This window comes from Candidatus Zixiibacteriota bacterium (assembly GCA_034003725.1).
GTDB lineage: Bacteria > Zixibacteria > MSB-5A5 > GN15 > FEB-12 > WJMS01.
This window is the reverse complement of sequence record JAVEYB010000005.1, coordinates 57,672-115,342: the sequence shown is the minus strand read 5'-3', so window position 1 is coordinate 115,342 and position 57,671 is coordinate 57,672. Positions and strand designations below refer to the sequence as shown.

Below are 57,671 nucleotides of genomic sequence, written 5' to 3'. Positions count from 1 at the left end.
TTGTCAGCTACCGGGCACATGCCATAACCGACATCGTTGAGCAGACCGCCGTACCCCGTCTCCCACATCAACTCCTGGCAATACACTGCCATTGGCGATGCCTGCGTCAGGGCAACAAAGCCCGAAATCGCGAGTATCCTGTTCAATTGTTGCACACTTACTGAATCGGCCGGCACGGGTCGGTTCTTAACCGTTGAAACCTGTTTCATTTCGGGCGGTAGGGGTCCATTCCTGCAGGCCACTCGCCGCTATCCTCCTTTTCACTTCACTCCGCCTCTTCATGACTTACCGTAACTCGTTCTTATGCAATGAATTGGTATCCGGGGAGGGGGCGGCATCCCGCTTGCGCGCCACGTGTTTCAAAACGGACATGAAACACTGTAGATAGAGGGTCATCTCGATGAACTCACCAGTGAGTAAAATTGTCGTAGCCCTGCTGCTGCTGGCCTGTGTATCGGGCGCTGAGGCGCAGGAGGTAGGGATAATTCAGGCCGTGGCGACAGTCGTGTCGTCGATGTCTGTTCAAGGCAGTCACGACCTTGACTTTGGAGCGGTTACCCCCGGAGTGCCGAAGTCAATCGACAAAGCAACGGTTGGCTCCGCCGGGGAATGGCAAGTTACGGGAGCGTCGCTGGCCGAAGTATCGGTGACCTTTGATTTGCCGCCGGCTCTGAGCCATGTGTCGAGCGGTTCTACCATGCCGGTGAGCTTCAACTCCACGGCCGCGTCGTTTGATGATGGCTCCGGGAGTCAGATCGCGCCAACTGGTGTGATTAACCCAAACGGTCCGAATGTGCTGAACCTCGGTGGCTCGGGTGAATTGTGGATTTGGATCGGCGGCACCGTAACGCCAGCCGTGTCACAGACCGGCGGCGACTATAGTGCGGACATAACGATGACCGTAACGTATACGGGGAATTGATCTTCGCACCCAGTCCACCGTCCTCTGGCGGGCAGCTTGACATGATTCGGATGAACGGTATCTTGGAATCGTGCACACATCACGATTTCCGGGTACCGAATGTTGACAAAAACTCAGTGGGTTGCGCTATACGTGTTGGTTATCGGTACGGCTATTGGTGCTTCCTTCGCCCAATCCGCGGACCGATGTCCACCCCTATCGGTCTCGTCGACCATTCGGGTCCGGGCCACCGTGATCTCGCCGCACGGCATCACGACTGATTCCGCGAGAGAAGTCCTCGATGTCTGGGCCACGCCTTCGAACGTTCCTGCTGTGCAATATCACACCTCCTTCGATCCGACAAGGACAAACCTTACGGTTTCCGAGGACACTTCGCCGCCTCACCGATTGCCGTTCGTTTACGGACAGTGCAGGATCCCGAAGGCGGATACCCTTTGGAACGGCGCTGATACCGTATTTGTCTCCGTTATCTACGCTGACCAGTAACCCAACTCTGCATCCTCTTGTCGTTTTGATGTTGCGTCGTGGGCATGGTACTGCGATGTTTCGGCGATGTATGCACGCCGAGTACTGACAAAGATTGTTCGAACGGCACCCGTTCTGGCGGCGGCAACAATGCTGCTGCCGGGGGTAGCTGTGGCGCAAAGCGTGGTGGTCAACCAGGACCTCACTTTCGGCTACGTGTATCCGGGAGTTCCGAAAGAGGTCGACCAGGCGACGGCTGGTTCGGCAGCAGAGTTTCTGATCACCGGGACAGCGGGCGATGAAGTCAGCATCAGCTTTGCGCTCCCCACTTATATGAGTCAGAACGGTTACACCATGCAGATATTGTTTCCGCAGACCGGTTGCGCTCTCGATTCCAGCTCCACCCCGGACCAATCTTCACCGCCTGTCGATGACCTTGATCCATATGATGTTATCACATATCGCCTGGGGTCTGCGGGCCTGACCGTCTGGCTGGGAGGAAAGGTAGTGCCGAAGCTTGCTCAGCCGCCGGGCGACTACTCCGCAGATATCGTTGTAACTGTCGCTTATACCGGGCTTTAGGACCGAATCTCCATCCTGTTCAAGAATCGATCAGAGTTTGGATCGTTCCCATAATTAATGGGCTTTCCCCCTGAACTTCCGCTGAGCGGCGTTCGATCAATGGATAAAGCGAACGCTGCGAGGCTCGCTGAATACAGGGATACGTACTTAACAAGGCTCAGATAAACATGGAGAGCAACATGGACAGGAAGAGAAATCATCGCGCAGTGTCGACCGTGACCGCGATCGCGGTTGGTCTGGTAATGGTCGTTACGGGTGCGGCGTTCGCGAACGATGTCGGCATCGGCAACGCGACAGCGACGGTTGCCACCGCATTGGCGATCACGACGCCGGCCGATCTCGATTTCGGAACAGTCTACGCGGGCGTCGCTAAGACGCAGGCCAAGGATGCTGCCGGTGCAGGCGTCTTTACGGTGACGGGTCAGCCGGCCCAGCCGTTCCAGGCGTTTCTGAACCTGCCGGAGTACCTGTGGGACAACACGTCGAAGCAGCGTCTCGACCTCACCTTCACGGACACGGATGCCGGTCTTGATCTTACCGGTAACGCCACGCCGGCATCGTACGTGGGCGCCGACTTTGATCCGCGTAACCTCGGCTCGATCACCATCGCTGCCGGCCAGACCACGGCAAACATCTTCCTCGGCGGTAAGGTGACCCCAAAAGCCTACCAGGCTTCAGGAACCTACACGGCCGACATCGTTCTGACTGTCTGGTACGAAGGTGACTGATTAGCAATCAGTTAGACAACAAGCTATAGTTTCGGGAAACCGGCCCCAGGGCCGGTTTCTTTTTGCCCGAGCCGGCTGCACCCCATTAGGGAAAAAACGCCAGCCTGTTAAGATTTTGCACAGTTGGTCGATCACATAAGTGACCAACGGTTCACCGCCATGACGGCCGGTGTACGAATTTTGAACAGGAGGCCAGTCGCGAAATGCATAGGCAGCACTTCGCAGGTATCCCGAATCGGCGGACTCTCATCGGCCTTGGTGCTACCCTGCTGATAGCTGCGGCGTCGACCACAGCAGACGACGTTGCTATAGGCTCGGCGACAGCAACCGTGGTGCAGGCGATAACCGTCAGCGCCACGGCTTCGCTCGCATTCGGGACTGTTTATCAGGGAGTCCCCGTGGCGATTGCCAACGACGATGCGGACGCCGGTATCTTCACGATCACGGGATCCGGCGGCGCGCGCGTGTTGATCTATTTCCAGTTGCCGGAGTATCTCTCGCTGTCCGACAACAGCGATCGCATGAATATCGTCTTCGGCCCCACCGGGTGCTCGATCGACTCGACCGGCTCCGGCAATCCCGGGGGCGCATGGGGCGGCGGATGGCCGGACATAAGCCCCTACGGCATTCCCTCGGGAACGGCGATCGGCGGCGGTGGTACTACCAGCGTCTATCTCGGAGGAACGGTCTATCCGCGAATCGGTCAGCGCGCCGGCTCATATGAGGCGGACATCGTAATCACAGTGGCCTACGAGGGCACGTGATTATGGTTGAGAAACCTCGCACCGTGGACATAGCTTGTAGCAAAGGGAAGACCACAGTACCGACAGGAAGTCCTGAGATGACAGTTACAAATACGTTCGTATCACGGAAGTTATTCACGCCGATCGTGACGATCGTCGTGCTGCTCGCCGGTATCGCCGTGGGCACCGCCACCGCAGGCGTGCTGGTGGCGCCGACAGTCGTATTTATCTCCGACAACAACCGGACCGGACGGCTGGAGGTCCAGAACACCTCAAACGAACCGAGGGAGATCAGCGTACGGCTGGCGTTTGGGCTGCCCGAATCGGACAGTCTCGGCAACGTGTATGTCCAGCTACAGGACAGCAACATAACCCATCCTCGTTCGGCGGTGGACTGGGTGAAAGCGTTTCCCCGAAGGATTGTCGTTCCGCCCAACGGTACCCAGGTCATCCGGCTGGTCGCGCGCCCGCCACAGGACCTTCGGGATGGGGAATACTGGGCGCGGATAGTCGTCACGTCGCGTGAGGGCGCCGGCAGCCTGCCGTCCCCCGGGGATGACGACCAGATTGCCACCCGGCTCAACATGGTGATGCAAACCGCCATCATGCTCAAGTATCGGAACGGCGATTGCGTCACTCATATGGAGCTGACCGACCGCTCGGCACGACTCACGGAGAAGGGCGCCGAGGTGATGCTGGGTATGCGAAACACCGGCAACGCCTCTTACATGGGCGTCCTGCGATGTGTGCTGGCCGACGGCGACGGCCGAACCGCGGCGGAGAAGGAGTTCAACATCGCGGTCTATGACGACCTCCTGAGGCGCGTCGACATGGAATTTGACCGCACGCAGTTCAGGGGACCGTTCACGCTCGATGTGAAGGTAACGAGCGAGGGGCGCTCCGACGTTGCGCGCGAAGATATGCTGGCGGGAAACGACGTCACCTACACCATGACGGTAGAGTAACGGAAAGCGACGGCATCCGCACGGAATGAGTATTGTCTATGCGCACACGATCCTGCATACGCACTGTACGTGTGATGTCCGCTGTGGTCTTCTGGACGATTGGACTCATTCTCACTGTTTCGGCTCGCGCACAACAGCCACAGCACGAGGAAATTGTTGTGACGTTCGAGGTTCAGCGCCTACTCAAGTCGGATCTGTTCGTGCTGTATGACGGCCAGTCGATTTTTCTGCCGCTGATCGAAACCTTCCGCATGCTCGATCTCAACGCACAGGTCGATTTGAACAACCAAATTGCATACGGCTTTTTCATCAATCAAAACCAGCGCTATGAACTGGATCTCAAAGCGCATGTCGCCCGCAGTCACCTGGGGGAGTTCGCGCTGACGCCGTCCGACTACATCACCACGCCGTACGAATTGTACCTGAAGATCGATTTGTTCGAGGCGTTTTTCGGGTTGGACCTGGCGTTCGATTTTTCAATGTTGCGCGTCTACATGAAGCTCGATCAGGATCTTCCCGCATGGCAGAAGCTCCAGCGCAAAATGGCCCAGGACAAACTTCGCCGGGAATCAATCGCGTTGCGAGATGTCCGGGACCTGCCGCTCAGCCGGCGATACCTTGCCGGTGGTTCGCTGGACTGGACGGTTTCTTCGAATCCGCTGGACGACGATCATTACTATGACGTGACGGCGGGGGGAGTCGTATTGGGCGGCGATCTGACCGTCGCCGCCTCCGGCAATACGGCGCAGGGATTGTCGGCCGACCGCATCAACCCGCGCTGGCATTACTATGTTGAGAATAACGACTGGATTACCCAGGCTGAACTCGGCAAGGTATCTACGCCCGGTCCGCTGGCCCGAAGTCTCGATGGCGGCTTGATAACCAACCGGCCGCAGGTGCAGCGTCAGTACTTCCAGACAGTCCGCCTCAACGGTTTTCTCGGAGACGGTTGGGAGGTCGAGCTCTATGTCGACAACAAACTCACCGACTTCATGTACACCAATCAGAACGGGGAGTACGACTTCAACCTCGACATCGTTTACGGTTCCTCGCTGGTCACACTCAAGATGTACGGGCCGAACGGCGAACTGCGAACCGAAGAGCATTTCATCGCGATTCCGTACAACCTGATACCCAAAAATGCCGTCGAATACACCGTTGCCGGAGGAGAAATCGACCGCGGGTTCGAGACCGGTACATTCGCCCAGGGGACCGCGTACTACGGTGTTTTGGATAACGTGACGGCGGGCGTTTCAGCGGACATCCCGGTGACCACGCCCGATAGTTCGAGGTTGACGATGGCGGCCGATGTCACATATCAACCGCTGACCAATCTCACCATTAACTCCCGATTCTCCCCGAATAATGAGGCCGGGCTCGCGGTCAATTTCAGCCAGTTATCGGTCATCAGCCTGAGCGCCGAGGCGACACGCTATTTCGAAAACCCGGTTCGTAATTACACGGAGCGGGACTACAGCCTCTCGTTTGCGGCGTCGGCGCCGCTCCGGATCAAGGGACGCTATTTTGGGTTGCGGTACAATGTACTGCATGAGGCCCGGCAGTCGGTCAGGACGACGAGCATGTCTTACGGGTTCAGCGCCGCCCTGCCGCTGGTGTCGCTGAACTACCTCGGACGGACGAAGCTGACCGCCAACGAGACGCGCACGTCGGCGATCACCAGCAGCCAGCTGATCGTCTCGCCGACTTTCATCCGATGGATTCGTCCACAAGTGAGGCTCGATTACGAACACGACACCAACCGGTTCAGCCGCTACGCCATATTCCTGTCGAAGCGCCTGTTTCGGCCGGTCCAGGCGACGCTGTCGTTCGAACGGAATGAACTTACCCGGTCGAATCAGTTTTCTGTCACGCTCGACGTCCTCACGGATTTTGTCGGCCTCACCAGCCGTGTGAGCCGCAGCAGTACGGACACGCGATGGAACCAGATGCAGCGTGGATCGGTGCAGTATGATGATGCGGCCAAAAGCGTTCGATTCGAACGGCGAAACCAGGTGGGATACGGCGCGGCAGTCGTCCGACCGTATCTCGATCGCAACCACAACGGCGAGTACGACGGCTCCGATGAATACCTGCCGGGCATGCGTGCGAAGATCCAGGGCGCCGGCGGACGACCCATGGGAAGAGACCGCGTCTACTACTACGATCGCCTTCGCGCGTACGACAACTACCTCGTTCAAATCGATCAGTACAGCCTGGATAACCCGCTGCTGAAACCCACGCACGAGAATTTCCGCGTTACGGTGAGTCCGAACATGGTGACGGAGATTAAAGTACCGGTCGTTATGGCAGGCGAGATCAACGGGTCGGTTGCACGCCGAACTGAGCAGGGCGACAACGGTATAGGCGGTGTTCGGGTATTGTTATACAATGTCTCAAAGGAAACGGTCACCGAAGTGACCAGTTTCAACGACGGGGAATTCTACTATCTCGGGCTGCTGCCGGGTCAGTACCGGGCCTATGTCGATCCGGCCCAACTGGAGCGGTATGGGTACGTGAGCATTCCTGCACAGATCGAATTCGATGTGGCGCCGGTCGATGGCGGCGCCGTTGTGGATGGCATAGACTTCGTGCTCGTGCCCACTGACGGACGATGATCAGACCCGGGCCGACAAGGTCGCGATCTTTTTTGGTGCGTTCCCTTATAAAAATCCCGTTTACTAACGGTACCAAACCATAACTCCGATCCGATCGGGCGCATAAGGGACGACATGTACCAGTTTGTTACTTCAGTGCGGCTCCACGATACCGACGCCGCCGGATTGCTGTTTTTCGCCAACCAGTTCAAGATGGCGCACGACTGCTATGAAAGCTTCTTGTACGACAACGGACTCAGCTTCCTTACTATTCTCGCGGAGCGCGATTACCTGCTGGCGATCGTTCACGCCGAAGCCGACTTCACGAAAACTCTGGCGGTCGGCCAGGAGCTGACCATTGAAATGAAGACCAGCCGGATCGGCAATACGTCATTCACGCTCGGCTACCGCATACTCAGCGACGAGGGCGAGGTGGGCACCGTCTCAACGGTACATGTTTGTGTCGACGTCGACACGGGGCGAAAGCGGGCGTTGCCGGAGGAACTCGTAGAAGTTCTCGAAGAACTGTGATCAGGACTTCGGAGAGTCGCCCGTTGACAGCAGTCGCGCGAATTCGGAACGGAGCGGCTTAAGGCCCGTTCCGGCAATCGATTCAGGCCAGGGGAGGTAGCGGACCGGCATGGCATATCGAGGGATCAAGGGTGTCAGCGACCTGCGCATGTCCTCGGCCTGCAACAGAGTTCCGGCCGGCGTTTTCACGAATGCCACGGGACGGTGACCGTATTCGGCATCTTCTATCGGCACGACCAGCGCATCTTCGACACCATCGAGTGAGCACAAAGCCCGCTCAATCATCTCCGGCATCACATTCTCACCACCCGAGACGAACATATTATCACGGCGACCAAAAACGGTAAGATACCCCTCCCGGTCGAATCTTCCCAGATCGCCGGTAGCAAACCAGCCGTCATCATCCACCGGTCGCGTGATCTCGTCCTTTTTGACATAACCCGCGAACAACGTCTGGCCTCGAACCAGAATCTCCCGCTGTTCGTTGATTTGAATCTCGCGATACTCAAGCGGGCATCCCGATGTTGCAAGTCGCGCGGGAAGATCCTGGGGACTCGTTGTGGTCACTTGCGATGCCATCTCTGTCAGCCCGTAGCTCTTGTAAACGGGCAGGCCGTAATCGCAAGCGCGGTGAATCAGGACATCCGGTACCGTGCTGCCGCCGACCAGAAGGGCCTTAATCTGCCGGGATAACGTCTTCAGATCCTCACCGGCGCTCAGAAGTCGGCGCAACTGAGTCGTGACCAGCGACAGGTGCGTGACGCGATAGCGCCGTATTGCTTCCAGCGTGTGTTCGTCACGCGCAGCGACAACCACCGCTCCGCCCCCCGCAAGGGCGCGGAAGAGGATCCCCAGCCCGCCCACGTGATAGAGCGGCAGAGAAAGCAGCCATCGATCACCGGGACCAAAGCGAATATTGCGATTCGATCCCAGCGCATTGAAGTGGTAGTTGCCCAACGTATGCAGTACAGCCTTCGGCTCAGCCGCGCTTCCCGATGTAAACACAATCCCGGCGGGCGCGTCCGGCGAGCGAAGCGGCGGATCGACAACAGGCTCATCATGCGAATCACGCGCCGCGGTCTGCACGTCTTCGATTCTAATAATGAGTCCGTGTTTCAAGTCGCGTTCAGAGATGACTGCTTTTGCGCCGATACTTTCGATGGCATCGACATGCATCGCCATGGGCCAGCGCGTATTCAGTGGACAAAACACCACCCCCAGCCTCACGCACGCTGCGATAGCGAGGACCATTGCTGCGCTGTTCTCCATTACCAACGCCAGGCGATCGCCTTCGCGGAGCCCGTGGTCGGTCAGCAGATGCGCCACGGCTGACGTCTGCCGGTCGAAGCTATCGAATGACTGCGCTCGCGCCGGATCGACCAGCGCGGTATGACCGCAAAAAAGCCGGGCCGCCTCGACCACCGGGCAGGGGATTCTATTCGTCATAGACCTCCTGCAGTCGGGCGGCATCGACCGACCGAAGCACAGCCATTGCCGTGTCAACGGAGATTCGGCCGTTGATCATACGGAGCGGCGTCTGTGAAGGTTGGTGGTCAAACCAACTGATCGTATCCAGCCCCGCAGCGACATCATCTTTTGTCATTGCGGCTGCCAGGTTCACCAGACCGGCAACACCAACGGCAGATTCAACGGCAGAACTCACCACCGGGGTCACGCCGGCATTGAGGGCGCGGCGGGCAAAACGCATTGCCTTCTCTAGTCCACCCAAAACGGTCGGGCGAAGAATTACAGCCGAAAGCCCTGCAAACACCGGCAGCTGTTCGGGCGCAAGTCCCACAACAGACTCATCGAGCGCTACCGGCACTCCGGTGATCCGGGCGAAGTCGGAGAGACGAGTGGGGTCGGCCAGTGGCTCTTCGAGGTATTCGAGTGGGATGCCGTTGATGTCGTTGGCGAACCGGACTGCGTCGACGAATTCCCACGCGCGGTTGGCGTCGAGTCGAATTGTAACGCTTCCACCCAGTCGGGAAAAGGCATGATGCACCGTAGCGACATCCTCCGAGATCGATTGACGCCCAACCTTCACTTTCACCGCCGGATATCGTCCTTCACGAACGCGCACGATCTCATTGTCGATATTCTCGAAACCGCCGGCAATAAGCCCGTTGACGGCCACACTCGGCCGTGGCGCGGAAGTCAGCAGATTTGCCACCGCTTCTCCGCGCTGTGCCGCCAGCAGACACAGAACGGCATTCTCCACGCCGGTTCTGACTGATGGAGGAAGGTCAAACGCACCCAGCCATCGATCAAAGCCACCCGACAGTTCCTCGACGCAATCCGGGACCGTGTACCCTCGCAGAGTACGCCGCAGACTTCTGGTTGCCGCAACGGCGGCCTCGCGATTTTCCACGCTGAATCCCGGCAGCGGAGCAATCTCACCCCATCCGCTGTCACCGCCACACCCGAGGCGAATAAGAATCCCTTCACGCTCATGGTAGCTCTGCCCGCGAAAAACCAAGGGGCGGTTGAGAGAGAGTCGATACGTGTAAATGTCGAAAGATTCTATATCCATCGCATCCACCCCAAACAGAAAAGGGCGCTGTAAAGCAACAGCAGGCGCCCGGTGGCAGCGAGAGTGTTATTCAGTGCCGAGCCCTTTTGATGGCGCATGTCCGATACACTTGGCAACGCTACCGGAAGTACTGCAACGGCAGCCAGCACGGTCACGGGGCCATCTCCGAAAGCGAACAGATATACAGGCACCAGGCAGGCTGCGCTGACAGCGAGAACGTACTCTCCAAAGGCGAACGACCTGCCGAAACGTACGGCGAGCGTGCGTTTTCCGGCCACCCGGTCGTTGTCAATATCACGGAGGTTGTTGACCGTCAGGATTGCCACCGAGAACAATCCGGGCGCCAGCCCGGCAACCAGGACCGATTCCGTTATTGCCAGCGTCTGCACGTAATACGTACCTCCAACCGCAACGGGGCCGAAGAAAATGAGGACGAACAAGTCGGCCGAACCATTATAGGCAAGTGGGGACGGACCGGACGTGTACAATGCGCCGAACAGGATAGACGATAACCCGATCACGACGACCGGCCATCCGCCGCGGTAGACCAGGTAGACGCCGATCAAAAAAGCGAGCCCGAATATAAGAATTGCCGCATTGCGAACGGCGGTGGGGGACACGAGCCCGGCTTGTGTGATACGGACAGGACCGACCCGCTCAGCGGTGTCGGTCCCCTTGACAAAATCCGCGTAGTCGTTGGCGTAGTTGGTGCCGATCTGAATCAGCAGCGCCCCGCACAATGCTGCCACAGCCGCCCAGAGATGAAAGCCCCCGTCGACATACGCCATCACGGTCCCGATGAAAACCGGGGCAACCGCGGCCGGCAACGTCTTTGGACGTGCTGCTAATAGCCAGACGCTCAACGATACGGAGCTCATGGGAGCCACTTTCGTTCACGGCCTGCGGGGAAATTTCGAAAAGTCGGGCGAACGTTTCTCGACGAACGCATTGCGCCCTTCCTGACCTTCTTCGCTCATGTAAAACAGCATGGTTGCGTTTCCGGCCAGCTCCTGCAGTCCCGCCTGGCCGTCACAGTCGGCGTTGAGGGCTGCCTTGAGGCAGCGGATCGCTATCGGTGAATTGGCGAGTATTTCGCGACACCACTGAACCGTTTCCTCCTCGAGTCGTGCCAGCGGCACGACCGCGTTCACCAGTCCCATATCGAGAGCCTGTCGAGCGTCGTATTGCCGGCAGAGGAACCAGATTTCGCGGGCCTTTTTCTGGCCGACAATCCGTGCCATGTATGAGGCGCCATACCCGCCATCAAATGACCCAACCCTGGGTCCTGTCTGTCCGAAAATCGCGTTGTCGGCGGCGATCGTCAGATCCGCCATCAAGTGCAGTACGTGTCCTCCACCGATCGCGAAGCCGGCGACCATGGCGATGATCGGCTTGGGGCAGGTCCGCATTTGTCGCTGGAATTCAAGGACATTCAGGCGATGCACGCCCGACTCATCCTTGTAGCCCGAATCGCCGCGAATCTTCTGGTCGCCCCCCGAACAAAACGCCTTCTCGCCCTGGCCCGTGAGGATGACAACGCCGATCGATTGGTCCTCGCGTGCATCGGCAAGCGCCTGCGACATTTCCGTCACGGTCAATGGCCGGAAAGCGTTGCGCACTTCCGGGCGGTTGATGGTGATTTTGGCGATCCCGTCGGTCTTGTGATACTGGATATCCGAAAACGTACCGGCTGTGACCCAGGCAATTGCGCTCATGACGTCCTCGACAACAAAAACGATTCAACTTCCGTGCAGAAACGGTCGGGCTGTTCGAAGTGAACGGTGTGACCGCTCCCCGGTATGATACGAACTTCAGCGTGCGGGCACAAGCGGCTCATTCGATCTGCCAGCACTCGGAACTTGCCGTCAAACTGCCCTACGACAAGCCTGATCTCCTGATTGATCTCCGGCAACAGATCCCAGTACGACTCCTGTGAACCCGTACCCATGAGACGCAGTGATCGGGACAACCCGGTCGGATCGCCCCGAAGCCGTCGCTGCAGCAGGCGCTCAAAACGGCCTCCGTGCGTCCGCATGCCCGCAAACATCGGCTGATCGTACCATCGCATCAGAAATGCCGACAGGCTGGTGGTCTCGATCTCCCTCGCCCGCTTGTCGTCGAGCTCTCTCCGCGCTTCGCGTTCCACGCCATCTTCAATTCCGGGTGTAGTCGATTCCAGTACAGTTCTCCCGAACCGGTCGGGGAAGTGAATCAGCAGATGGATCGCCAGCCGCCCTCCCATGGAATAGGCAATCAGGTCGCACGTGGAAATCTTGAGATGATCGAGGACATCGATAACGGCCCCGGCACACGTCGCCATCGCGAACCACTTAACTCCGACCGAAGCCGACTCGCCGTGCCCGGGCAGGTCAATCGCGACCGTTCGGTACTGCCCGGACAGCCGCCGCTCTACGTCGTGCCAATCCTCCTTCGACCCGGTAAATCCATGCAGAAGCAAAACCGCGGGACCGTCTGGCCGCCCCCCTTCGTGAAACGCAAGCACGGGAGTGGTGCTGGTCATGACGGCATCACTCCGGTACGAGTTCGCCCACCGAGCGTTCGACTCGCCTTATCAAATCTGCAGTGGTTCGGCGGTCCACAGGTATTTCAATTATTATCGATGTTCGCGAGCTGCGTTGCTCGACATAGGCAATTTGGAAGTCGTCAAGTGTCTGGACACAACGGTAGGCAAGGTCAAATTGCGCTGCTGCGTTCTCGAACTTCATGCCGTGCGGGGTCGTGAAGTAGCGCTCGAATACATCACCGTGCTCGGCGATCGGCAGAAGCGAGAAGATGCCCCCACCGTCGTTATTAAGGACGACAATTGTCACCGGGTGCGGCGATGTCCTGACGAGGGCCAGCGAATTGAGATCATGAAGCAGCGCCAGATCTCCCGTCAACAGAGTTACTGGCCTGGCCTGACCCTGCGCGAAGCCCACCGCCGATGCGACCGTTCCATCTATGCCGCTCGCCCCCCGGTTTGCACCAATCGGGACCAAGGCGCTCGATGACGCGCCGTACATGTCCATCAGTCTGATCGGAAGGGAACTTGCCAGCCACAACGCGTGATGTCGATCCATAAGCTGTGACAAGAGATGAGTGATGGCAGGCTCAGTGAGCGCGCCGTTGGCAATCAGCGGATCAACGGTCTCTGCGACCAGTTCAGAACGTGATTGCCAGGCCGCCAGTTTCGACGTGGGGGACGCGGACGGTACCTGCTTCACCAATTCGTGGCAGACCCGGGAGATTGCAGCGTGAATGCGGTCTGTAACCTGATGGTTCGGATCGAAGTCCCGCAGGTCGCCATCGATGCACACGTACCTCGTGGGACGGATCCGTTCCAGCCACTGCAACAGGCGCTTTGAAATCACTCTCCCACCCGCGTGGATCACCACCGACGGCGTCAGGTCCGTTTGCATGGCTTTTGAGTGGAGAATCAGGTCGTAGTTTGGAATGACATTCGGGTGCTGCAGTCCAAGTCGGAGGCCGGACTGAATGTCGGGGAGTGCCGGCCAGCCGGTTGCTTCGCTCAATGCGAGAACGGCGTCGCGGTCGGCCTCCGACGTCAGCATTCCGGCGACAATGATTCCGTCGGCCGTGCCGGCGATGATGCCGGACACCGTGTGCACTGCTGTTTGATCGACGCCGCCGTCTGGATCGGTCGAGCGTGACCATGGGGACGATCCCGACCCCCACGCTTCAATACTCTTGAGATATGTAGTGTAATCACGGCCATCGTCGGTTGGCGCCAACGGCTCCCGGAACGGGCAATTGATGTGTACCGGTCCGCGTGGAACAGTCATGGCCGCGCGGGCTACCCGGTCTATCCGTGACAACAGAGTCGTGGCTGATATCTCAGGATCGGGACACGGCAGCAACAATTCGTATCGGGCGTAGTGCGAAAAAATACCCGGCTGCACGATCGTCTGGTTGGCGCCGCAGTTCTGCAGTTCGGGAGGACGGTCGGCGCTCAGGACTATCAACGGGAGGCGATCCATCGACGCTTCCACTACTGCAGGTAAATAGTTGGCGACGGCGGTGCCCGACGTACAGATCAATACTGCTGGGCGCGATGTCGCGCGCACATAGCCGACCGCCGCGAACGCGGCGCCGCGTTCATCAAAGTGAACCACCGTCGTGACGCGCGGATTTCGGGCGGCTGCGACAGTCAGCGGTGTCGATCGCGAACCCGGAGAAACGAAGCAGTGTGAGATGTCGTGTCGGACTAACTCCTCGATGAGAATCGACGCCCACAGAGCGTTGAAGTTGACCGTGCTTACTCTCATGACTCGATCAGGGGACGTATCAGTGCAGCAATCTTGTTCTCGAGTTCCTCCCATTCGTCGTCAGACCGTGATCCGTCGACGATTCCCGCTCCTGCATACAAACGGATATCTCCGGGCCGCGCCAATGCCGATCGAATTGCCACGGCGAATTCTGATCGATCGGCGGCGATCCACCCGACCGGTCCCGCGTACCAGCCACGATCAAACGGTTCGAGTTCCGCGATCAGATCCATCGCTTCATTGACCGGCAAACCCGCGACCGCAGGTGTGGGGTGCAAGGCTGATAGAATGGTTGCATCGCACGGAACTCCACCGTCGTCGGTCTCAGCCAGACGCCCCATAATTCGCGCATACAAATGCTGCACCTGCGGTGTCGTCCGGACCGTGACGTCGCCGGCGATCCTGTGTGATATCCCGGCGCGATCCATCGCCGCCGAGATGCCCTGAATCACGTATTGATGTTCGCGTCGATCCTTCTCACTGCCCATCAGTTCTTCAGCCAGCCGCGAATCTTCTGCACTGGTGCTTCCTCGCGGACGGGTGCCGGCCTGCGCCTCGGTTTCGATCAGCACCCCCTTGCGCGAGTAAAGTCGTTCCGGAGTGGCGCCGAAGAACACGGTACCCGGGTCGAATTCAAACGCAAACGTGTAGCAGTCGCCTTTATCATGCAGATCGCGAAGGACCGACCACGCTGGTACCGGTTTCGCCGTCGTCATGACTGACTCGCGTGCAAGGACGATTTTCTCGATCGATCCATCCTGCAGGTGGCGGTGAGCCGAACTCAGAAGCGTGCCCCATCCGTAGCGGTCGGGCGAGTCGACTCTGTTGCCGACGTCCCCCGACAGTCGCACTTTGTCCGTGACGGTAAACAAGAGACGATTGAGATCCGCGAGGATGCGGTTGATGCGACTGTCGTCAAGATCAGTATCGAGGAGGTTGCAGGAGAAAAGGGCATCCTCGCCGTAACGCAGCAATTCGAAGCGTGGCAGGACAAAAAGACAGTCCGGCAGGCATCGCCACGGAGAGCGGCTTTCACTGGGCCGGGCACGGTAGTCGAAACGCATGCCGCCATAGTACCGAAGTCCTTCGGGGGCCTCCGACAGGACGTAGTCCAGCCGCTTGAACAGCGGCGCAACATTGATAGGAGCGTGCATGGTGATTGTCTCTGCCGCACCGACTCCCGCCATCTGCCAGCTGCCGTTTCGATCGCCCCAGTAGATTCGGCGCCCCACACTTTGACCGGCTAACCAGGTCAGTGGAGACATCGATTCGGTGGCTAAAGTCAGTCGGTAGGTGACCGGCCGGGAATGGTCCGCCGGCGTGCGGCCGGCCCGCGTGCGCAGGGTGCGGATACGATCGGTCATCGCCTCAACCAGCGCGCCCGGAGCCACTTCCTGCAGATGTGAAATGAGATGTGTCATTTCTTGTCCGCCCGATAGAGTGTGGCGATACCATACGTCAGGGGATACTGTTCAGGGGCAGAGAAACCGGCGGCCCGCAACAGGCCGAGAAACTCCTCGCCGTACGGGAATGATTCGACGGACCGGTTCAAGTAGCGGTAGGCAGTGCGGTCACCAGAAATAATCCCGCCGAGACGGGGGAGGACCGAGCGGAAATACCACAGGTACACTCGTCTCAGGACCGAGTTCGACGGCAGTGAGAACTCGAGGATCAAGGCACGGCCCCCGGGCTTAAGCACGCGTCGCATTTCCTGCAGCGAAGTGGAAACGTCGGAGACGTTCCGTATGCCGAATGAAATGGTAACTGCGTCGAAGACGTTGTCATCGAACGGCAGTCGTTCGGCCCGGCCCTTCTCGAGGCGAAGCACACTGTCGAGCATCCGTCCTGCGATCTTTTTTCGCCCGATCGACAGCATTTGCTCGGCCGGGTCTAGGCCTATTCCTCCTCGAAGGCGGCCCGAATCGTAGAGCGCCAGCAGCTGGTCGGCGGTACCGGTGGCGAGGTCCAGGACGTGCAGTTCATTGCCGGGCGGAAGATGCGAAATCATTCGCGCCCGCCAGCTTCTGTCGCGATTGGCTGACAGCAGGTGGTTGAGCAGGTCGTATCGTCCCGCGATCCGGTCGAACATCGACGCGACGTTTTCGCGCGACGGTCCCCGATCCGTTGGATTGGCGGTGCTCATAGTGGCTGTGTCCATCGTTTATCCGGCTCCATGATCCGGCTGCGCATCAGGCTCCGCCCATTCGCGTGCGGCGGCGGTCAGCAATATAACGGATTGTCGTCCGGATTCAAGTAGATGTGGCGGCGGAACGCCCGCGCTTGTTCAGTCAAACAAAAAACCCTCCGCGCCGAGGCGGGAGGGTGATTTGAGTCAGCGTTTCGACGAATTACTTGTAGACGCTGTTGCGGTTTTCATCGGTGATCGGAACCATTTTCGTGGCGAATTTCCACGATCCGGACTCCGTCTTGACCGCCTTGACAACTTTCAGGTACTCCTTGCGGGCCTCTTTCTGTTTGAGCTTATCCTGAAAAGTCTGTTTCTTGGCCATTGAAGACCTCCTCGATTATCGACTCACTATCATGTTTCGCACGGAGACCCGCGAGTTCGTTTTTCACGGCCACGAGCACGCGGGTGGTTTCCCGAAGCAGGTTGAACTCCTTATCGCCGCCGAATCGCTCCGATGCCTGGTCGAAATACGTCAGGGCGGTTCCGTAATCGCGCTGCTTCAGCGAGCGCAGCGCCATGACGTAGGCTTTTTCCGACAGGTTAAGCACCGGTCCGACTCCCTTTCATACGTCGCTCGGCTTCTTTCAGCCGCTTAACGTACGGGTCGACTTTGTAGTTCTCCTGCTTGAGCGAATATATGATAAGTGCCGACAAAATCAAGGCATCTTTGTTTTGCTGCATCTCAGCGGACTTGAGCGCGTCATCGAGCGCTGAGAGAATATGCTGACTCCCGCCCGCGAGATCGTCAAAGCGCCTGCCCAATCGCTCCATCAATTCGGCAAACCGGGCCAGAGAGCCCGGTCGTTCCGCTTCGTTTTTAGCCACTGATTCCGGCCCGCGGGTCAGGACAATCTTCCTTTCGCCGCCTGTATGTTGTTGCCATCGTTCGATTTCCGCCGCGACTTTCTGGACGGCTGGGGAGTATTCGGAGGTAGTGCGAAGACGCGCTCCAATCTGGTCCAGGATCCGCGAGATCCTGCCGGTGTCCGCCGGGCGAAGAGTCTGGTCGGTGAGCCAACGATTGTGTTCGGCGAACCACCCGCCAATCCGGTCGGCCAGATCGGAAGAGCGATCCATGTGACGGGCGATATCGTCCAGCCGGTTGATGCCGTCGAGCACCTCTAGTCGCTTCTCCTTGGCTCCGACTACCCGCGAGAGAAATCCCTCGAGTACCGATTCCAGTTCCTCCAGCGTCCGTTGACGACTCACACGTGATCTCCCAGGACAGTCTGTGTCACCCGGCGATCCATCGCCGCCGGCGTCGACTTGTCCTTAAGGTAGTCCTCGAACAGGCCGGCCAGCCGCTTGACCATCAAATCAAGCTCGGTCGGTCCGGCATCGGCTGTTACTGCTGTTTTCTTTCTCTCCGACGGCGTGATGATCCCGGCGAGCTTCAGCTTGGCCAGCGTCCGGAGTGCCTGGTCGCGCGGCATCGACGATAACCCACATACCTCATCGATTGACCGAAAACCGTCGACCAGCGCCATGATGTTCCATTCGGCGGCCTCCATCGTGACCGCCCGTGCGCGCCCCTTTTGAGACGCCGAGATACTGTACACTTGCTGGAAGTCCGGCAGAACGTCGCGTATCATCGACATTTCGTCGTGACGTCTCAGGCCTTCAAGTATGACGTTTTCGACTGAGAGATTCACGGTGATCTCTTCTTCGGTGGGGAACTGGTCTTCGTAGAATTTGAAAGACCCACTCTGCCACGCGAGCAGCGAGTAGAGCAGTTGCTCTATCTGCTCCCGCACGACTTTTTCCAAATCGGCGCGATCGATGAAATGCTTCTTGATCAGGATTTCGCCGAGTCGAAGTGAATTGTCCGTGCGGGCCTGCGCGATGACCGCCTCGTCGAGTTGCTGGGCCGTCAGCAGTCCCCGCTCCTTCAGCAGTTGCCCCAGGTGAAAGGTCTGGCGGGGACCGTAGCCGTACACGATGTCACCATTTCGGAAATAGATCATCACGATCGATTCGTCCTTCTGGATGCCGAGTGTGCCCGACTTTCGGCTGACCGCGATTAACTGAAATATCTCCGGAAGTGTGAACTTCTCAATGCTTCCCTGCAGATCGAGATCCATGGTTATCCCTATGCCTTTTGCTTCGGTTACTCCCGCGTAAGCGGTCTAAGCGACTGAAATAAAGAGAGATGCGTGAACGCCAATTTTACTGGTTCCTTAACCACCTGAGATGATAACTAGTTAGCTCGGATGTGTCATCCTACCTGATACTATAATGTTATCCGTCTTGCGTCAACCGAGAAGTGTGTGCCAACGGCATTTTTTTGTGCCCTTTCCATATTCTCCGGTACTTTGCCGGATTGTTGGAGGGGTAGGGAGGAGAGGATCGGTCGCCTCTCTACCTATTTTGTCTTTTGTACGCAGAGACCTATACCATATCATGGCCAGAGTTGAGAAAAATCCGGGGAGGACGAAGTATATGAATTCGGACCGACAGCTCAGGATCATTCGGCTAGTCAATACCGGCGAGTCCTTTGCCGTGTACGTCACCGGGAGGGAGGAAGCGCTTGAGGTCAGTCCTGCCCTCGTTCACCGACATCGCCTGAAAGAAGGGATCGTCCTGACCGAGCCGCAACTGGCCCAGCTGCTCGCCGAGGCGGAGCTGGATCGGTGCGACCGGGCGGTGGCGAGGTCACTTGCGATTCGCGAGCATACCACCGGGGAACTTCGCGACAAACTTCAGCGCAAGGGTTTTTCGAAAGACGTGATCGCGGCGACCCTCAAGCGATTCACCGAGAGGGGGCTGCTCGACGACGCCCATGTGGCCGCGAAGCTGGTCCGATCATCACTGGAAAGAAACCCTTCGGGACGTGCCTACCTGATCGCAGTACTTCGAAAAAAGAAGGTAGACCGGGAGCTGGCCGAACAGACGGTCGACATGATTCTCTCGGGCAGCGACGAGACTGAGCTGGCTGTGGCATCATTGTCAAAAAGGTGGTCATCACTTCGCCATTTAGAACTTGAACGGGCCCGCAGCAGGGCGTATAATTACCTGTCCCGCCGAGGGATAGGATACAGCGCCGCCCGCGCCGCATTTGAGCAGTTGTACAACCGTGAACGCGAGGACTCCGACCATTAAGACTTCCGAGATACGCCAGTCGTTTCTGGCCTACTTCCAGCGCCGCAAACACACCCTGGTGCCGTCGTCTCCGGTCATCCCCTTTGATGACCCGACCATTCTGTTCACCAACGCCGGGATGAACCAGTTCAAGGACGTGTTCACCGGCAAGCGCCGCACCGAGTACAGCCGGGCGACATCGTCACAGAAGTGCATCCGCGCCGGGGGCAAACATAATGACCTCGACAATGTCGGATTCACTGCCCGGCACCACACGTTCTTCGAGATGCTGGGTAATTTCTCTTTCGGCGATTATTACAAGGAAGAGGCAATCTACTACGCGTGGGAGTGGGTCACGCGCGAACTCGAACTGCCGAAAGATCGGCTCTACGCCACGGTGTACGAGACCGATGACGACGCATTCGCATTGTGGGAGAAGATCGCGCCGGATCTGAGGAATGGGCGAGTGCTGCGGTTCGGTAAGCACGACAACTTCTGGTCGATGGGCGACGTCGGCCCGTGCGGGCCGTGTTCGGAGATTCATTTCGACCGCGGTGAGAAATACGGAGTCGGTCCGGACCATACGGTCAACGGGGAGACCGACCGCTTTATCGAGGTCTGGAATCTGGTGTTCATGCAGGACGACCAGCTTCCCGACGGCCGCGTGGTTCCTCTGCCCAAACCCTCGGTGGATACCGGCGCCGGCCTCGAGCGGCTGGCAGCGGTGAAACAGTACGCCGAGTCCAACTACGGTATCGACTTGTTCCAGAATATTATCGTCTCGATTTCAGATATCACCGGCGCCCGTTACCGGGACAATATCCCGTCGCACCATGTCATCGCGGACCACATCCGCGCGCTGACGTTCGCGATAGCGGACGGTGCGGGGATCTCCAACGAGGGGCGCGGCTATGTTCTTCGACGAATCCTCCGCCGCGCCGCGCGTCACGGACGGCTCTTGGGCGCCCACGAGCCGTTCATGTATCGGCTGGTGCCGGTGCTGGTAAACGAGATGGGGCAGGCCTATCCGGAGATTCGAGAAAAGCAGGCACATGTCGAGAGCGTGGTGCGCGCCGAAGAAGAGTCATTCATGCGGACGCTCGAAACCGGCCTGCAGTTGTTTGAGCGGGTCAGCGCCGGTGCGAGGAAGTCCGGACGCACGGTGATCGACGGCGAGGAAGTGTTCCGCTTGTACGATACCTATGGTTTTCCGTACGATCTCACGGAGATCATTGCCGCGGAGCAGGGGCTGACGCTGGACAGGCAAGGCTTCGACCGCGCGATGGCGAAACAACAGGAGCAGTCCCGCGCAGGGGCAGCGTTCAAATCCGAAGCGTTCGCCCACCGCGACGAATTTGACGCTCTTGGGTTGAACCTCCTGCCGACTGAGTTTGTCCGCGGTGAATTGACTGTCAATGCCGACGTGATGGCGGCGGTGGGCAACAATCAAACGGCAGCAGTTGTGCTGAATCGCACCCCGTTTTACATCGAGGCGGGTGGACAGATCTCCGATACGGGTCGACTATTCACCGAGACCTTTGAAATGGAAGTACTGTCGCTTCACCTGTACAACGATCTTCACTTCCATGTCGGACACGTGACACGAGGCACGCTCGATGATCTGCGCGGCCGCGAACCGGTGAAAGTGACTGCGCAGGTGGAAGCGGCTCGTCGCTGGGACATCATGCGCAATCACACCGCGACCCATCTCGCGCACGCGGCGTTGCGCAAAGTGCTTGGTGATCATGTTAAGCAGTCCGGTTCATATGTCGGGCCCGACCGCCTGCGGTTCGATTTCTCGCACCATCAGCCGATGACGCCCGAGGAGATTGCCGAGGTGGAACGCATCGTCAACAACCAGATTCTCTCCGGCAAGGATGTCGCGACCCGGGTCATGGCGCTCGACGACGCCCGCAAGGCCGGCGCTATGGCGCTTTTCGGCGAGAAGTACGGCGAGAAGGTGCGGGTGGTGTCGGTCGAAGGGTTCTCGATGGAGTTGTGCGGCGGCACGCATGTCGAGAACATCAGCCAGATCGGGCCGTTTTTCGTGACGGTCGAAACCGGGATTGCCAGCGGCGTGCGCCGTATGGAAGCGATAACGGGTCGGACCGCAATCGACTATATGCTTGCGAACAAGCGGTTCAAATCCGATGTCGCTGCGCTCGTGAATCGACCGGAGGCCGACGCGCTTGACGGTGTGAAGCAACTTCGTGAAACAATCTCGACTTTCCAAAAGGAACTCAAAAAGGCACGCGAGCAGATGTTTGCGGGCGGGGGAGAGTTGGGAGAATCACGGCAGGTTGGCGGTGTGACGATCGCGATGAACGATTTCGGAGACTCGGATCGTGACGTCATGGCGGCCTGGCTCGACCGGCAGAAGGCGATGGCCAACCCGGTCGTGGCGGTTGCCGTGGGGATAACCAACGGTAAGCGAGCCTTCATGGCGGCTGCGAGCAACGCGGCGGTTGCCGACAAGAAGCTCGATGTCGGCCAGATGACCAAAGTGGTATTGCCGAAGTTTGGAGGCCGCGGCGGCGGCAAAGAATCTTTTGCACAGGGCGGAGTGGATGCCGGCGCCAGCTCCTCCGACGTCTTTGAGGCTGTGCTGGACTGGGTACAGAAGGCGCTCACCAGATGACAAACGGAGTCTTTCATTCCCTGTGTGAAGCGAAGGACCGGCGCGGTGGCGGCTTTCTGGTATTGCTCGATCCCGACCGCGTGCCGGAAGAGCGATATCTCTCGGTTGCCGAAGCGGCGGGGGAGTGCGGAGTCGACGCCCTTCTTGTCGGAACGTCCTTCAGCCTCAGCTCGCGCTTTACGGAGGCCGTGGAACAGATTCGACTGAAGTCGACTTTGCCGCTGATCATTTTCCCCGGATCGTTCGCACAGATTACGCCGCACGCCGATGCTATTCTGTTTTCGTCACTGCTCTCCGGTCGCAATCCGGCATATCTGATCGAGGAACAGGTGAAGGGTGCCCCCTTGGTCAAGCAGTGCGGCCTCGAGCCGATCCCAACCGGGTATCTGCTGATCGAGTCCGGCTCGTTGACCTCCGTGCAGTATATCTCCGGGTCGCTGCCGATTCCCCGCACCAAGCACGATATCGCCTGCGCACACGCACTCGCGGCGCAGTATCTGGGGATGAAGCTGGTCTACCTCGAAGCCGGATCCGGGGCCAACGGTGCGGTGCCCGAAGATATGGTCGCCGCGGTCAGTTCATATGTTGACATTCCGGTGATGGTGGGAGGCGGCCTCCGTACTCCCGAAGCGTGCGCAGATCGAATCGAGGCGGGAGCGTCGTTTGTCGTGGTCGGCACTCGATTCGAGACATCGCCCGGCTTCAGCCTGCTTCGAGAAATGACCTCGGCCGCCCACCCACTGGAGGTGATCGACGTATGAATGATCAGGATAGACTGCAGATCGTGAAGAAAGCCGCCGACGACAGCGCACTGCTGCGCAAGACGGTCGCCGAGCAGATCGGCGACAAGCTTGTTTCTGTCGCAAGTATGGTGTCGGGAGTGATCGGCACCGGGGGCCGGGTTTTCATTGCGGCCAACGGCGTGCTGGCGGGGGTCGCATCGGGACTCGCGGCTGAGTTGCTGGTGCGCACGGGCAGCGACCGCAACCGGCAGGCGCTTCCCGCGATCGCCCTGAACGCCGACACATCGGTGCTCACCGATGCCGCGAATCAGTATGGATTCGAATACGCATACGCACGACAGGTGGACGGGCTCGGCCGAAAAGGTGACTTGCTGATCGTGCTATCGGTCGACGGACGGTGTGCCAATCTGGTCCGGGCGGTGCAGACGGCACGTGAACGGCACATGATCAGTTGCGCTCTCGTGGGCGGTTCCGGCGGAGAATTGTTCAAGCTGGCCGACCGCGCCCTGCTCGTCCCGCACCCGTCGCCTCAGCGAATCCAGGAGGAACTGATGTTTCTCGCCCATTCGCTCGTGGATCTCCTGGAGCGCGACTTGTTTGCATGAACGCGCTCGATCACAGATTTGTCGACCGCCTGCTGATTGTCTTCTTTGCCCTCTTTGTCTTCAGTGCGACCTTTTCGATTGCCGCTTCTCAAGTCATGCTGGGTCTGTCGACAGCAGTGTTCCTGTGGCACTGTTTCCGGTACCGGACCGTTCCGTTCTCCCGCTCTCTCCGTTGGTTCTATGCGACGACGGCGGTGTGGATTGGGTGGCTGTCTCTCACCTGCCTGAGCGGTGACACGCCGCTGCGATCACTGCTGCTCAGCCGTGAAGAGTGGCTGTTTGTCGCCCTGGTAATCGCCATGTACCTTGCGGCGCAAACGCGGACTCGCTGGTGGCTGATGGCCGCGTTCGCCGCCGGCGTGGCGCTGGTGTCGATATACGGGTTGATTCAGTATTTCACCGGCGTAAACTGGTTTACGCGTCATGCGGTGTATCCGGCGCCGGGATTCGGATGGCGCGTACTCGGCATGTTTACGCATTACCTTACCTTCGGCAATTTCTTTGCCGTGGCCGCATGCGCTCTGGTCGCCTTTACGACCGGCAGTCGATCTCGGATGACCGGGGCACTGCGGCTGCTGTTCTGGTCGGCGTCAATACTCGCGGTCCTGATCACGCTTCTGACGTTCTCGCGCGGGCCGATCGCCGCTATGGTTGTCACGCTGCTCCTGCTGGCGGTACTGCTGGGCCGCAGGTACGGCAGGACAGTGCTGATAGCGCTGGCGATCCTCGCGATCGGGTTACTGGCTATTCCCGGAGTAGCGAACCGGTATGTCGGAGAATTGGAACGTGAGTGGCGCGGCGACTATGAGGGAAGTCGCCTCTTCATCTGGCGACACTCGCTGGAGGTGATCGGCGAGCGCCCTCTGCTCGGCGTCGGCATGGGCAATTTCGGCGCACATTATGAACGTTATCTTCGAGCCGATATCGAGGATTCGCGGAAGCTGACGCACGCGCATAACGATTTTCTGAATGTCGCCGCTATCGCCGGTATTCCGGGAGCAGTTGCATACGCGTGTATGTGGTTGGTCGCTGTCGGGTACTTCTGGCTTGGCTGGCGGAGAAGTCGAATCGACGATCCGCAGGCGGTCTGGTACTTGATGGCGTTAGCCGGGTCGGTCTGTTTCTTGGGCACTTCAATGTACGAGGCGACCTGGGTTGACGAGGAGGTCCGGCAGTTGTTGATGGTGCTGTGGGGATTCGGGTTCTCAGGGTGGTATCGTTTGGACAATAGCGGGAACCCGGCGGGGCTGCCGGTGTAAACTCCTTGACAAAATCGTTCGTCGGATTCTTCTTTGACGTATGGCAACAAAGCTGGACAAAAAGCCGGTCGTATCAGTCGACCACTCGCATTGGCCCTTCGGCAAGCGGAATTACATCATGTTTGCGGTTGCCGTGGCGGTAACCGTACTCGGCTTCATTCTGCTGGGCGCGGGCGACATCACCTTTGCGCCCGTCCTTTTGGTGGCCGGGTACTGCGTGTTGATGCCGATCGCGATCTTTATCCGCGACAAGTCGGCGGATCCTGAGTCTCAGGAGCCGGTCGATTCGAGTCGGTGACTCTCATTGTAATTGTAATTCAGACAAGGTCTTTGGAGACCGGGCCAGCGGCGTTGGCGGTGCCGGATACGGGGCCCATTTTTTGTATTGGCCCGACAAATGGCGCTTGCTCTTTTGTGAATCCTAGCTATATTGTCAGGCCTGAACTGAGGCAACCGGTTACGGTTGTTCGGGGTACGGGCGGTTAGCTCAGCTGGTTAGAGCACCTGCCTTACACGCAGGGTGTCACTGGTTCGAATCCAGTATCGCCCATTTTTATGGGAGTGGGTATCGGATCGGCGATAGGCCCGGCCCGAGTTTGGTTCAAAAAAAGATGCAGGGACCGGGAACACCGGGCGTTGCAGATATCGTTTCTTGGTGAACGGGGTTGTAGTTCAGTTGGTTAGAATGCCTGCCTGTCACGCAGGAGGTCGCGAGTTCGAGTCTCGTCAACCCCGCTTTTTATCACTCTCAGCAAACTCTGGATGTTTCAGCAGATATTCCAGAGGCTTTCCAGAATCCCCAAACGGAAAAACAGATATCTTCAGCGTGTCTTCCCCTAAGACAACTTCTTGAACCATAAGCTGTAACAAGCGAGTCTGCTCTTCTGGGTTCAATTCATTGTAGATTGCCCGGAAGTCCCGCAGTGTCTTTGTGAGCAACTCGATGTCGATCTGGTGGTCCTTTAGCTGCCCAATCTCGAATTCCAGGCGCTGCATCTGGGATTTCAGTTGATCTTTACGCGTTTCCAGTTCCGGTAGCCGGTCGGACATGGCCTTTGATAGGTCGCCATGCTTCTCCACGTACCGGACCATGTTGTCGATTGAGTCTTCAACCGGCTTCAGTTCCTTCTTCAGGGCATTGAGCTCTTTGGTCTTGGTCTTGGCATTGGTCACCGACGCCTTGTTCGCTTTGCGAACCGCTTCTTTGATCACAGCCTCGTCCGTTCCGATTTCACACAGCTTGTTGACGACAGCGTCTTCAATTGCTCGGGCACCGATTTTTCTAACCTTGCACTCTTCTTTCGAATACTTCGATACGCGCGTGCATCGATAATAAAGGTAGCGTCCACTCTTGGCAGGACTCGGTGTCATCATCGAGCCGCAATCACCGCACTTGAGGATGCCTCTTAGCCGGAAATTGTACTTGTTCTGAGTAGGTCCTGTTCGCGTCTGCTTGTTCTTTTCCAGCATCTTCTGTACGTGGTTGAACCTGTTAACCGGGATGAGCGCCTTGTGTTTGCCTTCAAAGCTCTGGCCACCGAACGTCGTTTTCCCAATATAAAGTGGATTGGACAGAATGTAAGTGATCGTCCACTTCGAAAACTTCGTTTTCTTCTTACTCTTAGTCCGATAGCCCATGTCATTGATTTCCTTGGCTACCGCTGCCGGCGATCCCAACTTTACGAACAGATCGAAAATCTTCTTCACAACTGCCGCTTCTGTTTTGTGCGGAATCAGTAGTCCCTTCCTGTCCTTGTGGCGTTCGTAGCCAAATGGAGCTCGTCCACCATGCCAGAGACCCTCTTCGGCTTGGGATAGCATCTTGGCCCGGGTTCTTTCCCTGATTGTCTCAAGTTCAAACTCCGCAAAACTCATCAGTATATTGATAAAGAAACGGCCGTGAGCGGTCGTAGAGTTCAGTTCCTGTGTGGCACAGACGAATTGGCAATCATGCTCCTGCATGATTTCGTAGAGTGTCCAGAAGTCTTTGATATTCCTGGTCAGCCGATCCATCTTAGTCGTGACGACCACATCGACTTTGTTCTGCTTGATATGTTCGAGGAGTTCCCCAAGTCCGGGCCGGTCAGTGCTGCCGCCGGAACTGAGATCTTTGATTGTCGTCACATACTTCCAGCCGTTCGGCTCTTGGCTGGCGATGTAAGCCCTGCAAACCTTTTCCTGACTCTCAAGTGACGAGTATTCGGCGCGGCGGTGCTGATCCTCTGTGGACAGCCTCGCGTACACGTAGCAGCGTTTCACTTCACCATTGACTGGATTCAAGACTGCTTCCCTCGCCCCGATTTGACGTTCTTGTCGATTAGCCGTTCTACCCAGTCCTGGATAGTCTGATTCTCTTTGGCCACCTGGATTCGCAATTGCTGGTGCAGCTCCTCACTCAGTCGAATGTGAATCATCTTCGGTTTCGTGTGGGTCGTTTTCTCTCTCGGCATAGGCATCGTCCTTGACTTCAGTGTTTAGTTATAAATATAGCTTGCCTCGGCCTCGGAATCCAGCTATTTTTAGGTCATGCTGCAATAATCAGCAATGCAGAAAGGAGCGAACGGCTTGGCAAGATGGGTTGAAGCCCCGGACCCGGCCTCCCAGGTCGAGAGCAGGGCCGTTTCTTGCGATAGCGGAGTTATTGGCGAACAGACTACAGTCCGTATCCCAGCTACTTTTTATCGGAGATTTAGAAGTGCGACGACAGAGGCTCAGCAGGTTTTCGACTGCCTTGCGATGAGAATGTCGCATGTCTTTCCGTATTGGAAGGGGACTCGTGAAGATTTTCGGTTTGCAGATCATGACCAAACGGTGGTCTTTGTACTGACGCCCAAGAAGGGGTTCATACGAGTTGAAATCCGCACTGATACTGCAGGCTATCACGACCGACATAAATTATTCCCATTGGCTCCGTCCGTGGGCTCTGCGTATCCGGGTGACTGGGTTAGGGCGAACGTAAGCTCCTTGAACACGGCAAGGGCTATTGCGGAAGACGTCGAATCAACAGTCGGAAACCAAAGGTGAATTTGTATGGAAGAGAAACTCTTCTCATACTGTTCAGAATGCGGAGTTCAGGTCGAATTGACCGAGGCCGGCTCATACAGCAAACGTCGTCCCGCGGACGGTAGTGTCGCGCCACTTGACCCAACAGACGTTCCTTGGATTGCTGAAGAGTTCGTATTGTGCAATTGTCCGAAGTGTCAATCTCCCTTCCTTTTCAAACGTGAATGGTATGAGATCCCCGCTGAATTTGAAACTGTGACTTCTGAGCCCGAACTCCTGTATCCCAAAGCCGGGAGATTGCCGCAATCGCTATTGCCGCGGCAGGTTGCTAAACCATATCAAGATGCTGTCAGGTCCTACGAAGTTGGGCTAAACGAGCCTTGTGTAATAATGTGTCGAAAGTGTCTAGAGGCCGTATGTCACCTTCAAGGAGTGACGAAAGGCAATCTGAAAACCAGACTTGAGGGTTTGAGAGATGCGGGCGTTATTGACTCGAAGCTATACACTTGGACTGATGGTCTGCGATTAGTAGCTAATGACGCTGCACATGATATTGACATCAGTTTGAGTAATCAAGACGCCCGTGATGCAATAGACTTTGTTGAAGCGATCCTATCCTATGTGTTTCTGCTCGCAAGGAAGTTTGAAGAATTCGAAGCAAGAAGGAAAAGCACCTGAGGTGCCGTAACGACATAGGGAAGGGGTAGAACTGCCAGCCTTAATGCCGAACCGACGACAGGTGCTCGTATGAAAGTTGTTCTCGTAGCCTGCGTGGGAAAGAAGAAGAATCGTCGATTTGCTGTTCGGTCTCGGCTTCTGACATATCTAACGTCGTTGAGCCACCCATTTCAATTGACAGGAATTCAACACTTTGTTATACTACTATCTGTAACGGAAAACAATAGCCAGATACGCGTTATAGTAAAGTTATACTATGCCTAAGACATTGCCACCGATTGCCAGAAACATCAGGAAATACCGGAAGAAGCTCGGGGTATCTCAGGACCGGCTTTCCAAGCTGGCCGATATTACCCTGCACACGCTGACTAAAATAGAGTCCGGGGCTACCGCTGATCCGAGAATCGAAACCGTGAACAAGATAGCGAATGCCCTTGGCGTGTCGCTTGATGATTTAATGAAATAGACCATGAATCAAGCCAACCACCAACATATAGCAGGATTTATCTGGAGCATCGCCAATCTGCTGAGGGATGACTTCAAAAGAGCCAAACACCCGGACGTAATTCTACCACTGACGGTTCTCAGGCGTCTTGATTGCGCCCTCGAAAAGACCAAACCGGAAGTTCTGAAAAAGCACGCACAATATAAGTCCAAGCTCCATGAGATGGACGGGATATTGAGAGGAGCAAGCGGCTACAGCTTCTACAATACGTCTAAATACGATTTCAAAAAGCTGCTGGATGATCCCAAGAATATCGGTAAGAATCTCAAGCAGTATATCCATGCCTACAGCCCGGCGATGCGGGAGATAATCGACAAGTTCAAGTTCAACACTCAGATCGACGCGCTTGAAGACGCTAATCTCACTTACCAGGTGATAGAACGATTCGCCAATGTCGACCTGCACCCGGACAAGGTCAGCAATCTAGAGATGGGTTACATTTTCGAGGAGCTAATTCGCAGGTTCAACGAGGCATCGAACGAAAACCCCGGCGAGCACTTCACGCCGCGCGAAATCATCCGGCTCATGGTCAACCTCCTGTTCGCACCCGACATAGATGAACTGAAAAAGAAAAGAATCATCAAGACGGTCTATGACCCAGCTTGCGGCAGCGGCGGGATGCTCACTGAGGCCAAGTCCTGGATTCTCGAAAGTATCAATGAAACAGCCCAGATAGAGTTATTCGGCCAGGAGGTAAATCCCGAAACGTTCGCCGTAGCGAAGTCCGACCTTCTGCTCAAAGGCGAAAACGCCGAGAACATTAAATTCGGGTCGACTCTCTCCAATGACCAGCTACACGGCCAGAGATTCGATTACATGCTGTCCAATCCACCCTACGGCAAGGAATGGAAAAAGGATGAAACGGCGGTCAAGAAAGAAGCCGACCTTGGCGATAAGGGCCGTTTCGGGGCGGGATTACCTCGCATCAGTGACGGACAGCTTCTGTTCTTGCAGACAATGCTCACGAAGATGAAACCGCGCAACGGTGGAAGTCGAATCGCCATTGTCATGAACGGATCGCCGCTCTTCACAGGGGACGCCGGTAGTGGCGAAAGCGAAATTAGGCGATGGATTATCGAAAACGACTGGCTTGAGGCGATTATTGCGCTGCCGAACCAGTTGTTCTACAACACTGGAATTTATACGTATATCTGGGCTCTGACCAACAAGAAGAAGCCGCACCACAAAGGCAAGGTCAAGCTATTGAATGCGGTCAATCTGTATGCCAAAATGCGCAAGAGCCTTGGAGACAAACGCAACTATATTACCGACGAACAAATCAAGCAGATTACAGAGCTATTCCTAGACGGTGATAAGAGCAAACTGGTTCAGGATTTCCCGAACGAGTTTTTCGGCTATCGCAAGATTACGGTGGAGCTGCCATTGAAACTCAATTTCCAGGTGACTTCCGAGCGGATCGCGAAGGTCACGGCCGAACGCGCGTTTCAGAATCTGGCCAAGAGCAAGAAACGGGATCCGTTGAAGAAGGTCGAAGACGAAAAGGCCGGAGAGGCGCTTCAGGCCAAAATACTGAAGACCCTCGGCTCCATCAATAGCAAGCTCTACAAGAACCAGGACACCTTTCTGCAAGTCTTTGATCGCGCCTTCAAAGATGCGGAAGTACGCCTCGAAGCCGCGCTAAAGAAAGCAATCGTTAAAGCGCTCTCCGAGCGGGACGAGACCGCCGATGTGATTACCGACAAGAAAGGGAATCCCGAGCCGGACACCGATCTTCGTGATTTCGAGAATGTGCCGCTGACTGAGGATATCAATGAGTATTTCAAACGCGAGGTTCTGCCGCATGTGCCGGATGCATGGATAAGCGAGGACAAGAAATATCGCGACCATAAGGACGGTGAGATCGGCAAGGTCGGTTATGAGATCAACTTCACGCGGTATTTCTATGTATACAAACCGCTGCGTCCGCTTGAAGAGATTAGCGGTGAGATCAAGGCGCTTGAGGATGAGATAGCGGGCATGTTGGTGGACTTATGAATACAAAGACGGAACAAGAACCTGGCCGTAGTTACAGGCCATACCCCGAATACCGACAGTCAAGTGTGAAATGGCTTGGCGAAGTTCCAAAAGGCTGGGAACTGAAGCGGCTGAATTACCTAATGTCTAACGTTGTCGCTAAGAACACGGAATCAACAAACGACGAGCAGATCATCGCACTCGAAAACATAGAGGGCTGGACCGGGCGTCTCATTGAGCCTGAAAACCAAAAACGACCTGAGGGCGATTTGAAGGTTTTTGCGGCGGGAGACCTGCTCTTTGGAAAGTTGAGACCATACCTTGCAAAAGCTACCATTGCTTCTAACAATGGCTTGTGCGTTGGTGAAGTGCTTGTTCTCCGTGTTGAAGATAAGCTAGACAATCGCTTCCTTCTGTATCGAATACTGACCAAGGACCTAATAGAGTATATTGACGCCTCGACTCAAGGCGCGAAGATGCCTCGTGCAGAGTGGGAATTCATTAAGACGTTACCAATTGCTTTTCCGGATGCCAGCCAACAGAGAGTTATCGCCAACTTCCTCGACCGGAAGACGGCGCTGATCGATGACGTGATTGCCAAGAAGCAGAAGCTGATCGAGTTGCTAAAGGAGAAGCGACAGGCGCTCATAACTCAGGCTGTCACCAAAGGCCTCGACCCGAACGCCAAGCTCAACAAGTCCGGGATCGAGTGGCTGGGGGATGTCCCGGAGGCGTGGGAGGTTAAGCGGCTGAGATTCTTGAGTAAGGGACCATTTGAATATGGTGCAAATGAAGAAGCTTCAGACGATAATCCGGAAGATCCACGCTATATCCGCATTACCGATATTAGAGAAGACGGGGAGTTACATTCAGATACCTTTCGTTCATTGCCCATAGATGTTGCCAAACCCTACTTACTACAAGAAGGTGATTTGCTTTTTGCACGAAGTGGAGCAACCGTTGGGAAGACCTTTCGATACAAGGATTCATGGGGGCAATGCTGTTATGCCGGATACTTGATAAGAATGCGATCTGATACTCGCAAAGTAGATTCTAAGTTCCTACACTATTACACGCTCTCTGACGCATATATGCAATGGAAGGACTCCGTTTTCTGGCAGGCAACAATACAGAATATTAGCGCAGAGAAATATAAGAATTTCATTATTGCCCTCCCTACGCTAAAAGAACAATCACTTATTGTCGCATTCCTGGCCGGTCAGACCACGAAGACCGATGACGTGATCGGAAAAGTAACCGTCCAAATCGATAAGCTGAAAGAATACCGACAGGCGTTGATTACGAGCGCAGTGACGGGGAAGATTGACGTGAGGGGGGAATAGGGCTTGTCGTTCGTCGCCGTCACATGTAGGAATTTCACAGGAGCGTACGCTCCGATGAACGGTAGTCACAACTTGAACACGCCGCGAAGAGCGGTTTTGCGGGCTATAATCACCGTTGGTTTCCAGAGGGCTCCTTACCCCTGGCGGTTTGGTTGGCGACCGCTTTTGCACCGATTTGGCATTGCCCTGTCGGCGTTTTCGTTTCTTGAAGGTGGCAAACATGGGCTATACGTATCACCGGACTACCAGAATCTCGATATGTCGGAGAAAGGCGCAACGACGTATTGGTATGGTATGGCATTCGCCAAACTGATCGCGCAATCTAAGTTGGGAATAGTCTGGTTGGCACACGTCGACGGATTGCGTGCAAGTGGTGCATTGACTACAACATCGGGCAGTAGTAAGCGTGGTGACTTGGCCGGGCGCGGACTGAATAATGACTGGCATGTCATCGAGGCAAAGGGTAGATCGAATTCCTACGACCAGTCGCTGATTTCGGAAGCAAAGAACCAGGCGGCTGCTGTCACACAAATTAAAGGTGTAGCACCGCTGACCTCATCCGCTTGCATCACATCCCTGCATGCCAATCCGATCTCGGTTCTGTTGGATGATCCTCCTCCCGACGACGAAGCTGGACCCGTATCATGGGAGATTGAAGACAATGCGTTCTTCGATCATTACTATCGGGGTGTAATAGATTGTCTCCGTGAATTCGGTACATCTCGAAGCAGGACTCAGGACGGTACCGAATTCGTCGCATCCCCGTTACTTCCGTTTTATTGGGAGAACTTCGGCCCACCGATCCGGCCATATTACCGAGAATGGCGACTTGAATTGGGACTGCTCAGACGGATTTATGAGAATCCGAGTAGTGCGGTCGAAGCGGTTCGGGACTTGTCCACGACCAAAGACAAGAAAGTCGGCAGTGACGGAATCGCCCTGTTTGGTGATATGCCTGAGTGGGAGGGAGCAGAAGGTTGATGGAAAAACAGATGATGATAATTGTAACCGAGGTCTAATCTCTTGAGTAGAGTAGCAGTCAAAGAAGAGATATTACGCTGGGCGCTCGACCGCAGTGGACGGACATTCGAGGATTTGAGGGAGAAATTCCCAAAAATCCAAGACTGGGCCACAGGTGAAAATCAGCCTACTCTTCGGCAATTAGAATCTTTGGCAAAGGCAACGCTGACTCCACTCGGTTATTTCTTTCTAGAGAGGCCACCTGAAGAAAGACTGCCTATTCCGCACTATCGAACTATACGGGAAGATACACCTACCAGACCCAGTCCGGACTTGATTGAAACGGTACAGATAATGCAGCGAAGACAGTCCTGGATGAGAGACTTCCTGATGGATCAGGGTGCGGAGGAGTTGACAATCGTGCGCACAGCAAACACACGTGCGCGAGCAACGTCGGTCGCGGAGAGAATGCGTCGAGCTTTGGGACTCGATAACAACTGGGCATCCAACCATCGCACCTGGACCGATGCCCTTTCCGCCTTACGCGAAGCTATTGAAGTAAGTGGCGTTCTGGTTGTAGTCAACGGCATTGTTGGTAACAACACACATCGGAAGCTGGATGTTGAGGAATTCCGCGGATTTGTACTCGTGGATGACTTTGCACCGCTAATCTTCGTCAACGGGGCTGATGGAAAAGCCGCTCAGATGTTTACTCTAGCGCACGAGCTAGCTCATGTCTTTTTTGGCCGCAGTGCAGCTTTTGATCTCAGGAGATTGCAGCCTGCTGATGATGCTATCGAGAGAGCATGCAACGAAGCTGCAGCTGAATTCCTCGTGCCTGCGGATTCCTTGCGAGACGTTTGGGCTACTCTCGATCAATCACATGCTCCATTTCAAGACATTGCCAGACACTTCAAGGTTAGTCAAATTGTTGCTGCTCGCAGGCTTCTGGACCTGGATTTGATAGATAGAGCTCGCTTCTTTGCCTTTTATCAGGAGTATACGGACCAGATTCGAGAGTCTTCTCAGAAGAGCGGAGGCGGCGATTTTTACGCAACCCAGAATCTACGGCTCGGCCGTCGTTTTTCGCGAGCCGTTATCCAGGCCACTCGCGAAGGTAAGCTGCTGTTTAGTGACGCTTACAGATTGACCGGATTACACGGAAGCACTTTTGAGCAGTACGCGGAACGCCTTGGGCTTGGAGTGTCGCGTTGAATGACTCGGTTTCATATGTGCTCGATGCTAATGTATTCATCGAGGCTGCCCGCCGGTACTATGCCTTTGATTTGGCTCCCGGTTTCTGGCAAAGTTTGATCGACTGCGCAGCGGCTGAGCAAATTAGGAGTATTGACAAAGTGGCCGATGAATTGGCAAAAGGCAAAGACGAACTGGCCGACTGGGCAGAAAACAATTTTGCAGATGCATTCGCATCTACCGACAGCAATGACGTGACTCAGTCATATGCGGAAATCATCACTTGGGTCACCGGCCAAGTTCAATTTTCAGGTGCGGCTAAGGCCGATTTTGCTCAAGGCGCAGATGGATGGTTGGTGGCATTTGCCAGGGCGAAAGGGTACACAGTGGTTACACACGAGGAGCTCGCCCCCGACGTGAGAAGAAAGGTTCCGATACCCAATGTCTGCAATGCGTTTGGTGTACCTTATATCAATACTTTCCAGATGTTGAGGGCTCTTGGTGTGCGATTCAATTAGAGCAGGCTTCTTTGATATCGGAAATCCTGTAAAATGCCGGAATCATGTGATAGAATATAGGTAAATATGGATACATCAGAAAAAGCGTTTGAATCACATATCGAGCAGGTACTGACCGGCTCCGGCTATCTTGCGCGGAATCCGAGGCACTACACCACCCAATCCTGCCTGGATGAGGAGTTGCTTTTTGAGTTCATCTTCGCGACTCAGCCCAAAGAGTGGGAGAAGCTGAAGCAACAGCACGGCGATCAGGTGAGGGCCAACTTCGTGTATCGCCTGACCCAAGAGATCGAAAAGTGGGGCGTTTTGGACGTGCTAAGAAAGGGCGTCAGTGACTACGGTTCACGCTTTCAGCTTGTCTATTTCGCACCCGAAAGTCGCATGAATCCCGAACACGCTCGGCTGTACCGGAGCAATGTCTTTTCGATAATGCGGCAGGTCAAATTCAGCGAGAACACCGGACAGTCCCTCGACACGGTGCTTTTCCTGAACGGCATCCCGATCATCACCTTGGAACTGAAAAACCAGTTGACCGGGCAGAATGTCCAGAATGCGATACGGCAGTATCGCTACGACCGCGACCCGCGCGAACCCCTGTTCCATTTCAAGCGCTGCCTGGTTCACTTCGCAGTAGACAACGACCTGGTGTTTATGACTACCCGTCTGGCCGGTCGGACGACTCACTTCCTGCCGTTCAACAAAGGTTTCGAGGGCGGAGCAGGCAACCCAATCAATAAGAGCGGATTTCGTAGCTCTTATCTTTGGGAAGAGGTACTTCAGAGAGACAGTCTCTTGCAGATTATCTCGGATTTCATGTTGCTTTCGGTGGAGACGAGCACAAACGAACAGGGCGAGGAAAAGCAGTCCGAGGCGCTCATCTTCCCGCGATACCACCAGCTTGACGCTACACGGGGGATAATTGGTCATGCCCGGAACAACGGTGTCGGGCACAACTATTTGATTCAGCATAGCGCCGGTTCCGGCAAGACAAAGACAATTTCGTGGTTGGCGCATCGTCTCTCCAGCCTGCACGACGCTGCCGATCAGAAAATATTCGATTCTGCAATAGTTATTTCGGACCGGCGTGTCATTGACAAGCAGTTGCGCGATGAGGTTCAGCAGTTCGAGCAGACTTCGGGCGTCGTAGCGGCAATCGACCAGGGTTCGGCCCAACTTCGTGAAGCCCTCGAATCCGGCAAGAAGATCATCGTCTCGACACTCCAGAAATTCCCGTTCATAGTAGACGAGATTTCCAAACAGGCATCCAAGAATTTCGCTGTCATAATCGACGAAGCTCACTCCTCACAAACCGGCGAGAGTACGAAGAGCCTTAAGAAGGCACTCGGATCGCTCGAAGAGGCAGAACAAGAGAACGAACAAGAGCAAGAACTCACCGACGAGGAGGCCGTACTTCGGGAACTGGAAAGCCGCGGACGCCCTAAGAACATCAGCTTTTTCGCGTTTACGGCTACTCCAAAAGAAAAGACAATGGAGCTATTCGGCACTCGCAACGATGATGGTTCTTTTGCCCCCTTCCACCTTTATTCCATGCGCCAGGCTATCGAAGAAGGCTTCATTCTCGACGTATTGAAGAATTACACCACGTTTCAGACCTATTTTAATCTTACCAAGAAGATCGAGAACGACCCGCAGTACGAGAAGAAGAAGGGAATCGCCTTACTTCGGTCATACGTGGAGCTACACGAGCACGCCATAGGCGAAAAGACCGAACTCATAATCGAGCACTTTCTTAAACATGTTTTCCGCCAAATCGACGGTTACGCGAAGGCAATGCTGGTAACCCGTTCGCGACTTCACGCGGTTCGCTACAAGTTAGCATTCGACGAGTACATCCGAAAGAACAGATACCCAATCAAGACTCTGGTCGCTTTCTCAGGCACTGTGGCGGACTCAGGGCAGGAGTACACAGAGCCCGGGATGAATGGGCTGAGAAACGACAAATTAACCGCCGAAACCTTCAAACTGCCCGAGTATAAGTTCCTCATCGTCGCAAACAAGTTCCAAACCGGTTTCGACCAACCTCTACTGCACACGATGTATGTCGACAAGAAGCTTGGCGGTGTCATGGCCGTTCAGACACTGAGCCGTCTGAACAGGACCTATCAGAGCAAGGGCAAGACCGAGGTCTTCGTCCTGGATTTTGCAAACCACGAGGATGAGATACAAAAGGCATTCCAGCCATATTATGACCGCGCAATTCTGACAAAGCCGACCGACCCCAACAAGCTCTATGACTTGGAGAGGACGATCCTCGAATTTGGCCTATTCGATAAAGGCGACGTTGACGCATTCGCATCAGTTTTCTTCAGAAAAGGCGCCACACCGGAGAAACTCCACCCCCTGCTTGATCCGATTGTGGAGGAATACATCAAGCGTGAGAAGAAAGAACGGTTTGACTTCCGTGACCAGGTCAAGAACTACATTCGCCTCTACGCCTTCCTGTCACAGATTATTTCATTCAAGGACGTGGGCCTGGAGAAGCTATATGCTTATTTGCGAATACTGGCCCGCAAGCTCCCATCGGACAAAGAACGACTGCCGGTCGAAATCACCGAAAACGTGAATATGGATACCTATCGCATCCAGCAGATATCCAGTGGCAGTATCGAATTAGAGAAAACTACAGGTGAACTCAAGCCTATTGAGGGCCTCGGGACAGGACGCGGAACCGACGAGAGGGAATTCCTATCCCGCATAATCGAGGAAGTAAATAAGCGCTTCGGGACCGACTTCACTGAAGGCGACAGGGTGTTCTTCGCGGAGCTTGAGACCAGACTTGCCGGAAATGAGACCTTGTCACAAAGCGCAAAGACTAACACGAAAGAAGCTCTGAAACTGGTCTTTGCCCACATCTTCGAGGCACAACTCCACGCGATGGTTGAATCCAATTTCGACATCTACAAGAAGATCGTCGAAAACGCCGAGTTCGGCAGCTTCATAAAAGAGAAGATGTTTGATGAGGTATATGAAAAGCTCAGGACGGAATAATAGCTCGATTCACTATTACGGCCAACGCTGAGGGCTTGGAGAATAAGTAAGGGGTAACATATGAAGATTGTTCGCCTAACAATAGATAGATTCCGGAACATCAAGCATGCTCAATTATACTTCAGTGGACACACGCTTTTGGTTGGCCGAAACAATGTCGGAAAATCTACGATTTGTGAGGCATTGGACTTGCTGCTCGGACCCGAGAGGTTGCGCGGTAGCTCCCCGATTGATGAATGGGACTTTTACAATGGCGAGTACTTAGACAATGATGATGAACCGTTACAGATTACGATAGAGGCCGTACTTATTGACTTGTCGCAGGAAGCAGCGAACAGGTTCAGCCGCAATCTGGAGTTTTGGCACAAGGCTGAACGCCGTATTCTGGAGCGCGGCGAGATCGAAGAAACCGACAATGCCAATGTGCAGCAGTGCCTTCGTCTACGCTTTGTCGGACAGTATAACGCCGATGAGGATGAATTCGAAGCCAGGACATTCTATGCCCATAGTCCGGATGAAGAAGGAGACGACCTAACTGAGGTATACAGGCCAGCAAAACGAGCCATTGGCTTCTTGTATCTTCGCGCTCTGAGGACAGGCAATAGAGCCTTGAGCCTTGAAAGAGGCACTCTACTGGACCTTCTGTTGCGTATCGGGGAGATTAGGCCTCGACTCTGGGAAGACACACGCTCACGGTTGCTTGAGTTGGATCCACCTCTCGATGACTCCATAGGAACATTGCGGAGCGTGCTGGAGAATATCGAAGCCAGAATCGAGCAATACATTCCGCTAGACGGAAGTGGTAAATCGACGCATTTGTATGTGTCACAACTCACAAGGGATCACCTACGCAAGACGTTGGCGTTCTTCATGTCCACTTCGGTTGACCAGCAGCCGGTTCCGTTTCAACGATTGGGCACTGGTACGTTGAACACGCTCGTCTTCGCTCTTCTATCGGCAATTGCTGAACTGAAGAAAGAGAACATAATTTTCGCGATGGAGGAGCCAGAGATCGCTGTACCTCCTCACACGCAAAGACGGATCGTGTCGTATCTGACAGGAAGCACTACACAGGCTTTCATAACGTCCCATTCTCCATATGTCATCGAGAAATTTGAACCAGAGCAAATCCGTATATTGCGAAGAGACGACTCCGGTAAAGTGGAGAGCCAAGAGTTGAGTGTATCATCGGGACTTAAGCCGAAGCTATTTCGGAGGAAGCTACGACACTCAATTTCAGAGGCAATTCTCGGACAAGCCGTCATTGTTGGAGAAGGTTTGGTCGAGTATCAGGTGCTGAGGTCTGCGGCCGCAGTTATGGAGAACTCTGATGCAGGATACTACCCGTTTGATCTCTCGGGCGTTTCGTTCTTCAATTCTGATGGAGAGGGCAATTTGTCCGCGTACGGTTCGTTCTTCCTTTCGCTTGGCTTGCAGGTGTTTGCCTTCTACGATAATCGTGATCGAGGTGATGGTGAGTCTCGTGCGATTGAGACGGCATTCACGATGCACAAGCAAACCGATTTCACTGGCATTGAAGCAATGCTCATCGCTGAGGTAGGTATCGAGAAGCAGTGGTCATTCCTCAATGATCTGTCGACCGAAGGAGGCTTACCAAGTGGCGTAGTTGTTCCGGCGTCACAGCCTGCTGATGACGAGGTTAGGAGACTGTTGTTTGAAGTTCTGAAGAGTCGCAAGGGCGACAATCATGCAGCTCGTCTTGTGGGTAGTTGCGATGTCGCTGCCCTTCCCACGACTGTTAGAGTGTTCTTGTCCGACGTGTTTGCTCGCTTCCCTAAGCCAAGTGAGGTTGCACGTTTAGATGTAACGATTGATTCGGACCGGAACGACAGCACTGTAGGGGAGGGATCTTCAGGTGAGGGTAGTGATGAAGAATGAGTTTTGAAGAGACACAGCTACATCAAAGGGTATTTGAGTCAAGTGGACATCTATTGGTGCTAGGCGGACCAGGGAGTGGAAAGACACTAACAGCGCTACATAAAGCACATAGATTCATTCGAGCCGGAGGATTGTCGTCTGGGCAGACAGTCATATTTCTTAGCTTCTCTCGTGCAGCAGTGGCCCGTATTCTACAGACCGCATCGACACAGATACCAACAAGGGGGTTTTCCCGTCAACTTACTATTCAGACTTTCCATTCATGGTTTTGGGAGATTCTTAAGACACATGGCTACTTGCTGGGAGCTCCACGTAAGCTAACGGTATTTGCCCCACACGACGAAGACGCTCTTCGACAGGGTAGAGCGAAGGACGACGGTGGATGGTTGAGAGAGCGTGAGGCACTATTCTATAGTGAGGGACGCGTCGCCTTCGATCTGTTCGCGCCGCTCGCTTTGAAATTGCTCGTGGGGAGCAGGTCGTTGAGGGATCACTATACTGGTAAGCACCCTCTTCTGGTTGTAGACGAAGCTCAAGATACGGACTCGATACAATGGGAATGCATCAGACAGCTAGCTCCTGGGACCCAGACGCTGCTATTGGCAGATTTGGACCAACAGATTCACGACTACCGGCCGGATGTGACGGCCGAGAGGATTCAAGACATTAGGGAGGCTCTGAGTCCAACGGAGGTGGACTTCGCCAGTCTCAATCACCGTAATTCAGCAACTAGCATCAATGCCTGTGCCCGCGCGGTACTAAGTAATGGCAGCTTAAATCGGGAGTTTCCCGGCGTTTCTTGCCTCTCCTATCAGCCAAGAGCCAACGCTAGGGATCGCAGGATTCGTCAAGCTGTCGGAATTCTTAATGAGCGAATAAAGGATGACACAGGGGAAGAACCAGCCAATATCGCAATCTTGTCCTCCTGGGGCAAGGGCGTCAGAATTGTATCGAATGCCCTTAGAGGCAATAATCAGCAGCCTGGCATTGCTCACCGAGTTCAATTCGATGAAACTGCCACTTATCTTTCTAGCAGGCTCATCGCATTTATGATGGAGCCAGCTGCAAATGAAGAACAAGCCACGCTGCTTCAAGGTCTGCAATTGATGCGGAACTTGGAGAGGGCAAAGGGCAACCACGCAGAAGTTCTCAAATATGATCGATGGTGTGCATCGCTTGAAGACGGTAGCATTCCGAATCGGGGCAAGGTAATGCCGGAATTCCTTAAAATCACTAGTGCAATACAGCACAGTCACTTTTCTGGCAATCCTGAACAAGATTGGACTTTCGTTCGATCTCTGTTACTCGAATCTGAAGCAGGTCCTATCAAGGCAATTGGTAGACAAGCCGAATACCTCATGGCGTTTAACAGAGGGAGGCTGATATCTGCAGGGCTTACTCGAAGATGGCAGGAGGCTGGAGACTATCGTGGTGCTCGTGGCGTTCTCGATAGCGCAATCAATGAAGCTCAGATGGGGCACGATGTTCAGCCGAATCGAGGTATACATGTCATGACGACCTACAAAGCCAAAGGAAAAGAATTCGACGGAGTAATCCTGTTTCAGAATAATCACTCAGCGCCATTCGCTTTGCCAGGTGATTCGCAAGACTATGCGCGAAGCAGAAAACTACTATTCGTCGGCATAAGTCGTGCCAGAAAACACGTCATGCTACTGAGGGACGTGACTCAGACATGTCCAATAACCGGTTCCTATGCGATCTAAGCACGGTGTCAATCACGATATTGGCATATGGACATAGTCAATATTCCATGCAATGGACCTGTCATTACTTACTGTAAACTATGCTGTCGCCTCAGTTGTTTATAACAACTACCAGCAACATATCCGATAACTATCGTATATCAAATGCTCTCCTGTCGATTCCCTTCGGATCTCGCTTATCCCCACGCCTTGCCCGCCCCCGGTGCTAGTCGTCTCCTGACGGTTGGGTAGACTGAACGGTGCTGTAAACCATCGTTCTTTCACAATCCAACTTTCAAGGAGGCAGTAATGCCGAACGAAAACCTGGTCACCACCATCGACGTGACCGACGACGACGGGAACGTGTCCACGCGCGACATCGTTACCTATGCCGGGCTTCTCTCCAAAGCCCACGAACAGGGGCTCCAGCGCATCGAGACCCGTATCGATCAAATGCCCACCCGAGAAAACGGCATGACGGCGATCTGTACCGCCACTGTGACCACCGGCCGCGGGGTGTTCATGGATTGCGGGGATGCCAACCCCGATAATGTCAGATCTGGCGCAGTGCCGCACATCATTCGCGTGGCACTTACGCGAGCAAAGGCCAGGGCGCTACGGGACGCCGTGAACATCGGAGCCATTTCTCTAGAGGAATTCGGGGACTTCCCACCATACTCCAGAACTGACCAGAAAGACAGCCTGTCCACTACCGCTTCAGCGACGTCCAGATCGTCGTCAAACCCGAAGCCCATCACCGAGGCGCAGAAGAAGAAGCTGTATACCCTGCTCGAAAAGCAGGGAGCGTCTGCCGAGGACGTGGAACGCTTTCTCTGTGACCAACTCAGTGTCAAGCGACTGGAAGACGCCACCGTATCCGAGGCGAGCATCCTGATCCAGCGGCTGACCCGCGAAACCTCAACCAAGCCGAAGGAGCTTGTCAACTGAGAAGGAGGTGATGACTGATGACACAGAATCTCTACGACGCGCATCGTCAGTGGCACACCCGTCCACCGGATGAGCGCTTTGCCGACCTGGAAAGCCTGCAGGACCACACGAGTCGACTTAAGGCAGCCTCGCAAGAGCAAGTCACCGAACTGGTGGATATTCACCTTGACGTTACCGACCGGCTCGGCATCGCCCTGAACGGCCATGAGGAGCCAGCGCTGCTGACAAACTGGTCGTTCAATCAGCTTTGTACATCGATTGGAGCTCCGGCCAGGTATCTCCGGACCCTGCCGCCCCGCACTGTCATCGAGTGTATGCGCTGGGGTCTTGGCGAGAGGGATGCCGGAGCCAAACTGCTCTATCGGAACGGCGGAAGCGACAAGACCGTCGCGGCATTCACAGGTCCCAACTATGGCCGAATCTGGGATAATGATGTTGTCGCTTCGCTCAAAGAAGCGGTGGCCGGGACCGGCTGGAAATTGCCGCCGGGGCATGACAACGAGCCTACCGGACTCTATGCCTCGGATCGCGACATGTTCGCGTTTCTGGTCAACGACGAGTCGCCGGTGGAGGTCGGAAATGCCAAGCTCAGCCGCGGGTTCTTCGTGTGGAACTCCGAGACCGGGGCCGCCACGTTCGGGCTGACCACATTCCTCTACAATCACGTTTGCGGGAATGGAGTGGTATGGGGAGCTGAGGATTTGTACGAACTCAAAATCGTGCATCGTGCCAAGGCGCTTGACCGCTTCCACTCCGATGCAATCCCGGCACTCAATCGGTTCGTTGAAAGCAGAACGGTCGGCAACACGATCAGACAAGTCGTGGACAACGCCATGCGTCAAAAAACCGGTGACAATCTCGATGACGCCTTGGTTTCCCTTTCATCGAAGCCATTTTCCAAGAAGGAAGTCATTGACGCCTGGAATCAGGGGATGGCCGAGGGTGAAGACCCGACCACTCTGTGGGGCATGATTCAGGGGCTGACCGCTCGGGCAAGAACGTACTCGCACATCGACGCGCGCGTCGATCTTGAACGGCGGGCTGGTCTGTTGCTCAGGCAAGCTGCCTGAAGCTCTACCTGTTCTTTAGCATGAGGGTCTGAGACGTTAGTTTCAGGCCCTTTTTTTCTTCAACATGGGGATTCCCCTTCAGAGACTCGGGACTGGATGTTTCTTAAGATATGGAACTCTGACTCAGCTTGTCCCCCAAGGATCATAATTGAAACTGTAAATGAGAATAAACCTCACATCCAGTTCATATCATCAGCCCAGTGACTGTCCACTTTCTTGCTTGAACTCGGCGATTGAATTCCCGTGCCCGTCGACTTTGACAAATCACTTTCCTTCCTGTATGTTAGACGCCACAAGGTCATCAATTCCAGACAGTTCCTCAAGATGCTCTCTGACCCAAGTTCTAACTTCGTTGAGTCTGGCCCACCACACAGGATTGTGTAATTTTGCATCCCCGCTTCTGCGCTGTCCATAGCCGCTTATTGACGGTTCTAACCTACCCGTATCGGCGTTACCAACGGTCTTGCCGAAAGTCAAGAATGAAAGCGGTTTTTGCGCTTGAATAGCGAGTTTTCCTGCCAGAAGTGTTCGGTTCGAACACACTGCGTTGACAACGCTTTTCTTGGCGGTAGGGTCCCCCTTTTCGATTACTTCGACCGCTCCTTGCGATAGATTTAGGATTCGCTTGAAAAGTGCAGTCACGTTCACGTCCCGCTTTCTCGTATTGTTCGTGTGAAGCGTTTGCTGTTCGCCTTCCAGAGCCTGCTTCTTATCGACGTACTCGACGTCCGATACTATTCCCTTCAATCTCAAATCAAGAAGAGCCGATAGTTCAGAATCGATCTGAGCCAATCGTTTTTCGGTCGATAGCTGCGTAATTTGGTCCTTATCGAGCTCTTCCTCTTCTAATTCGTTCAAACATTGAACTACCCATTTTGTATATTGTGCGGGCAGCTTGATTGATACGAAAAATCGTACTAGCTGCGCTTCCAAGGCCTGTTCTGTGATGGCGGGTTCTTTGCAAACGACCCCAGGTTTGCGCCGAGTGCAATGGTAATATACGTAACGGGCCGTCTGTCTCGTCGTCTTGAGTGTTTTCTGTTTTTCCTCTGCTGTGATAGAACATCCGCAGTTGCCGCATTTGAATAGACCCGAATAAGTAAACGAATGTCGCTTGGCTCTTGGTCGGTCAACTCTGCCCAGTAAACTTTGCACACGGTCGAATTCCTGCTTCGTAACCATCGGAGAATGTTTCCCTACAACGGATTGATCTGCCCGCACAATCAACCCGTAATAGAAGGGGTTTGAAAACAGGTTGTATACAGCAGAACGTGACAGCCCCTTACTTGCCGTATCATGCTTTTTCCTCGATTTCACCCCCCATTGTTCAGTTGCGATGCTTGCGATCTGAGAGGGAGTGTAGTTGCCCGTGAGCATCATATCCCACATGCGTCGAACCATCATGAATCGCTTTGGGTCTTTGATGATTGTTCTCCTTGCCTTATCATTTAAGTATCCGAATGGCGCCAGGTGTGGAAACCAACCGGATTCAGTTTTGGCCCGCATACCTCGCCTAACATTATCCGATAGATCGTCCACGTACTTCTTGGCCATCCCGAATTCCAGTTGCATCAGAAACTTATCGCTTCCAGAGTTGCGATAGCTCGAAGATGGCGTAACTATTTGCTGCAGTTGTCCTTGATCCAGTGCCCAAATGAGAGCCCCACCGTCGAGCGGATTGCGGGCCAGTCGGTCGAGTTTCCAGCAGACAATAGTATCGAATTCACGCCTCTGGACGCGGCGAAACAGTTCGTCAAAGATCGGTCTACCCGGACCTTTAGCGGACCTTGATTCCGTCAAGACTTCTGAGACCGCGAGTGACTGCTTATCAGCAAAGGTTTGCAATTCTTTTACTTGCGAATCAATGGAGAGTACCTGACGGTCTTCCGATTCGGTCGACTTGCGTGCGTAAATTACCGCCTTGGATGTGGTCGTCATATTGAGAAATTGTTCGTGCTAACGTAAATAGTCTTGTTGCCATTGCCCAGGCTTCTTCATCAGAAAGGTTTTCGCCGGTTTCGGCGAGATGGATCCGTTTCAGTTCATCTATGTGACGTTGCAGGAGGGGCATGCTACCCAGTATGCCCGGGTCCCGTCAAGTGTCACAATGACCGGGGGCGGTGGCAAAGCCTTGAAATGTTGTGGATGAAACGATCCGCTATTTTGTGATTGACAATGAATCCCCAATGTCCTAATCTTAGAGGAAAGTGACCTTTCCTGTCAAGTCTAACTCCTTGAATCATCAATAATTACGGGCCTTTCAGGCCAATTCAGTATTTCCTGCTCCATCTCCTGCCTCATCGTTGGTCGTCATGATTCCATGGCGTGCGAGTCGGCAACCGACGCTGATTCTTCCCTGACCACAGCGCAAAACAGCCCGTGGCCGATGCAGCACGGGAGACGAATCCAACGTCAGCTTTCTCTAACAAAGTGACCTTCCCGTCATTCGGTATGCACAGTAAACAACCTTTATCCAACAGTAACGGCGGAAACGGCCGCCATTCGCGAGCCGAATATCACCTTACCCGAGTCGAAGTACGGAAAGTCTTAGCCGCTACGCGCTCTCTGCGTGACCAAACCATGCTCACCCTCATGGCTGAGACCGGATTGCGCCGCTCAGAAGTAGTCTCTTTGGAAATCGCTGATATCCGCCTGCAAGAACAACTTGCAGTCGTCAGAAACGGCAAGGGCGGTAAGACCAGGCTGGTCCCTTTGACCGATCACTTGGTCCTTCTGCTTGGACAGTGCATGGGCGGGAGACGAGAGGGATATGTATTTGTCAGTCGAAGTGGCGGACGATTATCCAGCAGGCAATTAAACCGGATAGTAGAACGAGCCGGAATAGACTCCGGCGTACAGCACCCCGACCCAAACCGTACCAAGCTCACCTGCCACTTGTTTCGCCATACCTTCGCCCGCCTGTGGAAAGATGCTGGCGGCTCCATTGAGACGCTCTCGTCCATTCTCGGACACGCCAGTCAGGCGACTACGATGGACTTGTACGGACGAGAGGGACTATCCGATGTGCGAAGCAATTATGCGAAAACTATGAAACAAATATCAATTCTCAATGACACAGGAGGAAACAGATCATGACAAAAGCGATAATGTCCATTGTAGCCATTCTACTGCTGGTATCGTGCAGTAGTGGTGATTCAGGGACCAATTCAGGCGGCGGCAACAAAGCTCCGGTCGCACCAAGCAATCCGCATCCCGCCAGCGGGGCCTCAAATGTATCAACTACCACTCAACTCGCCTGGCAATGTTCCGATCCGGAAGGGGACTCCATCACCTATGATGTCTCGCTTGGTACATCGAATCCACCTCCAGTCGTAAGCAACGATCAAGCTTCGTCCTCATACGCCCCCGGTCAACTAGCCACTTCCACAACCTATTACTGGAAAGTGACGGCAACGGATGTGAAAGGAGCCTCCGCGAGTGGTCCAGTCTGGAGCTTCTCTACCGTTGGCAACCAAGCGCCGACCATCCCTTCCGATCCAGTGCCGACAAATGGCTCCACCGGGCAGGATACTGCCGGTATTACGCTGAGGTGGCAGTGTTCCGATCCGGATGGTGACCCGGTGTCATCTGACTTGTACTTCGGCACCGGGACGAATCCTCCCTTGGTCAAATCCAATCTTACGCAGCAAATGTATCAGGCCACTGGCGGTGATTGGTTCAACCAGCTAAGTTACAACACGACCTACTACTGGAAGATTGTGGCGAAAGATAATCATGGGCACGAGAGAAGCGGGCCTGTCTGGAGCTTCAAGACTATTCAAGAGGTCCAACTCGTAGGTCGATTCTCAACTGCGGGGTTTGTTACTACCGTAGCCGTATCGGGAGATTGGGCATATCTACTCAATGCCGGCTCAACCAATTTCAGCGCCCGAATACAAGTCGTAAACGTGGCTTCGCCCTCACAGCCGTACTTGGCTGCCACACGTCAAACCTCCAGCGTCTCGGATCTCACGCTCCGCGGTACGAGTCTGTTTCTCTTACGGGATCGTGTTCTTGAAGTGTTTGACATTTCAACTCCTAATGTAATTCAGCCAATCGGGCAAGTATTGACGATAGGCACAACCGCCTTTTGGGGATTATGCGCCGATGGAAACATATTGTATCTTAGTACTTTCGCTGATAGCTCGGGCAAAGGATACGTCGAAATTATCGATGTTTCGACGCCCGCCTCACCCCAACACCTTGGCGCCATTACACGCAGCCGGGTAGGAAATATCGCTGCAACAAACGGTTATCTGTATATCGCCGATTTTGACGGCGGAGCGGTTTATAATGTTTCCTCACCGGCTACTCCGACTGTGGTGTCTTCTCAATTCACAAAAGACGACTGGGCAATTCAGGTGTTTGGAAACCAAGTATTCACGGGTTCCGGCGGTAGAATGCAGATATTCGACGTAACTAGTCCGGCGCAACCAACGCTGACCGGTACCTACCAACCGACTGACGGTTTCAATGCGAGTGGTATTGATGTGTCAGACAACATCGCTTGCGTCTCGTCGGTCCATTATCTCAAGAAGGGATTGTTCGTCCTTGATGTATCTAACCCGGCACAGCCGTCTCGTATTGGCCATTACTACGCCAACCATTCAGGGAGTGGATTAGGCGGCACCCGGGTTGATATTGTAGGCGACTACGTATATTTGGCAGCACTTGATGAAGGATTGCTGGTTCTACGCTTGCCTTGAGTGTAGAAGTGAATCTTGATTCGGGGACTGGCGGACTTCCGCGTTTTTGGGTAAAATTAGGGCATAGTGCGAACTGGCTATACTTCGCCGGTAACTGGTACGTACTGCGGTCATCGACGGGATATCTACGGCCGGTTCGCACCTTTCCGCCTTAAACCTAACCGCAATGAAAATCCTTTTTACCCCCTACTCGGGGGGATCAATCGCCCATGTAATCCGTTCTTTGGCTATCGCCGATGAGCTCAAGAGTCGCGGGCACGAGATACTCTTCACAACCACAAGAGTACGGAAGCCTTTTATCAATCAAGCCGGGTATGACGTGTACGGTGAGGGCCACGCCGAGGTCAACCTCAATGATGAAAAAGATCAGTCCATTAGTTACTTTCGTCAGAACCGCGAGTTGTTTCTCAATTGGCTGTCGGATGAACTGGCTGCAGCTGAAAACTTCCAACCTGATATCGTTGTAAATTCGCCGAGTTTCTTCGGCTCGCTCATCCGACACAAGTATGGCATTCCGTACGTCACGATCCTGAATGCCCAGTGGCTGAACCACTTTCGCGGTCTGCTCGGATTGGGCAAGTCGACCGAAGCCCTGCCGCATGTTCTGCTTCGCAATGCCTTACGACCGGTATTCACAAAACGATTCGAGGAATTGTACCTAACTGAGATCAGAGAATTCTATCGCGCCCTCAATATCGGCTTCGTCCCTTCCAAGCGAGCCGACCTTCACGCCCACAATCCGATTCTCATTCCCAGCATAGCTGAATTCGAGCCACTGGAACCGGATACGCGCGACGATGTCCATTTCATCGGACCCTTGTTCTGGCGAGGTTTTGAAGATATGGAATTCGACCGGCGCGGGATGTTTCATGATCCGAAGCGACCACTGATCTACGTATCACTCGGCGGGTCAATTTTCAAACAGGATGTTTATAATAATCTTATCAACCTGTTCATCGGCCAGTCGGAATGGAATATCATTATGAGTATCGGACCGAATTTTAAGCGTTCCGAGTTTCCGGCCGACACCAGGCATTTCAAACTCCACGAGTACGTTCCCGGACTCAAAGCCGCCCGTGAGGCCGAGTTGGTGGTAAACACGGCCAGTCACGGAACCGTCATGCAGTCCCTCTGGCACGGCAAACCGCTCGTGACCATTCCACACAATATCGATCAGGGAACCATTGCCGCCAGAATTCAGGAACTCGGCGTCGGAGTGAACCTTAATGCCGTCAACCTGCTTGACTTCTCCAAGCGGGAGAAGTACTTCCTCAAAGCCACCCAGGTCAAACCTAAAACGATTATGGCCGCCATCAAGCAGGTCCTCGACGACCCCCGCTATACCCTCAATGCGCAGCGCGTCTCAAGCCAATTGCGACAACACAACCGCGCCGCCGCTCTCGGAGCCGACTACATTGAATTATACGCTAAGCGACCGATTGCCTAATGTCGACCGTCCTTGTCAGTCTCATAGTCGCTTACAACCTCTTTCTCGTGTATGTTCTCTTTCGAAGAGGGCGAAAGGTCCAGAGCACGGTCTATTTTTGGCTCGTGATACTATCCGCCACGTTGTGGGCTGTCACAATTCTGGTCACCGATCTACTTACGGCGACTGATCAAATCGTATTGTGGTCACGGCTGTCGTTTGCCACATCGGCATTGGTCGTCCTGATGCTCTATTTCTTCTCCCGGTACTTTCCCGAGGAGCGGCTCGGCAGCCGCTCGAAAGCGGTTCTTGCCCTTACCGTGACCGCGCTGTTTATCGCCCTGTCACTCAGCGACAAAATAGTGGTGGATTACGGATTAGAGGGAACCATTTTTAGCTGGGGACAGCCGCTCTTTCTTGCCTTCATGCTCGTCGGCTTCTCGGTTTCATTGATCCAGATGTATCGAACGTATCGTCGCCTTAAACATTCGCCCCAGGGCTTTCAGATCCTCTATGTTCTGCTTGGCTTGTCAATATCAATTGGACTGGCAGTTTCAACCAACCTCATACTACCCCTTTTGCATATCGCCGAAATCAGATTTTTCGGTCCGCTGGCCATGGTGATCTTTCTGACCTTTACAACCTACGCCATCGTCAAGCACCGCCTCATGGACATCCGGCTGGTCTTGCGAAAATCGTTTATCTATGTCGGCCTGGCGGTCTTTGTTTTCACCGCGTACTATGTTACCGTCTGGGTAGACCAGCGCCTATTCGGCGGTCTCCACAGTCCTGGTGCATATCTCTCTGCACTGGTTATCACACCTTTGTTTCTAGTTGGATTTGCCTATATAGGCAAGTTTTTGCGTCATTTTGCCAACAAGTACTTCTTCACCGGGCTCTACGACTATCAGGAGACTCTTGAACAGTTCGCCAGCAGAATCTCTCAGACCATTCACCTTTATGAGGTCATTACGTTAATCGTGGAGACCGTACAGAATGCCATGCGAAATGACAACATTGCCTTTATTCTTCACACCGGAAAGCACAACGGCAATTATACACTGGCCAAATATATCGGTTTCGACGAGCGTGCGGTTCGGGATTTCTTTGACAGCGAAATTCAATCACGCGTCAAGGCCGGACTGAATCGACCCATTGTATCAGCAGAGCTTTTAGCCGCGTCAACTTCAGTGCCGGGAGCGAAGCATCTGCAGTCCGAAATGGATCGACATGGCATTGCCGTTATCCTGCCCCTGATCATCAAGAATTCGGTAAACAGCATCGTTCTGATCGGTCACAAGGTGACCCGAGAAGCCTTCACCAAGGAAGATATGGACCTCCTGAAAACGCTGGCCAACCAGGCGTCGGTAGCAGTTGAGAACGCCCGGCTCTACTCGTCTATGGAGGAAGTAGTAGCCGAGCAAACCCGCGAACTACAGGAGAAAAACCGCCACCTTCAGGACCTGCTCAAAATGAAATCGGAGTTTCTTTCAATCGCCTCACACCAATTGCGCACGCCATTGACCGCTATCCGAGGCCTTTTGGCTATGCAGGCCGACGGCGACCTGGACAAACTGCCCAAGCAGGATCGCAAGGACGCTCAGTTGCACATGCTGGAATCGGCCAACCGTCTGTCAAACATCGTCAATGACCTGCTCGATGCGATGGAGCTTGAAGGAGGGAATCTGCACTTCAAGATGGAAGCTGTCGATTTGATTGCCATCGTAAGCAAAGTCGTCGAAGAACTAAAACCCAACTACGACCGCAAAGGCCTCTACCTGCGCTTCAAACCGTCAGCCAAGGAACTCATGGTCGAAGCGGATCCCAGGATGATGCGCGAGGCACTAGAAAATGTGATAGACAATGCAGAGAAATACACGAATAAAGGAGGGGTTGAGATCGACTTGACGTCACACGCGAACGAAGTAACAATCACCGTAAAGGACACCGGCATCGGTATCTCCGAAACCGACAAAGCGCGACTGTTTGGAAAGTTTTCGCGCGGTGAGAAATCGACTTTCCAGCACACGGACGGCTCCGGCCTAGGACTCTTCATCGCCAAGAACGTTATAAGCGAGCATCGCGGCGAGATCAGTCTCGATAGCGCCGGAGAGGGGAAAGGAACGACCGCAACGATCACCCTTCCGGTTCATCAGCCTAAAGCCAAACCTGCATAACTGTATGGATTCAAAGAAAGTGACCATTCTCCTGATAGAAGATGATCCCACCCTTATCGAAATGTATCAACTGAAGTTTCGACTTTCCGGGCTGAACTTGTTGGTAGCCACCGGCGGATATCGGGGGCTTGATATGGTTAAGAAAGAAAAACCCGACCTGGTCCTTTTGGATATTCGCATGGATGATCTTGACGGCTTTGAAGTGTTGAAACGGATGAAAGCTGATCCGACCCTCAAGGATATTCCGGTTTATCTCCTGACCAACATGGGAGAAAAAGACGCTGCCGAAAAGGGAAAGCGTCTCGGAGCCGAGGCATACGTAATGAAAGCCAAATTAACTCCGCAGGAAGTTGTCTCGCTGGTCGAGTCGAGACTGACTAAATTGTGACAATCGCGTATGGATAAGAAGACCATTCTCCTGATCGACGACGATCCCGACATCCTTCACATGTATACACTGAAGTTCTCGTTCGAAAAGGAAATTGAATTGGTTACCGCGAATACTCCCGAATCGGGATTGGAGCTTGCGAAAAGGTTGACGCCCGACCTTGTACTTCTCGACTTAATCTTGCCCAAACGGGAAGGACTCCCGATGACACTGAACAAGGAAGCCGGGTTTCGGGTGCTGGAACAACTGAAGAAGAATAATCAGACCGTCAACATCCCGGTCGTCGTTTTTACAAATCTCGATGAGGAGAATCAGAGCAATATCGAGCGTGCAAGGGGTCTGGGAGCTCTTGATTATTGGGTAAAGGCGCGCTTTTCACCATCGGAAGTCGTCACAAAAGTCAAAGGGATACTCAGTTGAGTCAAACCTTCGTAATTCAGGAAATTGGCGGTCGGGTTCTTGACAGCAAATCTCACTGTGATAGGCTGTAGAAAACAGGAGGAGGAGTCATCAAAAGGGCACTTTTCCATCAATTTGGCAACGTCGTCACAACTAAGTGACGGCGCTTTCGGCTTTTTCAATCGGCGACTCTGTTTGCGGTCCTCGACTGAAAAAACTGAACTTTACAAACAAGGAGGTCAAATGTGCGTGCCACATATCCTGTCTGCTACAAAGTAGACGACAACGAATGGTGCTGCGAAATGCGGGACCGGAAGACTGGCAGAACATGGGGGACCGGCTATTCTACTAATCGGGAACATGCCGTTACACTTGCCCGGCAATCACAGCCCAAAGAGGCGTTTATTAAACGAGCCAGTGGTTGGATCAAGCGCCATCCAATACGCGCTACTGCAATCGTTGGTGGCTACATGATGTTTCGTGAACCGATTCGTCAGTTCGCCGACTTCGCCTGTAAGTTTGTAGCTGATGGGTTGTTCATGCTCGGGTTCCCGAGAAAACTATGCGTTGCAATAGGAGACACGGCGAATAAATTACTGCCGTAAATCGTTCACCTTCAAAAGAGAAAGGAGGCACGCCATGAGATGCTCATACAGAGTGACCATGTTGATGTCTGCCTACGGTACCGGATAACTATACCCGAGGTATTGGATCGCCCAAGTAAATCGCCGCCGGCGTTTGGGATTGCCTACCACGATTGCTCATTGCGAGCCAATACCGTAGGGGTTCTGCGCTTTCTAGCGCTCAGACACAAGATGGTGCGTCTAGGCCAACAGTGTCCGTAAGGCCGAAGAGCTGGACCGTCATAAGTCCTTGGTAAGAGCCGTATCCGAGCCACGCACGTTGTCACCAAAAGATGGTCGCCACTTAGCTGGCGCCTCACCCGTATGTTCCCATGGGAGCACTACAACAATAGGGGATCGGCCGAAGACGATCCCCTATTCTATTTTGATTCAGAATAGAAAAAAGCCGGGCAATTCATTGACTAGATGACGATCCTTCACAGCTTTGTAAGTCAAAAAATATTGCTCGGCCGAGCGAATTAGCTACCATAGGTAGCTGTTTTTGGTTTGAAAAAGGCCTATTCCCCCTCTTTTCTTGATTCTACATGACCGTGAAACGGTGTCAAGTCTCACTTATCCACAGACTCAAATTACGGCTGCGACCCCAATAGTACGAGGGCCGCTTAAACACGTCTAAAACAGGCCCAAGACTCATTTGCGGGGCCGTTCTCTAACAACACGCCACATGGTGGCTTTGAAGCTCTCCGGGGACACGATTCACGACTTGTCCACCGACATTGTCCGGGGGCGGTTATTGAGGCTGATTTCATGCGGGGTTATCCTGTAAGCGAACGAAAGTAACAAACAAAAACAAACAGCCCTATGATGTCCCGCACCGATTGGACCAATTATCCGAATCACATCCGGATTTTCCGCAAGAAACGGAATCTCCGGTTGCGGGACGTCGCGCGACTGGTCGGCATCCGCGTTGAGCATCATATCTCTCACTGGGAAGCAGGGTCGCGCGTGCCCACGCTGGAGACTGCCCTCAGACTCTCCGCAGCGCTCAGGTGTCCGGTCGAAGTGCTCTTCAGCGACCACTTCCGCAAGATTCGAGAGGAGGTGAACGCCCGGCAAAGAGACCACGATATCGTAATCGAGTACTAACAACCATTAACCAACACTACTATGCCCAACATAACTCCGGCGGTGAAAAACGAGCCGCAAACCAACGAGTCCGATCCGACTAACAAGTCTGCGGATGAACTCGCCCGATCTATCGCTGAGGAATTCGGCGACCTGGACAACCTGCCGACTTATCAGATGCACTGCCGCAAGTACCCCGAACAGATAGTCCGTAAAGCTCACGAACACACCTTGTCGGTACCACCCGACAAAGTCAAACGTTCACGGCTCGCCCTGTTCATCTATCTGGTCAAGAAATATGCGCGAGACTCGAAATAGCCTGCTCGCCATAGATCCCGGAACACAATACCTCGGCTATGCCGCCTTCAATTCTACCAAACTGGTTGATTTCGGCATCAAGTCGATTCGTCAGGGAGGATTGCCGATCATTCTTGAGCACGTAGAAGACATCCTCACCCGAATGCTTGTCGAAAAACAGCCATCCGTCCTTGTTTTCGAGCGTAACCAATTCTCCCAGGCTACGTCCAACTATCGGCTAATTCGAGTGATCCAAAAGATCGAATCATTGAGTAAGTCTCACCGCGTACCCTGCCACGGGCTGAATGCCAGAACAATCCGGCGGATTGTAACCGGCAACGGCAACGCCCGAAAGCTCGATGCCGCGAAATCCGTCATGTCGCGCTTTCCGGAGACACGCTATTATTTGAGAGGCCGGACCGGCAGTCAGGAGCGCTATTTCGGCAACATGTTTGATGCCATCGCTTGTGGAGTCGCATTCCTGCAACTGCATCCTCCCACTGGGACTGATTCTCCCCGAAGGAAGAAACGGAGGCTTGCCCGATGAGACCGAGACAGCCCACCAGTACCTTCCGTAAGAACCGCCGAACGCGCTTTCGTAGCAAACCCAAATGCAGCGTCTGCAAGCGTCAGGTCGACTTCGGCGACCTATGCTATTACTGCCGAAAAAGACGAACATCCTGAATACTTCGGCGCGTGTCGCGCCGTGGCCGGGCAGTCCACTGGACTGCCCTTGGATAAAGACGCCCCCCTCGTCGGTCGGTCTCGCTTCCCTCATTGGCCAGGTAAGCCGTCCCGAGGACAGCTTAAGAAAGTAGAATTGATGTATTATCATTACTACTTTCTGCGACGGCCTTATGGCCGTCTTATAAGGGCCAAATGAGGTCGGTCGCCGCCCGACTCTGCCCCCTTCCCGCACGCTTCCTGCCTGTCCTGCTTCTTTTGACTTGCCGAGAGTTATGTCGTCGATCTCCAAGTGACGAAGCAGGACAGGGACCGCCAGTAAGGTGCGGCTGCGTCGCTTGCGAACCACCAAACGGTTCGCGCTCCTTGGCCTCGCCCCACGATTTGACATCTGGTGGAGGGACTCGGCGAAGCGGGCAGAGTCGGCCGGCTCGAACCGCCAACCGTCCAGCCGTCGCCCCTTGGGCTCGGCTTCACGGGGCGGCCGTCACGCCGTGGGCGTGACTTTCGGCCTCCGACGAGGGGGGCGTCCGGAAGAGGAATCCGGCAAAGCCGGAATTAGAATTGGATTACATTCAACCCATGACATTGACAGCCAGTAGACCCCATCGATCACGCTATGTCCGGGACAAAGCCTCCCCATCGGAAATTGCCCTCAAAGAGCGAGATTATGCCGTCATTCAGCTTGTCTACAACCACCGCTTTCTGACCCTCGAACTGCTCTGGCACCTCCTCCAACCGGACTACCGGAGTCGGTCAATCCGATACGCCGTGGGGACAGATGGCAAAAGTCGCCCCAAACGATATGGTTTTGGCCAGCAGGCCCTCTCGAAGCGACTCCGGCAGCTTTTCCACGCCGGGTATCTGGAGCGCCATTATCCGACCGATCAGCCAATGGGACGGGGACATGGTGCCCCACGTGCCATTTATGGTGTGGGGCTCAAATGCGCCCCTATACTCGCAGAACGCGTCGGCGTACCCGCTTATGAGATTCGCCGGATAGTTGAGCGTAATCGCGTCAAATCGCCTTTTCTCCGTCACGCTATCGAGGTCACACGGTTTCGAGTGACATTGGAACTTGCCTGCCAAAGGTCTGCCGATGAAGTCAGATTGCTGTTCTGGGAGCAAGGCGAAGTGCTTCGTGACTATGTCGAATTCACTGACCGTTGGGATCAGAAGCAAACATTGCCGGTCTATCCCGATGCATTCTTCGGCCTGGAGCTTCCGAGTGGCCAACGAAAACACTACTTCCTTGAGATTGACCGGGGAACCGAGCCAATTTCGGCGCAAGGCCAGCGTACTGATGTTCGCCGCAAGCTCATCGCATACCGCCTATACAGAAAGTCCGGGCGATTCCCGCGACGCTATAGCTACCGCCGCTTACCCGATGGGACTGTAGTTGGCCTCAACATCGATAACGGCAGAAACTCAGTGGCGACCGGCGATGATTCAGGTCTCAATGGGTTCCAAGTGTTGTTAGTGACTCCCGGGATCATTCGGTCGAAGACGCACGTGTCCGGGAGAATTGCCAATATCATATCCCAGCTATCTGACATGGGCAGATTCTATGTTACTACTTCGCTATTTCTTTTCACGACGCCGGAAGCGTATTCGGTCATACGACCGGAGTCACTGTTCGACCGCTGCTGGCTAACGCCGCGTGCAAACAGCGAACTCACAAGTCTCATCGAATAGCCGGGAACTCCGGCTTCATACATTCCGCCTTCCTCACCGAGTGACCATTAGCTGTTACGTAGGAGCAGGGCGCGTTACGGGTGATAGCGATCCGCCCTGGTCGCAGCCGGGCCGTCACCCCGCGTTGCCGCCGTCCGCTGCGGCGCGGAATGGTGGAGCCGGAAGTCTTGCGTATTCAACATCTTCAGATGTATATTCAACCATCAAATTCATGTTATCAAAGGAGTGAACATGTCTTATCGAGTGTTTCTCAGTCACAGTAGTGCGGACATTCAAGTGGCAAATTACATTGTGGATAGTGCGCGACAGATTGAAGTGGAAGTCTACCTTTGCGAGCACGACGTACAGCCTGGTCGGCATATTTCCGAAAAAGTCAAAGCCGAAATTGATCGATCAGACGGAATGATTGTGCTACTTTCTCCTGCCAGTCAACAATCTACCTATGTCCAGCAGGAAATCGGCTATGCAGAGGGAAAGGAGAAACTAATAATACCTATAGCCTTGCCCGGCTTTGATCCGTCTAAGC

Annotated in this window: 51 protein-coding genes and 2 tRNA genes (2 of these 53 cut by a window edge); 37 read left to right on the top strand and 16 right to left on the bottom strand. The window is 54.5% G+C overall.

Annotated elements, in window-relative coordinates; genetic code table 11:
• A protein-coding gene (locus tag RBT76_07875; GenBank protein MDX9857690.1) for a T9SS type A sorting domain-containing protein crosses the window boundary here: on the bottom strand, positions 1–92 show its 5' end (the start). It extends 1,342 nt beyond the left edge of the window; the window shows 92 of its 1,434 coding nt (coding positions 1–92); its start codon is at positions 90–92; its stop codon lies beyond the left edge, outside the window.
• Between the two features lie 308 nt (positions 93–400).
• On the opposite strand from RBT76_07875, the gene RBT76_07870 reads away from it, so the two are divergent.
• The 7 genes from RBT76_07870 to RBT76_07840 all read left to right on the top strand — a co-directional run bounded on the left by RBT76_07870 (position 401) and on the right by RBT76_07840 (position 7,530).
• Positions 401–922 carry a DUF4402 domain-containing protein gene (locus tag RBT76_07870; GenBank protein ID MDX9857689.1) on the top strand — a complete coding sequence of 174 codons (522 nt, stop codon included), beginning with the start codon at positions 401–403 and terminating at the stop codon, positions 920–922.
• Positions 923–1,474: 552 nt separating this feature from the next.
• Positions 1,475–1,969 carry a DUF4402 domain-containing protein gene (locus RBT76_07865; protein MDX9857688.1) on the top strand — a complete coding sequence of 165 codons (495 nt, stop codon included), beginning with the start codon at positions 1,475–1,477 and terminating at the stop codon, positions 1,967–1,969.
• 179 nt (positions 1,970–2,148) lie between these two features.
• Positions 2,149–2,697 (top strand): hypothetical protein, encoded by a 549-nt coding sequence (locus tag RBT76_07860; protein MDX9857687.1) that lies wholly within the window; start codon positions 2,149–2,151, stop codon positions 2,695–2,697.
• 203 nt (positions 2,698–2,900) lie between these two features.
• Positions 2,901–3,461, top strand: coding sequence for a hypothetical protein (locus RBT76_07855; protein ID MDX9857686.1), 561 nt, complete (start codon positions 2,901–2,903; stop codon positions 3,459–3,461).
• Positions 3,462–3,538: 77 nt separating this feature from the next.
• Complete coding sequence (locus RBT76_07850; protein MDX9857685.1) at positions 3,539–4,405, top strand: hypothetical protein; 867 nt, start codon at positions 3,539–3,541, stop codon at positions 4,403–4,405.
• A gap of 158 nt (positions 4,406–4,563) precedes the next feature.
• Entirely contained in the window at positions 4,564–7,020 is a 2,457-nt protein-coding gene (locus tag RBT76_07845; GenBank protein MDX9857684.1) for a hypothetical protein, read from the top strand.
• A 114-nt stretch (positions 7,021–7,134) separates the two neighbouring features.
• Positions 7,135–7,530 (top strand): thioesterase family protein, encoded by a 396-nt coding sequence (locus RBT76_07840; protein MDX9857683.1) that lies wholly within the window; start codon positions 7,135–7,137, stop codon positions 7,528–7,530.
• Here RBT76_07840 and menE read toward each other — a convergent pair whose 3' ends face one another.
• From menE to RBT76_07780, 12 genes are all read right to left on the bottom strand, one after another.
• Positions 7,531–8,976, bottom strand: coding sequence for an o-succinylbenzoate--CoA ligase (menE, locus tag RBT76_07835; GenBank protein ID MDX9857682.1), 1,446 nt, complete (start codon positions 8,974–8,976; stop codon positions 7,531–7,533).
• The gene (menC, locus tag RBT76_07830; GenBank protein MDX9857681.1) at positions 8,966–10,063 is read right to left on the bottom strand and encodes an o-succinylbenzoate synthase; all 1,098 of its coding nucleotides are present in this window, start codon (positions 10,061–10,063) and stop codon (positions 8,966–8,968) included. Before menC ends, menE begins: the two co-directional genes overlap by 11 nt.
• Entirely contained in the window at positions 10,054–10,941 is an 888-nt protein-coding gene (locus RBT76_07825; GenBank protein ID MDX9857680.1) for a 1,4-dihydroxy-2-naphthoate polyprenyltransferase, read from the bottom strand. The genes menC and RBT76_07825 overlap by 10 nt, the downstream gene beginning before the upstream one ends.
• 15 nt (positions 10,942–10,956) lie before the next feature.
• A complete protein-coding gene (menB, locus tag RBT76_07820) occupies positions 10,957–11,778 on the bottom strand; it encodes a 1,4-dihydroxy-2-naphthoyl-CoA synthase (protein ID MDX9857679.1) in 822 nt (273 codons plus the stop codon).
• Positions 11,775–12,584, bottom strand: a complete 810-nt coding sequence (gene menH, locus RBT76_07815; GenBank protein MDX9857678.1) for a 2-succinyl-6-hydroxy-2,4-cyclohexadiene-1-carboxylate synthase — start codon at positions 12,582–12,584, stop codon at positions 11,775–11,777. Before menH ends, menB begins: the two co-directional genes overlap by 4 nt.
• Positions 12,585–12,591: 7 nt before the next feature.
• The gene (gene menD / locus RBT76_07810; GenBank protein MDX9857677.1) at positions 12,592–14,349 is read right to left on the bottom strand and encodes a 2-succinyl-5-enolpyruvyl-6-hydroxy-3-cyclohexene-1-carboxylic-acid synthase; all 1,758 of its coding nucleotides are present in this window, start codon (positions 14,347–14,349) and stop codon (positions 12,592–12,594) included.
• A complete protein-coding gene (locus RBT76_07805) occupies positions 14,346–15,770 on the bottom strand; it encodes an isochorismate synthase (protein MDX9857676.1) in 1,425 nt (474 codons plus the stop codon). Before RBT76_07805 ends, menD begins: the two co-directional genes overlap by 4 nt.
• The gene (gene ubiE / locus RBT76_07800) at positions 15,767–16,507 is read right to left on the bottom strand and encodes a bifunctional demethylmenaquinone methyltransferase/2-methoxy-6-polyprenyl-1,4-benzoquinol methylase UbiE (protein MDX9857675.1); all 741 of its coding nucleotides are present in this window, start codon (positions 16,505–16,507) and stop codon (positions 15,767–15,769) included. Before ubiE ends, RBT76_07805 begins: the two co-directional genes overlap by 4 nt.
• A 190-nt stretch (positions 16,508–16,697) precedes the next feature.
• Positions 16,698–16,859 (bottom strand): DUF4295 domain-containing protein, encoded by a 162-nt coding sequence (locus RBT76_07795; GenBank protein ID MDX9857674.1) that lies wholly within the window; start codon positions 16,857–16,859, stop codon positions 16,698–16,700.
• The gene (locus RBT76_07790; protein MDX9857673.1) at positions 16,831–17,085 is read right to left on the bottom strand and encodes a hypothetical protein; all 255 of its coding nucleotides are present in this window, start codon (positions 17,083–17,085) and stop codon (positions 16,831–16,833) included. The genes RBT76_07795 and RBT76_07790 overlap by 29 nt, the downstream gene beginning before the upstream one ends.
• Positions 17,078–17,746 (bottom strand): hypothetical protein, encoded by a 669-nt coding sequence (locus RBT76_07785; protein MDX9857672.1) that lies wholly within the window; start codon positions 17,744–17,746, stop codon positions 17,078–17,080. The genes RBT76_07790 and RBT76_07785 overlap by 8 nt, the downstream gene beginning before the upstream one ends.
• Complete coding sequence (locus RBT76_07780) at positions 17,743–18,618, bottom strand: DUF4388 domain-containing protein (GenBank protein MDX9857671.1); 876 nt, start codon at positions 18,616–18,618, stop codon at positions 17,743–17,745. The genes RBT76_07785 and RBT76_07780 overlap by 4 nt, the downstream gene beginning before the upstream one ends.
• Positions 18,619–18,976: 358 nt before the next feature.
• Between RBT76_07780 and RBT76_07775 the strand changes: the two genes are divergently transcribed.
• The 8 genes from RBT76_07775 to RBT76_07740 all read left to right on the top strand — a co-directional run bounded on the left by RBT76_07775 (position 18,977) and on the right by RBT76_07740 (position 25,595).
• Positions 18,977–19,636: a regulatory protein RecX gene (locus tag RBT76_07775; GenBank protein ID MDX9857670.1), complete on the top strand. Its 660-nt coding sequence runs from the start codon at positions 18,977–18,979 to the stop codon at positions 19,634–19,636.
• Positions 19,611–22,253, top strand: a complete 2,643-nt coding sequence (gene alaS / locus RBT76_07770; protein ID MDX9857669.1) for an alanine--tRNA ligase — start codon at positions 19,611–19,613, stop codon at positions 22,251–22,253. The genes RBT76_07775 and alaS overlap by 26 nt, the downstream gene beginning before the upstream one ends.
• Positions 22,250–23,014, top strand: coding sequence for a geranylgeranylglyceryl/heptaprenylglyceryl phosphate synthase (locus RBT76_07765; protein ID MDX9857668.1), 765 nt, complete (start codon positions 22,250–22,252; stop codon positions 23,012–23,014). Before alaS ends, RBT76_07765 begins: the two co-directional genes overlap by 4 nt.
• Positions 23,011–23,601 (top strand): SIS domain-containing protein, encoded by a 591-nt coding sequence (locus tag RBT76_07760; protein MDX9857667.1) that lies wholly within the window; start codon positions 23,011–23,013, stop codon positions 23,599–23,601. Before RBT76_07765 ends, RBT76_07760 begins: the two co-directional genes overlap by 4 nt.
• Positions 23,598–24,860 carry an O-antigen ligase family protein gene (locus tag RBT76_07755; protein ID MDX9857666.1) on the top strand — a complete coding sequence of 421 codons (1,263 nt, stop codon included), beginning with the start codon at positions 23,598–23,600 and terminating at the stop codon, positions 24,858–24,860. The genes RBT76_07760 and RBT76_07755 overlap by 4 nt, the downstream gene beginning before the upstream one ends.
• Before the next feature lie 40 nt (positions 24,861–24,900).
• Complete coding sequence (locus RBT76_07750; protein MDX9857665.1) at positions 24,901–25,158, top strand: hypothetical protein; 258 nt, start codon at positions 24,901–24,903, stop codon at positions 25,156–25,158.
• A 178-nt stretch (positions 25,159–25,336) separates the two neighbouring features.
• Positions 25,337–25,410: transfer RNA gene (locus RBT76_07745), tRNA-Val, on the top strand.
• Positions 25,411–25,521: 111 nt separating this feature from the next.
• Positions 25,522–25,595 (top strand) — tRNA-Asp (locus RBT76_07740).
• Here the strand turns inward: RBT76_07740 and RBT76_07735 are convergent.
• Positions 25,587–27,140, bottom strand: coding sequence for a recombinase family protein (locus tag RBT76_07735; protein ID MDX9857664.1), 1,554 nt, complete (start codon positions 27,138–27,140; stop codon positions 25,587–25,589). The two genes, RBT76_07740 and RBT76_07735, sit on opposite strands and share 9 nt — an antisense overlap.
• Positions 27,137–27,310: a toxin-antitoxin system HicB family antitoxin gene (locus RBT76_07730; GenBank protein MDX9857663.1), complete on the bottom strand. Its 174-nt coding sequence runs from the start codon at positions 27,308–27,310 to the stop codon at positions 27,137–27,139. Before RBT76_07730 ends, RBT76_07735 begins: the two co-directional genes overlap by 4 nt.
• Positions 27,311–27,890: 580 nt before the next feature.
• On the opposite strand from RBT76_07730, the gene RBT76_07725 reads away from it, so the two are divergent.
• From RBT76_07725 to RBT76_07670, 12 genes are all read left to right on the top strand, one after another.
• Positions 27,891–28,541 (top strand): DUF4145 domain-containing protein, encoded by a 651-nt coding sequence (locus tag RBT76_07725; protein MDX9857662.1) that lies wholly within the window; start codon positions 27,891–27,893, stop codon positions 28,539–28,541.
• A 256-nt stretch (positions 28,542–28,797) separates the two neighbouring features.
• Complete coding sequence (locus RBT76_07720) at positions 28,798–29,007, top strand: helix-turn-helix transcriptional regulator (protein ID MDX9857661.1); 210 nt, start codon at positions 28,798–28,800, stop codon at positions 29,005–29,007.
• A gap of 3 nt (positions 29,008–29,010) precedes the next feature.
• The gene (locus RBT76_07715) at positions 29,011–31,041 is read left to right on the top strand and encodes a class I SAM-dependent DNA methyltransferase (GenBank protein MDX9857660.1); all 2,031 of its coding nucleotides are present in this window, start codon (positions 29,011–29,013) and stop codon (positions 31,039–31,041) included.
• Complete coding sequence (locus RBT76_07710; GenBank protein ID MDX9857659.1) at positions 31,038–32,363, top strand: restriction endonuclease subunit S; 1,326 nt, start codon at positions 31,038–31,040, stop codon at positions 32,361–32,363. Before RBT76_07715 ends, RBT76_07710 begins: the two co-directional genes overlap by 4 nt.
• Before the next feature lie 54 nt (positions 32,364–32,417).
• A complete protein-coding gene (locus RBT76_07705; GenBank protein ID MDX9857658.1) occupies positions 32,418–33,344 on the top strand; it encodes a hypothetical protein in 927 nt (308 codons plus the stop codon).
• A gap of 42 nt (positions 33,345–33,386) precedes the next feature.
• Entirely contained in the window at positions 33,387–34,538 is a 1,152-nt protein-coding gene (locus tag RBT76_07700; protein ID MDX9857657.1) for an ImmA/IrrE family metallo-endopeptidase, read from the top strand.
• Positions 34,535–35,035: a DUF4411 family protein gene (locus RBT76_07695; GenBank protein MDX9857656.1), complete on the top strand. Its 501-nt coding sequence runs from the start codon at positions 34,535–34,537 to the stop codon at positions 35,033–35,035. Before RBT76_07700 ends, RBT76_07695 begins: the two co-directional genes overlap by 4 nt.
• A 66-nt stretch (positions 35,036–35,101) precedes the next feature.
• Positions 35,102–38,044 (top strand): type I restriction endonuclease, encoded by a 2,943-nt coding sequence (locus RBT76_07690; GenBank protein ID MDX9857655.1) that lies wholly within the window; start codon positions 35,102–35,104, stop codon positions 38,042–38,044.
• A 60-nt stretch (positions 38,045–38,104) separates the two neighbouring features.
• Positions 38,105–39,943, top strand: a complete 1,839-nt coding sequence (locus RBT76_07685; protein MDX9857654.1) for an AAA family ATPase — start codon at positions 38,105–38,107, stop codon at positions 39,941–39,943.
• Positions 39,944–40,635: 692 nt separating this feature from the next.
• The gene (locus RBT76_07680; GenBank protein ID MDX9857653.1) at positions 40,636–41,667 is read left to right on the top strand and encodes an ATP-binding domain-containing protein; all 1,032 of its coding nucleotides are present in this window, start codon (positions 40,636–40,638) and stop codon (positions 41,665–41,667) included.
• Between the two features lie 288 nt (positions 41,668–41,955).
• Complete coding sequence (locus RBT76_07675) at positions 41,956–42,594, top strand: hypothetical protein (protein ID MDX9857652.1); 639 nt, start codon at positions 41,956–41,958, stop codon at positions 42,592–42,594.
• 17 nt (positions 42,595–42,611) lie between these two features.
• Positions 42,612–43,664: a hypothetical protein gene (locus RBT76_07670; GenBank protein ID MDX9857651.1), complete on the top strand. Its 1,053-nt coding sequence runs from the start codon at positions 42,612–42,614 to the stop codon at positions 43,662–43,664.
• Positions 43,665–43,928: 264 nt separating this feature from the next.
• On the opposite strand, the gene RBT76_07665 is transcribed toward RBT76_07670, so the two are convergent.
• On the bottom strand, positions 43,929–45,602 hold the full coding sequence (locus RBT76_07665) for a recombinase family protein (protein ID MDX9857650.1): 1,674 nt from the start codon (positions 45,600–45,602) through the stop codon (positions 43,929–43,931).
• A 1,154-nt stretch (positions 45,603–46,756) separates the two neighbouring features.
• Here RBT76_07665 and RBT76_07660 point away from each other — a divergent pair.
• The 10 genes from RBT76_07660 to RBT76_07615 all read left to right on the top strand — a co-directional run.
• Positions 46,757–48,370, top strand: coding sequence for a hypothetical protein (locus RBT76_07660; GenBank protein MDX9857649.1), 1,614 nt, complete (start codon positions 46,757–46,759; stop codon positions 48,368–48,370).
• Positions 48,371–48,593: 223 nt separating this feature from the next.
• Positions 48,594–49,817: a glycosyltransferase gene (locus RBT76_07655; GenBank protein MDX9857648.1), complete on the top strand. Its 1,224-nt coding sequence runs from the start codon at positions 48,594–48,596 to the stop codon at positions 49,815–49,817.
• Positions 49,817–51,973, top strand: coding sequence for an ATP-binding protein (locus tag RBT76_07650; protein MDX9857647.1), 2,157 nt, complete (start codon positions 49,817–49,819; stop codon positions 51,971–51,973). Before RBT76_07655 ends, RBT76_07650 begins: the two co-directional genes overlap by 1 nt.
• 4 nt (positions 51,974–51,977) lie before the next feature.
• Complete coding sequence (locus RBT76_07645; protein MDX9857646.1) at positions 51,978–52,361, top strand: response regulator; 384 nt, start codon at positions 51,978–51,980, stop codon at positions 52,359–52,361.
• A 9-nt stretch (positions 52,362–52,370) separates the two neighbouring features.
• Entirely contained in the window at positions 52,371–52,781 is a 411-nt protein-coding gene (locus RBT76_07640; protein ID MDX9857645.1) for a response regulator, read from the top strand.
• 1,424 nt (positions 52,782–54,205) lie between these two features.
• Positions 54,206–54,490 carry a helix-turn-helix transcriptional regulator gene (locus RBT76_07635; protein ID MDX9857644.1) on the top strand — a complete coding sequence of 95 codons (285 nt, stop codon included), beginning with the start codon at positions 54,206–54,208 and terminating at the stop codon, positions 54,488–54,490.
• A 21-nt stretch (positions 54,491–54,511) separates the two neighbouring features.
• Positions 54,512–54,787 (top strand): hypothetical protein, encoded by a 276-nt coding sequence (locus RBT76_07630; protein ID MDX9857643.1) that lies wholly within the window; start codon positions 54,512–54,514, stop codon positions 54,785–54,787.
• Entirely contained in the window at positions 54,768–55,313 is a 546-nt protein-coding gene (locus tag RBT76_07625; protein ID MDX9857642.1) for a hypothetical protein, read from the top strand. Before RBT76_07630 ends, RBT76_07625 begins: the two co-directional genes overlap by 20 nt.
• An 815-nt stretch (positions 55,314–56,128) precedes the next feature.
• Positions 56,129–57,145, top strand: a complete 1,017-nt coding sequence (locus RBT76_07620; protein ID MDX9857641.1) for a replication-relaxation family protein — start codon at positions 56,129–56,131, stop codon at positions 57,143–57,145.
• 231 nt (positions 57,146–57,376) lie between these two features.
• A protein-coding gene (locus RBT76_07615) for a toll/interleukin-1 receptor domain-containing protein (protein ID MDX9857640.1) crosses the window boundary here: on the top strand, positions 57,377–57,671 show its 5' portion. It continues 182 nt past the right edge of the window; only the first 295 of its 477 coding nucleotides appear in the window; it begins with the start codon at positions 57,377–57,379; its stop codon lies off the right edge, out of view.

What these genes read in the sequence shown, in the direction of transcription:
- RBT76_07780 (MDX9857671.1), bottom strand. Translation starts at nt 18,618, where the DNA reads ATGGATCTCGATCTGCAGGGAAGCATTGAGAAGTTCACACTTCCGGAG.
- RBT76_07855 (MDX9857686.1), top strand. Translation starts at nt 2,901, where the DNA reads ATGCATAGGCAGCACTTCGCAGGTATCCCGAATCGGCGGACTCTCATC.
- RBT76_07690 (MDX9857655.1), top strand. Translation starts at nt 35,102, where the DNA reads ATGGATACATCAGAAAAAGCGTTTGAATCACATATCGAGCAGGTACTG.
- RBT76_07665 (MDX9857650.1), bottom strand. Translation starts at nt 45,602, where the DNA reads ATGACGACCACATCCAAGGCGGTAATTTACGCACGCAAGTCGACCGAA.
- RBT76_07650 (MDX9857647.1), top strand. Translation starts at nt 49,817, where the DNA reads ATGTCGACCGTCCTTGTCAGTCTCATAGTCGCTTACAACCTCTTTCTC.
- RBT76_07635 (MDX9857644.1), top strand. Translation starts at nt 54,206, where the DNA reads ATGATGTCCCGCACCGATTGGACCAATTATCCGAATCACATCCGGATT.
- menE (MDX9857682.1), bottom strand. Translation starts at nt 8,976, where the DNA reads ATGACGAATAGAATCCCCTGCCCGGTGGTCGAGGCGGCCCGGCTTTTT.
- RBT76_07765 (MDX9857668.1), top strand. Translation starts at nt 22,250, where the DNA reads ATGACAAACGGAGTCTTTCATTCCCTGTGTGAAGCGAAGGACCGGCGC.
- ubiE (MDX9857675.1), bottom strand. Translation starts at nt 16,507, where the DNA reads ATGGACACAGCCACTATGAGCACCGCCAATCCAACGGATCGGGGACCG.
- RBT76_07720 (MDX9857661.1), top strand. Translation starts at nt 28,798, where the DNA reads ATGCCTAAGACATTGCCACCGATTGCCAGAAACATCAGGAAATACCGG.
- RBT76_07715 (MDX9857660.1), top strand. Translation starts at nt 29,011, where the DNA reads ATGAATCAAGCCAACCACCAACATATAGCAGGATTTATCTGGAGCATC.
- RBT76_07685 (MDX9857654.1), top strand. Translation starts at nt 38,105, where the DNA reads ATGAAGATTGTTCGCCTAACAATAGATAGATTCCGGAACATCAAGCAT.
- RBT76_07860 (MDX9857687.1), top strand. Translation starts at nt 2,149, where the DNA reads ATGGACAGGAAGAGAAATCATCGCGCAGTGTCGACCGTGACCGCGATC.
- RBT76_07725 (MDX9857662.1), top strand. Translation starts at nt 27,891, where the DNA reads ATGGAAGAGAAACTCTTCTCATACTGTTCAGAATGCGGAGTTCAGGTC.
- RBT76_07870 (MDX9857689.1), top strand. Translation starts at nt 401, where the DNA reads ATGAACTCACCAGTGAGTAAAATTGTCGTAGCCCTGCTGCTGCTGGCC.
- RBT76_07805 (MDX9857676.1), bottom strand. Translation starts at nt 15,770, where the DNA reads ATGACACATCTCATTTCACATCTGCAGGAAGTGGCTCCGGGCGCGCTG.
- RBT76_07710 (MDX9857659.1), top strand. Translation starts at nt 31,038, where the DNA reads ATGAATACAAAGACGGAACAAGAACCTGGCCGTAGTTACAGGCCATAC.
- menD (MDX9857677.1), bottom strand. Translation starts at nt 14,349, where the DNA reads ATGAGAGTAAGCACGGTCAACTTCAACGCTCTGTGGGCGTCGATTCTC.
- RBT76_07645 (MDX9857646.1), top strand. Translation starts at nt 51,978, where the DNA reads ATGGATTCAAAGAAAGTGACCATTCTCCTGATAGAAGATGATCCCACC.
- RBT76_07825 (MDX9857680.1), bottom strand. Translation starts at nt 10,941, where the DNA reads ATGAGCTCCGTATCGTTGAGCGTCTGGCTATTAGCAGCACGTCCAAAG.
- menH (MDX9857678.1), bottom strand. Translation starts at nt 12,584, where the DNA reads ATGACCAGCACCACTCCCGTGCTTGCGTTTCACGAAGGGGGGCGGCCA.
- RBT76_07660 (MDX9857649.1), top strand. Translation starts at nt 46,757, where the DNA reads ATGACAAAAGCGATAATGTCCATTGTAGCCATTCTACTGCTGGTATCG.
- RBT76_07750 (MDX9857665.1), top strand. Translation starts at nt 24,901, where the DNA reads ATGGCAACAAAGCTGGACAAAAAGCCGGTCGTATCAGTCGACCACTCG.
- RBT76_07850 (MDX9857685.1), top strand. Translation starts at nt 3,539, where the DNA reads ATGACAGTTACAAATACGTTCGTATCACGGAAGTTATTCACGCCGATC.
- RBT76_07840 (MDX9857683.1), top strand. Translation starts at nt 7,135, where the DNA reads ATGTACCAGTTTGTTACTTCAGTGCGGCTCCACGATACCGACGCCGCC.
- RBT76_07630 (MDX9857643.1), top strand. Translation starts at nt 54,512, where the DNA reads ATGCCCAACATAACTCCGGCGGTGAAAAACGAGCCGCAAACCAACGAG.
- RBT76_07760 (MDX9857667.1), top strand. Translation starts at nt 23,011, where the DNA reads ATGAATGATCAGGATAGACTGCAGATCGTGAAGAAAGCCGCCGACGAC.
- RBT76_07730 (MDX9857663.1), bottom strand. Translation starts at nt 27,310, where the DNA reads ATGCCGAGAGAGAAAACGACCCACACGAAACCGAAGATGATTCACATT.
- RBT76_07625 (MDX9857642.1), top strand. Translation starts at nt 54,768, where the DNA reads ATGCGCGAGACTCGAAATAGCCTGCTCGCCATAGATCCCGGAACACAA.
- RBT76_07795 (MDX9857674.1), bottom strand. Translation starts at nt 16,859, where the DNA reads ATGGCCAAGAAACAGACTTTTCAGGATAAGCTCAAACAGAAAGAGGCC.
- RBT76_07775 (MDX9857670.1), top strand. Translation starts at nt 18,977, where the DNA reads ATGAATTCGGACCGACAGCTCAGGATCATTCGGCTAGTCAATACCGGC.
- RBT76_07670 (MDX9857651.1), top strand. Translation starts at nt 42,612, where the DNA reads ATGACACAGAATCTCTACGACGCGCATCGTCAGTGGCACACCCGTCCA.
- RBT76_07675 (MDX9857652.1), top strand. Translation starts at nt 41,956, where the DNA reads ATGCCGAACGAAAACCTGGTCACCACCATCGACGTGACCGACGACGAC.
- RBT76_07865 (MDX9857688.1), top strand. Translation starts at nt 1,475, where the DNA reads ATGTATGCACGCCGAGTACTGACAAAGATTGTTCGAACGGCACCCGTT.
- RBT76_07755 (MDX9857666.1), top strand. Translation starts at nt 23,598, where the DNA reads ATGAACGCGCTCGATCACAGATTTGTCGACCGCCTGCTGATTGTCTTC.
- menB (MDX9857679.1), bottom strand. Translation starts at nt 11,778, where the DNA reads ATGAGCGCAATTGCCTGGGTCACAGCCGGTACGTTTTCGGATATCCAG.
- RBT76_07640 (MDX9857645.1), top strand. Translation starts at nt 52,371, where the DNA reads ATGGATAAGAAGACCATTCTCCTGATCGACGACGATCCCGACATCCTT.
- menC (MDX9857681.1), bottom strand. Translation starts at nt 10,063, where the DNA reads ATGGATATAGAATCTTTCGACATTTACACGTATCGACTCTCTCTCAAC.
- RBT76_07705 (MDX9857658.1), top strand. Translation starts at nt 32,418, where the DNA reads ATGAACGGTAGTCACAACTTGAACACGCCGCGAAGAGCGGTTTTGCGG.